The 50507-nt window shown below is 72.6% G+C and carries 53 protein-coding genes, 1 tRNA gene and 3 pseudogenes; 22 read left to right on the top strand and 35 right to left on the bottom strand.

The genetic code is table 11. From position 1 onward, the window contains the following. A partial coding sequence (locus tag AB0K15_RS45460; protein ID WP_364066869.1) for an alpha/beta hydrolase occupies positions 1 to 133 on the bottom strand: 133 nt, incomplete at its 3' end. Positions 134 to 337: 204 nt separating this feature from the next. Between AB0K15_RS45460 and AB0K15_RS45455 the strand changes: the two genes are divergently transcribed. After that, complete coding sequence (locus AB0K15_RS45455) at positions 338 to 1237, top strand: AraC family transcriptional regulator (RefSeq protein WP_364066859.1); 900 nt, start codon at positions 338 to 340, stop codon at positions 1235 to 1237. A gap of 88 nt (positions 1238 to 1325) precedes the next feature. Here the strand turns inward: AB0K15_RS45455 and AB0K15_RS45450 are convergent, their stop codons facing one another. After that, the gene (locus tag AB0K15_RS45450) at positions 1326 to 2081 is read right to left on the bottom strand and encodes a GntR family transcriptional regulator (RefSeq protein ID WP_364066857.1); all 756 of its coding nucleotides are present in this window, start codon (positions 2079 to 2081) and stop codon (positions 1326 to 1328) included. A 137-nt stretch (positions 2082 to 2218) separates the two neighbouring features. On the opposite strand from AB0K15_RS45450, the gene AB0K15_RS45445 reads away from it, so the two are divergent. Further along, a complete protein-coding gene (locus AB0K15_RS45445; RefSeq protein ID WP_364066855.1) occupies positions 2219 to 3283 on the top strand; it encodes a putative sulfate exporter family transporter in 1065 nt (354 codons plus the stop codon). Positions 3284 to 3324: 41 nt separating this feature from the next. On the opposite strand, the gene AB0K15_RS45440 is transcribed toward AB0K15_RS45445, so the two are convergent. From AB0K15_RS45440 to sigJ, 4 genes are all read right to left on the bottom strand, one after another. After that, positions 3325 to 3891, bottom strand: a complete 567-nt coding sequence (locus tag AB0K15_RS45440) for a hypothetical protein (RefSeq protein ID WP_364066853.1) — start codon at positions 3889 to 3891, stop codon at positions 3325 to 3327. A gap of 46 nt (positions 3892 to 3937) precedes the next feature. Continuing rightward, complete coding sequence (locus AB0K15_RS45435) at positions 3938 to 4552, bottom strand: NAD(P)H-dependent oxidoreductase (RefSeq protein WP_364066851.1); 615 nt, start codon at positions 4550 to 4552, stop codon at positions 3938 to 3940. 222 nt (positions 4553 to 4774) lie between these two features. Next, on the bottom strand, positions 4775 to 5233 hold the full coding sequence (locus AB0K15_RS45430) for a carboxymuconolactone decarboxylase family protein (protein WP_364066849.1): 459 nt from the start codon (positions 5231 to 5233) through the stop codon (positions 4775 to 4777). 97 nt (positions 5234 to 5330) lie between these two features. After that, positions 5331 to 6221 carry an RNA polymerase sigma factor SigJ gene (gene sigJ / locus AB0K15_RS45425; RefSeq protein ID WP_364066847.1) on the bottom strand — a complete coding sequence of 297 codons (891 nt, stop codon included), beginning with the start codon at positions 6219 to 6221 and terminating at the stop codon, positions 5331 to 5333. A gap of 161 nt (positions 6222 to 6382) precedes the next feature. Here sigJ and AB0K15_RS45420 point away from each other — a divergent pair, with 161 nt between their 5' ends. Continuing rightward, positions 6383 to 7006, top strand: coding sequence for a maleylpyruvate isomerase family mycothiol-dependent enzyme (locus AB0K15_RS45420; RefSeq protein WP_364066845.1), 624 nt, complete (start codon positions 6383 to 6385; stop codon positions 7004 to 7006). A 1-nt stretch (position 7007) separates the two neighbouring features. Here AB0K15_RS45420 and AB0K15_RS45415 read toward each other — a convergent pair whose 3' ends face one another. The 8 genes and pseudogenes from AB0K15_RS45415 to AB0K15_RS45380 all read right to left on the bottom strand — a co-directional run bounded on the left by AB0K15_RS45415 (position 7008) and on the right by AB0K15_RS45380 (position 11927). Continuing rightward, positions 7008 to 7442 carry a hypothetical protein gene (locus AB0K15_RS45415; protein WP_364066867.1) on the bottom strand — a complete coding sequence of 145 codons (435 nt, stop codon included), beginning with the start codon at positions 7440 to 7442 and terminating at the stop codon, positions 7008 to 7010. A gap of 197 nt (positions 7443 to 7639) precedes the next feature. Next, a pseudogene (locus tag AB0K15_RS45410) lies at positions 7640 to 7996 on the bottom strand (LD-carboxypeptidase); the annotation flags it as partial. 58 nt (positions 7997 to 8054) lie between these two features. Then, positions 8055 to 9836 (bottom strand): serine/threonine-protein kinase, encoded by a 1782-nt coding sequence (locus tag AB0K15_RS45405; protein WP_364066843.1) that lies wholly within the window; start codon positions 9834 to 9836, stop codon positions 8055 to 8057. 184 nt (positions 9837 to 10020) lie between these two features. After that, a pseudogene (locus AB0K15_RS45400) lies at positions 10021 to 10188 on the bottom strand (alpha/beta fold hydrolase); the annotation flags it as partial. Continuing rightward, positions 10185 to 10679 carry a hypothetical protein gene (locus AB0K15_RS45395; protein ID WP_364066841.1) on the bottom strand — a complete coding sequence of 165 codons (495 nt, stop codon included), beginning with the start codon at positions 10677 to 10679 and terminating at the stop codon, positions 10185 to 10187. The gene AB0K15_RS45395 and the pseudogene AB0K15_RS45400, both read right to left, overlap by 4 nt. After that, positions 10676 to 10966 carry an alcohol dehydrogenase catalytic domain-containing protein gene (locus AB0K15_RS45390; RefSeq protein ID WP_364066839.1) on the bottom strand — a complete coding sequence of 97 codons (291 nt, stop codon included), beginning with the start codon at positions 10964 to 10966 and terminating at the stop codon, positions 10676 to 10678. The genes AB0K15_RS45395 and AB0K15_RS45390 overlap by 4 nt, the downstream gene beginning before the upstream one ends. After that, positions 10966 to 11430, bottom strand: a complete 465-nt coding sequence (locus AB0K15_RS45385; RefSeq protein ID WP_364066837.1) for a pyridoxamine 5'-phosphate oxidase family protein — start codon at positions 11428 to 11430, stop codon at positions 10966 to 10968. Before AB0K15_RS45385 ends, AB0K15_RS45390 begins: the two co-directional genes overlap by 1 nt. A gap of 2 nt (positions 11431 to 11432) precedes the next feature. Beyond that, a complete protein-coding gene (locus AB0K15_RS45380; protein ID WP_364066835.1) occupies positions 11433 to 11927 on the bottom strand; it encodes a hypothetical protein in 495 nt (164 codons plus the stop codon). Between the two features lie 127 nt (positions 11928 to 12054). Between AB0K15_RS45380 and AB0K15_RS45375 the strand changes: the two genes are divergently transcribed. Continuing rightward, on the top strand, positions 12055 to 12480 hold the full coding sequence (locus AB0K15_RS45375) for a LysR family transcriptional regulator (protein WP_364066833.1): 426 nt from the start codon (positions 12055 to 12057) through the stop codon (positions 12478 to 12480). Between the two features lie 143 nt (positions 12481 to 12623). Here AB0K15_RS45375 and AB0K15_RS45370 read toward each other — a convergent pair whose 3' ends face one another. Genes AB0K15_RS45370 through AB0K15_RS45360 form a run of 3 tightly spaced genes read right to left on the bottom strand, consistent with a single transcriptional unit; the run spans position 12624 to position 15609 of the window. Then, entirely contained in the window at positions 12624 to 13391 is a 768-nt protein-coding gene (locus AB0K15_RS45370; protein ID WP_364066865.1) for a glucose 1-dehydrogenase, read from the bottom strand. Between the two features lie 2 nt (positions 13392 to 13393). Then, positions 13394 to 14422: a phosphotransferase family protein gene (locus AB0K15_RS45365; protein ID WP_364066831.1), complete on the bottom strand. Its 1029-nt coding sequence runs from the start codon at positions 14420 to 14422 to the stop codon at positions 13394 to 13396. Beyond that, a complete protein-coding gene (locus AB0K15_RS45360) occupies positions 14419 to 15609 on the bottom strand; it encodes an acyl-CoA dehydrogenase family protein (RefSeq protein ID WP_364066828.1) in 1191 nt (396 codons plus the stop codon). The genes AB0K15_RS45365 and AB0K15_RS45360 overlap by 4 nt, the downstream gene beginning before the upstream one ends. Before the next feature lie 133 nt (positions 15610 to 15742). Here AB0K15_RS45360 and AB0K15_RS45355 point away from each other — a divergent pair, with 133 nt between their 5' ends. Together AB0K15_RS45355 and AB0K15_RS45350 are read left to right on the top strand one after the other, a co-directional pair. Beyond that, positions 15743 to 16312: a TetR/AcrR family transcriptional regulator gene (locus AB0K15_RS45355; protein ID WP_364066826.1), complete on the top strand. Its 570-nt coding sequence runs from the start codon at positions 15743 to 15745 to the stop codon at positions 16310 to 16312. A gap of 100 nt (positions 16313 to 16412) precedes the next feature. Then, positions 16413 to 17249, top strand: a complete 837-nt coding sequence (locus AB0K15_RS45350; RefSeq protein WP_364066824.1) for an amidohydrolase family protein — start codon at positions 16413 to 16415, stop codon at positions 17247 to 17249. A 157-nt stretch (positions 17250 to 17406) separates the two neighbouring features. Here the strand turns inward: AB0K15_RS45350 and AB0K15_RS45345 are convergent, their stop codons facing one another. From AB0K15_RS45345 to AB0K15_RS45335, 3 genes are all read right to left on the bottom strand, one after another. Beyond that, the gene (locus AB0K15_RS45345) at positions 17407 to 17841 is read right to left on the bottom strand and encodes a hypothetical protein (RefSeq protein ID WP_364066822.1); all 435 of its coding nucleotides are present in this window, start codon (positions 17839 to 17841) and stop codon (positions 17407 to 17409) included. A gap of 380 nt (positions 17842 to 18221) precedes the next feature. After that, entirely contained in the window at positions 18222 to 19115 is an 894-nt protein-coding gene (locus tag AB0K15_RS45340) for an SMP-30/gluconolactonase/LRE family protein (protein WP_364066820.1), read from the bottom strand. A 29-nt stretch (positions 19116 to 19144) separates the two neighbouring features. Next, positions 19145 to 20134 (bottom strand): LLM class flavin-dependent oxidoreductase, encoded by a 990-nt coding sequence (locus AB0K15_RS45335; RefSeq protein ID WP_364066818.1) that lies wholly within the window; start codon positions 20132 to 20134, stop codon positions 19145 to 19147. Positions 20135 to 20293: 159 nt separating this feature from the next. On the opposite strand from AB0K15_RS45335, the gene AB0K15_RS45330 reads away from it, so the two are divergent. Both AB0K15_RS45330 and AB0K15_RS45325 read left to right on the top strand, forming a co-directional pair. Next, positions 20294 to 20941: a TetR/AcrR family transcriptional regulator gene (locus AB0K15_RS45330; protein ID WP_364066816.1), complete on the top strand. Its 648-nt coding sequence runs from the start codon at positions 20294 to 20296 to the stop codon at positions 20939 to 20941. Positions 20942 to 21355: 414 nt separating this feature from the next. Then, positions 21356 to 22540 (top strand): glycosyltransferase 87 family protein, encoded by a 1185-nt coding sequence (locus AB0K15_RS45325; protein WP_364066814.1) that lies wholly within the window; start codon positions 21356 to 21358, stop codon positions 22538 to 22540. A 3-nt stretch (positions 22541 to 22543) separates the two neighbouring features. Here AB0K15_RS45325 and AB0K15_RS45320 read toward each other — a convergent pair whose 3' ends face one another. Beyond that, a complete protein-coding gene (locus tag AB0K15_RS45320) occupies positions 22544 to 23398 on the bottom strand; it encodes an SDR family NAD(P)-dependent oxidoreductase (RefSeq protein ID WP_364066812.1) in 855 nt (284 codons plus the stop codon). Positions 23399 to 23498: 100 nt separating this feature from the next. Here AB0K15_RS45320 and AB0K15_RS45315 point away from each other — a divergent pair, with 100 nt between their 5' ends. Beyond that, positions 23499 to 24155 carry a TetR family transcriptional regulator gene (locus AB0K15_RS45315; RefSeq protein WP_364066810.1) on the top strand — a complete coding sequence of 219 codons (657 nt, stop codon included), beginning with the start codon at positions 23499 to 23501 and terminating at the stop codon, positions 24153 to 24155. A gap of 23 nt (positions 24156 to 24178) precedes the next feature. Further along, complete coding sequence (locus tag AB0K15_RS45310; RefSeq protein WP_364066808.1) at positions 24179 to 24661, top strand: flavin reductase family protein; 483 nt, start codon at positions 24179 to 24181, stop codon at positions 24659 to 24661. Here the strand turns inward: AB0K15_RS45310 and AB0K15_RS45305 are convergent. Beyond that, the gene (locus AB0K15_RS45305; protein WP_364066806.1) at positions 24622 to 26220 is read right to left on the bottom strand and encodes an FAD-dependent monooxygenase; all 1599 of its coding nucleotides are present in this window, start codon (positions 26218 to 26220) and stop codon (positions 24622 to 24624) included. The two genes, AB0K15_RS45310 and AB0K15_RS45305, sit on opposite strands and share 40 nt — an antisense overlap. A 211-nt stretch (positions 26221 to 26431) precedes the next feature. Between AB0K15_RS45305 and AB0K15_RS45300 the strand changes: the two genes are divergently transcribed. Further along, positions 26432 to 26857, top strand: coding sequence for a pyridoxamine 5'-phosphate oxidase family protein (locus AB0K15_RS45300; RefSeq protein WP_364066863.1), 426 nt, complete (start codon positions 26432 to 26434; stop codon positions 26855 to 26857). A gap of 605 nt (positions 26858 to 27462) precedes the next feature. On the opposite strand, the gene AB0K15_RS45295 is transcribed toward AB0K15_RS45300, so the two are convergent. Next, entirely contained in the window at positions 27463 to 27984 is a 522-nt protein-coding gene (locus tag AB0K15_RS45295; protein WP_364066804.1) for a hypothetical protein, read from the bottom strand. 25 nt (positions 27985 to 28009) lie between these two features. On the opposite strand from AB0K15_RS45295, the gene AB0K15_RS45290 reads away from it, so the two are divergent. Beyond that, a complete protein-coding gene (locus tag AB0K15_RS45290) occupies positions 28010 to 28285 on the top strand; it encodes a hypothetical protein (RefSeq protein ID WP_364066802.1) in 276 nt (91 codons plus the stop codon). Positions 28286 to 28356: 71 nt separating this feature from the next. Here the strand turns inward: AB0K15_RS45290 and AB0K15_RS45285 are convergent, their stop codons facing one another. Together AB0K15_RS45285 and AB0K15_RS45280 are read right to left on the bottom strand one after the other, a co-directional pair. Next, positions 28357 to 28770, bottom strand: a complete 414-nt coding sequence (locus AB0K15_RS45285; RefSeq protein ID WP_364066800.1) for a hypothetical protein — start codon at positions 28768 to 28770, stop codon at positions 28357 to 28359. Positions 28771 to 28872: 102 nt separating this feature from the next. Beyond that, the gene (locus AB0K15_RS45280; RefSeq protein ID WP_364066798.1) at positions 28873 to 29532 is read right to left on the bottom strand and encodes an NAD(P)H-binding protein; all 660 of its coding nucleotides are present in this window, start codon (positions 29530 to 29532) and stop codon (positions 28873 to 28875) included. Between the two features lie 207 nt (positions 29533 to 29739). Here AB0K15_RS45280 and AB0K15_RS45275 point away from each other — a divergent pair, with 207 nt between their 5' ends. Next, complete coding sequence (locus AB0K15_RS45275; RefSeq protein WP_364066796.1) at positions 29740 to 30591, top strand: NAD(P)-dependent oxidoreductase; 852 nt, start codon at positions 29740 to 29742, stop codon at positions 30589 to 30591. Positions 30592 to 30704: 113 nt separating this feature from the next. Here the strand turns inward: AB0K15_RS45275 and AB0K15_RS45270 are convergent, their stop codons facing one another. After that, complete coding sequence (locus AB0K15_RS45270; protein WP_364066794.1) at positions 30705 to 32090, bottom strand: PLP-dependent aminotransferase family protein; 1386 nt, start codon at positions 32088 to 32090, stop codon at positions 30705 to 30707. Further along, positions 32087 to 32980, bottom strand: a complete 894-nt coding sequence (locus tag AB0K15_RS45265; protein WP_364066792.1) for a sigma factor — start codon at positions 32978 to 32980, stop codon at positions 32087 to 32089. Before AB0K15_RS45265 ends, AB0K15_RS45270 begins: the two co-directional genes overlap by 4 nt. 114 nt (positions 32981 to 33094) lie before the next feature. Between AB0K15_RS45265 and AB0K15_RS45260 the strand changes: the two genes are divergently transcribed. Continuing rightward, a complete protein-coding gene (locus AB0K15_RS45260; protein WP_364066861.1) occupies positions 33095 to 33571 on the top strand; it encodes an Rrf2 family transcriptional regulator in 477 nt (158 codons plus the stop codon). 64 nt (positions 33572 to 33635) lie between these two features. Here AB0K15_RS45260 and AB0K15_RS45255 read toward each other — a convergent pair whose 3' ends face one another. The 3 genes from AB0K15_RS45255 to AB0K15_RS45245 all read right to left on the bottom strand — a co-directional run bounded on the left by AB0K15_RS45255 (position 33636) and on the right by AB0K15_RS45245 (position 36509). After that, positions 33636 to 34049 (bottom strand): cupin domain-containing protein, encoded by a 414-nt coding sequence (locus AB0K15_RS45255; RefSeq protein WP_364066790.1) that lies wholly within the window; start codon positions 34047 to 34049, stop codon positions 33636 to 33638. Positions 34050 to 34189: 140 nt separating this feature from the next. Beyond that, positions 34190 to 35758, bottom strand: a complete 1569-nt coding sequence (locus tag AB0K15_RS45250; protein WP_364066788.1) for a TROVE domain-containing protein — start codon at positions 35756 to 35758, stop codon at positions 34190 to 34192. 418 nt (positions 35759 to 36176) lie between these two features. Beyond that, a complete protein-coding gene (locus tag AB0K15_RS45245; protein ID WP_364066786.1) occupies positions 36177 to 36509 on the bottom strand; it encodes a nuclear transport factor 2 family protein in 333 nt (110 codons plus the stop codon). 113 nt (positions 36510 to 36622) lie between these two features. On the opposite strand from AB0K15_RS45245, the gene AB0K15_RS45240 reads away from it, so the two are divergent. The 5 genes and pseudogenes from AB0K15_RS45240 (at position 36623) to AB0K15_RS45220 (ending at position 42438) form a co-directional block, all read left to right on the top strand. After that, positions 36623 to 37435, top strand: coding sequence for a MerR family transcriptional regulator (locus AB0K15_RS45240; protein WP_364066784.1), 813 nt, complete (start codon positions 36623 to 36625; stop codon positions 37433 to 37435). A 78-nt stretch (positions 37436 to 37513) separates the two neighbouring features. Further along, positions 37514 to 39280 (top strand): annotated as a pseudogene (locus AB0K15_RS45235) (MFS transporter); the annotation flags it as partial. A gap of 88 nt (positions 39281 to 39368) precedes the next feature. Then, positions 39369 to 40157 (top strand): IclR family transcriptional regulator, encoded by a 789-nt coding sequence (locus AB0K15_RS45230; protein WP_364066782.1) that lies wholly within the window; start codon positions 39369 to 39371, stop codon positions 40155 to 40157. A 271-nt stretch (positions 40158 to 40428) separates the two neighbouring features. Then, complete coding sequence (locus AB0K15_RS45225; protein WP_364066780.1) at positions 40429 to 40911, top strand: ATP-binding protein; 483 nt, start codon at positions 40429 to 40431, stop codon at positions 40909 to 40911. Between the two features lie 309 nt (positions 40912 to 41220). Further along, positions 41221 to 42438 carry an AI-2E family transporter gene (locus AB0K15_RS45220; RefSeq protein ID WP_364066778.1) on the top strand — a complete coding sequence of 406 codons (1218 nt, stop codon included), beginning with the start codon at positions 41221 to 41223 and terminating at the stop codon, positions 42436 to 42438. A gap of 9 nt (positions 42439 to 42447) precedes the next feature. Here the strand turns inward: AB0K15_RS45220 and AB0K15_RS45215 are convergent, their stop codons facing one another. The 3 genes from AB0K15_RS45215 to AB0K15_RS45205 all read right to left on the bottom strand — a co-directional run bounded on the left by AB0K15_RS45215 (position 42448) and on the right by AB0K15_RS45205 (position 48093). Further along, complete coding sequence (locus AB0K15_RS45215; protein ID WP_364066776.1) at positions 42448 to 42909, bottom strand: hypothetical protein; 462 nt, start codon at positions 42907 to 42909, stop codon at positions 42448 to 42450. Positions 42910 to 43011: 102 nt separating this feature from the next. Then, positions 43012 to 45420 carry a LuxR C-terminal-related transcriptional regulator gene (locus AB0K15_RS45210; protein WP_364066772.1) on the bottom strand — a complete coding sequence of 803 codons (2409 nt, stop codon included), beginning with the start codon at positions 45418 to 45420 and terminating at the stop codon, positions 43012 to 43014. Between the two features lie 111 nt (positions 45421 to 45531). Beyond that, the gene (locus tag AB0K15_RS45205) at positions 45532 to 48093 is read right to left on the bottom strand and encodes a LuxR C-terminal-related transcriptional regulator (RefSeq protein WP_364066770.1); all 2562 of its coding nucleotides are present in this window, start codon (positions 48091 to 48093) and stop codon (positions 45532 to 45534) included. A 146-nt stretch (positions 48094 to 48239) separates the two neighbouring features. Between AB0K15_RS45205 and AB0K15_RS45200 the strand changes: the two genes are divergently transcribed. Then, positions 48240 to 48452 (top strand): hypothetical protein, encoded by a 213-nt coding sequence (locus tag AB0K15_RS45200; protein WP_220242519.1) that lies wholly within the window; start codon positions 48240 to 48242, stop codon positions 48450 to 48452. Positions 48453 to 48694: 242 nt separating this feature from the next. Here the strand turns inward: AB0K15_RS45200 and AB0K15_RS45195 are convergent, their stop codons facing one another. Together AB0K15_RS45195 and AB0K15_RS45190 are read right to left on the bottom strand one after the other, a co-directional pair. Further along, a complete protein-coding gene (locus AB0K15_RS45195; protein WP_364066768.1) occupies positions 48695 to 48829 on the bottom strand; it encodes a hypothetical protein in 135 nt (44 codons plus the stop codon). A 72-nt stretch (positions 48830 to 48901) separates the two neighbouring features. Beyond that, the gene (locus AB0K15_RS45190; RefSeq protein WP_364066766.1) at positions 48902 to 49174 is read right to left on the bottom strand and encodes a hypothetical protein; all 273 of its coding nucleotides are present in this window, start codon (positions 49172 to 49174) and stop codon (positions 48902 to 48904) included. 176 nt (positions 49175 to 49350) lie between these two features. Between AB0K15_RS45190 and AB0K15_RS45185 the strand changes: the two genes are divergently transcribed. Further along, positions 49351 to 49424: transfer RNA gene (locus tag AB0K15_RS45185), tRNA-Ile, on the top strand. Between the two features lie 454 nt (positions 49425 to 49878). Next, positions 49879 to 50235, top strand: coding sequence for a hypothetical protein (locus tag AB0K15_RS45180; RefSeq protein ID WP_364066764.1), 357 nt, complete (start codon positions 49879 to 49881; stop codon positions 50233 to 50235). Positions 50236 to 50507 lie beyond the last annotated feature (272 nt).

Here is a 50507-nt window from a genome sequence, read left to right as displayed (position 1 = left end):
GCAGGAAGAACAACATCTGGGTGTCCCAGTCGTCCGCCGACAGCGGCCAGCCATGGCTGAAGACGATCGGCTGGCCGGTACCCCAGTCCTTGAAGAAGATCTCGACACCGTCGTCGGTGGTGATCGTCGGCATGGCTGTGTCTCCGTTTCTCGCGACGTTCCCGGATACCTCGTGAATCTGTTGCGTGTGGACACTGATCGGAGCGCGTCTAACCTGCGCCTGTGCAGACTACGCACCGCTCCTCCGGTGGCGTCCGCACTCGAGGCCCTTGGATGATCGTCCGCACGGCAGGAGGGGACCACGCGTGAACGGCTCACGTTTCACCGGAATCGGCTCATGGACGCGCTGAGCCGGCTCATCCGGCTCGTGCACCCGCAGAGCAGCATCGACGTGCGGTGCCTGATGGCCGGCAGGTTTTCCGTGGCCCACGAAGCGGCGCCGCCCGGGCGGGTGCCGTTCTACGTCGCCCTCGAGGGCAGGTGCACCGTGACCACGGCTTCGGCCGTCGTCGACCTCGCCCCCGGGGATCTGCTCGTCCTGCCGCACGGCGACGCCCACCACGTCAGAGTGACCTCAGGCCGGAAGCTGCCGTTCGAAGACGAGCAGGGCGCCACGTTCACGACTCGCCGCACCGTCGGCGTCGAGCCCGACCACGACCTGTTCTGCGGTCACTTCCACTTCGACACGGCCGCGGGAACGCTGCTGTTCCGCCTGCTGCCGTCCCTCCTGCACGTCACGCTCACCTCCTCGGCGCTCGCCCTGGCCGAAGTCCTGCGCGAGGAAGCCGCCTTCGACGGCCCGGGAACGAGCGCCATCGTGTCCTCGGTCTGCGACGCGCTGCTCGCGATGGCGCTGCGCAGCCGGCCCGAGCACCGGCTCGGGACTCCGGCGCTGTGGACCGCGATGGGAGACGACGTGCTGGGTGAGGTGATCGCCGGCGTCATCGAACGGCCCGGGGAACCGTGGACGATCGAGCGCATGGCCGCGGCGGCGTCGATGTCGCGCTCCACGTTCGTGCGGCGCTTCACCGCGCGCACCGGGGGCACTGTGGCGACGCTGCTCACCACCGTCCGCATGATGGTCGCCGCCGACCTGCTGGCGAACTCCGACCGGTCCGTGGCGCGCATCGCGGGGGAGGTCGGCTACCGGTCCGAATCGGCGTTCGTGGAGGCGTCCCGCGCAGCCGTGGGCACTTCGCCCGCTCGGTTCCGGGAGAACTCAATGACCGGCGGGTGACACTCGGGCCGGACGAGAAGATCGTCGAAGTCGTTTCCTGGCGCCAGTTCCTGCGCCCGCCCGCGCACCTGGCGGCTTCGACCTGCCGTCAGGACTGGCTGACCAGCCGGTACCCGGCCGCGGAGAACTCTGCCGTCAGTGCGTAGCGGTCGCCCCGGACGAGGGTGTGGCGCCACTCCATCGGGCGGCCCTGGGAGTGGCTCAGGCGGTTGATGGCGAAGGCGGCGACGTCGTGGGCGCAGGCGAGCTGGGTGCGTTCGGCGGCGGTGGGGATCACGGCGTGCACCTCTTCGCGGCCGTGGTCGAGGCGGATGCCGGTGCGGCGGGCGAGCTCGCCGTAGAGGCTGGTGTGCGTGAAGTCGGCCTGCAGCAACGGTTTCGCGACGTCGGCGGGGAGCCACACGCGGTCCATCGCGAGCGGCTCGTCACCCGCCAGGCGGAGCCGCTCCAGGTAGACCAGCGGCGTCGAGGCTTCGAGGTCCAGGCGCTCGGCGACCAGGGCGTCGGCCCGGACGTCGAACGTGCGGACGATGCTGTGCTGCGCGAGGCCCGCCGCCTCGACGGACGTGAACAAGCTGTAGAGCGCGCCCAGTGGCTGGGCGATCTCGGCCGGCGGGGCGACCCGCGGCTGACGGCCGCGTTCGGCCACGACCACCCCGTCGGCACGCAGCTGGCGCAGGGCCTGCCGGACGGTGTGGCGGCTGACACCGTACTCCTCGGCCAGCGTGAGCTCGCCCGGGAACTGTTCGGTGAACTCACCGGCATCGAGCCTGGTCAGCAGCTCGCGCTGGAGCTGGCGCCAGAGCGGTTCGGAGCCGGAGCGGCTCAGCGTTCGTGGGGCCATGGCCTCCTCCGGGCTGTCTCCGCCGACACTACCGGTAGCCAAATGTGCGGACATAATCTACGTTGAATGTACGTACATTTGGTTGGGCGGATTCGGGAGGGAGTGTCGATGGCGACACGCGGACGGCCGGTCGCCCGATGACCGCCACCCAGGACCGGGCCGCCGACCGGCACCCGACGCGGGACCGCGTCGCCGAGGCCGCTCCGGGGCTGCTGGTGGCGCTGGTCGTCGCCGGGGTCGCGACCGCGCTGGGCTGGCTGGTCCCGATCGTCGGCGGGCCGGTGTTCGGCATCCTGCTCGGCGCGCTGGCCGCGGCCCTCGTGCCGGGGCTGCGTGCGCAGCGGTGGGCGCCGGGCTACGGCGTGGCCTCGAAACCGGTGCTCCAGCTGTCGATCGTCGTGCTCGGGACCGGGCTGTCGCTGCAGGAAGTGGTCCGCGTCGGCGTGCAGTCGCTGCCCGTCATGCTCGGCACGCTCACCGTCGCCCTCGGCGGGGCCTGGCTGCTGGGCCGCTGGCTCGGCATCGAGCGCGACACGCGCACGCTCATCGGCGTGGGCACGGGCATCTGCGGCGCGTCCGCGATCGCCGCCACCACGGCCGTCATCAAGCCGAAGCAGACGGACGTCGCCTACGCCATCGGCACGATCTTCACCTTCAACATCGCCGCCGTGCTGCTGTTCCCGCCGCTGGGCCACCTGCTCGGCATGAGCTCGCACAGCTTCGGCCTGTGGGCGGGCACGGCCATCAACGACACCTCCTCGGTCGTCGCCGCCTCCTTCGCCTACGGCGGTGACGCCGGCTCGTACGGCATCGTCGTCAAGCTGACCCGGACGCTCACGCTCATCCCCATCGTGATCGTGCTCGCGTTCCTCACCGCCCGCCGCGAAGCCCGCCGAACCCCCGGCGACGCCGGGTTCAGCATCCGCACCATGCCGTGGCGGCGCATCGTCCCGTTGTTCCTGCTGGGCTTCATCGCCGCCGCCGCGCTCGACAGCCTCGGCGTCGTGCCCGCGTCCTGGCACCCCGCACTGTCTACACTGGGCACGTTCCTCATCACCACCGCACTGGCCGGCATCGGGCTTTCCCTGCGCCTGGCGGACATGCGCCGCGCCGGTCCTCGTCCGCTCCTGCTCGGCGGTCTCCTGTGGATCGCCGTCGCGGCCACGAGCCTCGGTCTGCAAGCGGCGACCGGCTCGCTCTGACACCGGGGCAGGCGCCGAACGGCTGCGCGAGCCGGAATCCCCTACCCGAGGTGGCCGCCGCGGTCGGAGGCCGGCACGTAGCGAACGTCCGCGGGCGCGTCGTGCGTGTGGATGAGGCTCGTGTCCCACCGGTGCGGCACCGACGCCGCCACCCGTTCCACCAGGTGGCTGCAGAACACGGGGGCGCTCAGCCGCACCAGCCGCGCGTCGCCGGTGTCCAGGGCGAACGTGTCGGTCTCGCCGGTCACCTCCACACGCCGGTGCCGCACGTCGGCCGGGCGCGGCAGGCCGTAGCCGTGCAGCAGCGAGTTGCGGATGATCCACAGCACCACGGCGTCGTCGTGCTCCACGCCGTGCTCGATCAGCAGCCGCTTGAAGCGCTGTCCCGCCGGCGCGGAGGTCCCCGACAACGTGTCGAGCACGATCATGCCCAGGCAGACCCCGACCCACGACCGCGTGCCGGGCCCGTCACCCGTCTCGGGGTCCCGCCCGTGCGCCGCCCGCATGTCGCGCAGGGCGAGCTCGATGGGCAGGTACTCCCGCCCCGGGTGCGGCGCGCAGTGCAGCCGCCTGAGCGGCACACCGCCGCGGTCGTCGAGCGTGGTCACCGCCGCACGGTACCCGGCCGGCCGGTCCGGTGAACGGCGGCGCGGCTCAGGCGAAGCGGGCCGCCAGCTCCTTGGCCTTGGTGAGGGCGTCCTCGTGCGCCTGGGCTCGAGACGCCTCGTACCGGCCGACGGATTCCGGCCCCCACGCCCGCTTCAAGGCGGAGGTGAGCTCCGGGATGATGAACTCGACCTCGGTGATGCCGAAGTAGGTCGCGAAGAGCGCGGTCAGGTAGGGCACGACGAAATCCTTGCCGTCGCGGGGCGTACCGGGCCGGTAGGTGCTGCCGCGGCTGGAGACGACCACCACCGGGGTGCCCGCGGCGGACGGCTGCTCGCCGATGATGCGACCGGGGACCATGACCTGGTCGATCCAGGCCTTGAGGGTGCTGGGGACCGTGAGGTTGTACATCGGGGCGGCGATCAGGACGACGTCGGCCTGTTCGAGCTCGCGGGCCAGTGTGGCACGCAGCGGATCCTCGTTCCCGGCCGTGAACCCGTCGTCGGTGAGGTGCGGGAGCGGGTCGGCTGCCAGATCGCGGTGGATCACCGTTCCGTGGGGGTGCTGGGCCTCCCACTCCCCGCGAAAGGTGGCCGTCACGGCGCGCGAGGTGGACGCGTCGCCGGGCCGGATCGAGCTGTCGAGGTGCAGGAGCGTGGGCATGTTCTGGTGACTTTCGGTGCGATCGAGCGGATTTCGCGGCGCCCGGCGAGACCACGATCTTCAGGACGGTGGCCGCACGGCCGTGCTGTGTCCACTGTGGACTCGGCGGTGGGCACAGGCGTCCGGGCTCGGGGTCTTCACCAGGGCCGGGGCCGGAGCCTCGACGGCCTCTGGGCCGGGGCCACCAGCCCGCCGGCGCCCGGCGGCCTGGTGGGTGCGAGGTCAGCCGGCGACGTGGTAGCGGCTGGTGATGGCGACGCGGTTGAACGCGTTCATCACCGTGACCAGCCAGGAGACCGCCGAGATCTGGTCTTCGGTGAGTTCGGCCGCGGCGGCGGCGTAGTCCTGGTCGCCGACGTGTCCGTCCGAGACGCGGGTGATCGCTTCGGCCAGGCGGAGGGCGGCGCGGTCGGTCGCCGAGAAGTAGCCGGTCTCTTCCCACGCGGGCAGCACGGCGATCCGGTCGGGGTTTTCGCCCTTCTTGAGGGCGTCACGCGTGTGCATGCGCAGGCAGAACGCGCAGCCGTTGATCTGGGAGGTGCGGATCCTGACCAGCTCGACCAGGAGCGGGTCGAGCCCGGCCGCGGCGGCGCCGCTGTCCGCCTCCGCCGACAGGGCGATGAGGGCCTTGTAAGCGGCCGGGTGCTGCTTGTCGATGCTGATGCGCTGGGTGTTCGTCACAGTTGCTTCGATTCCTTCGTGTGGTCCGAGCCGCGCCGTCCGGGCGCGTCGTGCGTTCTCGCCAGGGAGACGAGGTAGCCCGCGCGGGTGTGACAGCTCAGACCCGGGAAAGTTTGTCCGGGTTCAGGACCCTGCGGTACGCGGTGATCAGGCCGTCGGTGATCTGCACCGTGTCGACGGAGTGGACGCGGCCGTCCCGGCGGAACACGAGCGCGAGCTCGCCGCCCACCTCGATGAACTCGATGTGATCCGGACGCCACTGGCGACCCACCCGCACCATCACCTCGGCGATGCGCTCGCCGCCGTGGATGAGCTTGCGTGCCGCCGAGACCTTGCCGCCGCCGTCGGTGACGTAGACCGCGTCCGGGTGCAGGAGCCGGACGAGGCCGGACAGGTCGCCGGATTCGTAGGCGGCACGGAAGGCCGTCAGCACCCGTTCGCGCTCCGCTTTCGTTGCCTGCGAAGGGGACTGATTCGCCTTGGCCACCCGCCGTCGCGCCCGCGAGGCGAGCTGCCGGGCCGCCGGTACGGACACGTCCAGCACTTCCGCGATCCGCCCGAACTCGAACCCGAACACGTCGTGCAGGACGAAGGACACCCGCTCCGGCGGGCTCAGCTCCTCCATGACCAGCAGCATCGCCGCGCCGACGGACTCGTCGACGAGCACGGGCTCCGAGGCGTCCGGCCCCGTCAGCAGCGGCTCCGGCAGCCACGGCCCGACATAGGACTCCCGGCGCGCCCGGGCGCTTTTGAGGATGTCGTACGACCGGCGCGCGGCCACCGTGACCAACCAGGCCCGCAGATCGTCGACCTCACTGAGATCGGATCCGGCCGCTCTCAACCACACGTCCTGGGCGACGTCCTCGGCATCGGCCACACTCCCCAGCAGCCGGTAGGCGACGCCGAAGACCGCAGGTCGATGCGTTTCCCACTCGGCGCCGAGCCGGTCCTCCTGCTCGGACCGGCCGGGCGCATGCCCATCACCCATGCAGACCGCAACCTCCTCCGGCACGTGGATTCAGCGTACCCATGGGAATCCGGACGCTAGCACCGATGATCGCCGGACACTCCCGAGCCGGCCGGACACGCACGCGCGACCGCGCGCCGCACGGTCGTCGCGGCGCGGGTGAGGCGGCTAGGGTCTCCGGCGTGGACGACCTGCCGGAGTTCCAGGCGCGTGAGCTCGCCGCGCTCGTCGAAGACCTGAGCGCGCTCGAGCCGCAGCAGTGGCGCTCCGCCACGTTGTGCGCCGACTGGGATGTCGAGGAGGTCGTGGCCCACCTCGGGGCGGCCGCGACGCTGTCGCGGTGGGCCTGGTTTCGCAGCATGATCGGAGCCCGGTTCGACGGGGATGTGCACAACCGGCGGCGGCTCGAAGAGTTCCGGGGCAGTACGCCGGAGGAGACGTTCGAGCGCTTTCGCCGGGTCGGACCCATCGCGACGCCGGTGAAACCGTCTCCGGCGGGGTTGGGCGAGGTGATCGTGCACGCGGAGGACATCCGTCTGCCGCTGGGGATCAAGCACGCACCGGACGCCGAGGGGCTGCTCGCGGTCGCCCGGTTCTTCGCCACCAAGAACTTCGCGGTGAACAGCAAGACCGTCGCCGCGGGCCTGGCCTTGCGGGCGACGGACGCCGGCTTCGCCGAAGGCACCGGGCCCGAGGTCGCCGGGCCGCTGCTTTCGCTGGTGATGGTGATGGCGGGCCGCCCGACGTTCCTGGCCCATCTCAGTGGTGACGGTGCGGCGGAGCTGCGCACCCGGCTGGGCGCCTGAGCTACGCGCGGACCGCCGGTTCGAGCAGCGACAGCGTCCGCTGCCGCGCGTCGAGGCCGGCGCGGAGGCCGACCGGCATCGGCAGGTTCGGGCCGGCGTGGCCGAACTCGACGTTGCCCAGGACCGGAATGGCGCGGTCGCCGAGGACGTCGAGGACGATTTCGCGCAGGGCCGGGGATTCCGGGGGCACCGCGAGTCCGTCGATCGCGTGCGGGACGCCGACGACCATGCCCGAGATCCGGTCGAGGACGCCGTGGTGGCGCAGGACGTGCAGATAGCTCCACACGTACGAGGCCAGGCTGCCCATTTCCTCCCAGTACAGCACCGCGCCGTCGAACCGGTCGAGCGGGAGCGCGAACGGTGTCGCCTGCGCAGCACGATGCGGTTGATCACCCCGCCGATCAGCCGGCCTTCGGCCCGCCCGGCGCGCCAGCACTCCCACGACGGGGTGGCGGGCAACGGGCCGATCGCTTCCGTACCGGTCAGCAGCTTCGCGTAGAGCCGCTCCAGCTCGGCTCTCCGCTGCGGGGGAGCGGCCTGCCAGTGCCCGCCGAGTCCGGGCGTGGCCAGGTCGGCATGGAACCCGACCAGGCCCGTGCGTGCGTGGAGCACCAGGTGCAGCAGCGAGATGTCGCTGTAGCCGAGGATCGGCTTGGGGTCGGCGGTGATCGCCTCGAAGTCGATCAGGTCGAGGTAACCGAGCACCGTCTGGCCGCCGTCGTGCGCGATGATCGCGCGCACCTCGGGATCACTCAGGAGAGTGTTGAACTCCGCGGCGATCTCCGCCGGCGCGGCCGCGCTCCACCACCGGTGCCGCCCCGATTCGAGCAACGGTGCCCGGCGCACGCGGAAGCCCATCCGTTCGAGCACGACCACCGCCTGGTCGAGGCCGCGCTCGTACGCGGCGTGGAGTGGTCCGGACAGTGACGCGATGACGACGAGATCACCGGGCCTCAGGGCGCGAGGTCGCAGCAGCGCGGGCCCGGTCACCGGTGCAGTATCCCGACGCCCGCGGCTCTTCGCGACGCATTTCCCCGAGCGTGGGACCTCAGGCTGACGGCAGTCGCGCGGCGACCACCGCGGCGATCGACTTCGCGGTGGCGCAGATGACGTCGAGCTTGCCCTTGTCGGCCTCGTCCGTGAGCTCCACCAGCACGACCTCGTCGCGTTGGGCCGGGGTGCCCTTCACCGTCGGGAGGGCCGGGGTGTAGGTGCGGTAGACGACGGTGACGTCGCAAACGTCGCCGTCGTCGTCGTCGTGCGGATCGACGTACGCCGGCCGCCCGCCGACGGTCGTGGGGGTCTGGCCGTCGCGCGGGTCGGTGGCCAGCGGCCATTGGCGGTCGTAGTAGAGGTCCACCGACTCCGCGTCCTCGCCCCAGGAGCAGGCCCAGTCCGCGAAGTACCGGTCGGCCGGGTGGTCCGGGCCGACGACGCGGCGGAGGGTGGCGTCGTCGACGAGGGTGCAGGCGTCGACGAGCGCCAGGGAAGCCGGCGCGAACGGCTGGGCGCGGCGGGCGAGGGGGCCGCGGACCACGCGTGTGTAGGCGTCGCCGACCACGGCGTCGGACATGGCGCACAGCTGTGGGGAGTCGCCGCCGTCGGCGCGGACGGTGCTGACGGTGACGAGCCGCAGGTCGGGCAGGACGAAGTAGCGTCGGCACCGGCCGGGGTCGGCGTTCGGGCGCTGGATGTCGCCGAGGCGGCCGCGGACCGGCGGCACCTGCGGGTATTCCTCCGGCGCGGCCAGCTCCAGGCTCGTGACGATCGTGCTGCCGTCGGCCAGGGTGGTGTCGAGGTCGCAGCGGGCGAACGTGCCGAGGTTGGGTTCGAGGAAGACTTTGCCGTACGGGGCCAGTGAGTTCACCGTCAGCAGCGAGCACGGGTCGGCGGTGCGGGGATCGCCGACGAGATCCGACGTCGCGTTCGCGGACGGCGGCTCGCTGCGCGTGAAGACGAGGAAACCGGCCACCAGAAGGACAACGGCGCCGAGCACTCCGGCGGCGACGAACTTCAGCCGGCGCGGGCGGCGTCGGCGGGGCAGCTGCGCAGTCGGGGCACCGCGGAGCAGGGCTTCGGCGTCGGCGGCGGTGGGCCGGTTCGCGGGCTGCCGGTCGAGCATCGCCGTCAGCGGGCGGGCGAGCGAGCCGGCGTTGCGCGCGGTCTCCACCTTGCCGTCGGCCGCCCGTCGCAACTGCGCGAACGGCCCGTTCTCGCCGCTGCCCCAAGGGGAAACGCCTTCGACGGCGGCGAACAGCGTCGCGCCGAGCGAGAAGACGTCCGCGGCGGGCCCGGCGGCGTAGCCGTTCGCCACCTCCGGCGCGAGGTAGCCCGCGGTGCCGCCGACGCTGGCGCTGCCGGTGAGCGTGACCTCGTCCCAGCGGGAGATGCCGAGGTCGGCGAGCTTGGCCGTGCCGTCTTCGGTGACCAGGACGTTGCCGGGCGTGATGTCGCGGTGCACCATGTCGCGCGCGTGCATCGCGACCAGCGCGGACGCGATCTGCGCCCCGATGGCCGCGGCCCGCTCCGGTTCCAGGACGCCGTCGGTGCGGACGACCTCCTCCAGGCTGCGGGCCGGCAGGTACTCCATGACCAGCCACCGGTCGTCGCCGTCGGCGACGGAGTCGAACACCGCCACGACGTGCTGGTGGTGCAGCGACGCGCCCAGCCGGGCCTCCCGCCGGATCTGCCCGCCGTCGCCGTCGAGCGACCGCTTGAGCGCGACCGTCCGCCGCAGCTCCAGATCCGTCGCGCGCCAGACGACACCCATCCCGCCGGCGCCGAGGCGCTCCTCCAGCCGATAACGCCCGGCGATCACCTGCGCAGACACGCGCACAGTGTAGGGGCTGGGCGGTCGCCGGTTGACGGTATTCCGGTGCTTGCCCCCGCGCTGAGCGGAGCGTGACAGTCGCGGGGGTGCCAGGGATGGGTCGGCTGAACACGACCTCCGCGTCGAGGAACCGGCGCAGGTGAGCCAGGAACGGCTTCGGGTACTGGAACTGCGACGCGTGGCCCGCGTCCGGGTAGATGATCAGCTGCGAGTTCGGGATGTGCTTCGCCAGGAGGTGCGAGTTGACCGTCGGCAGCATGATGTCGTGGTCGCCGTTGACGACCAGGGTGGGCTGGGTGATGGCCTGCAGGGCGGCGTCGCGGTTGGCTTCGGGCCACTGGGCCCAGCTCACCACGGCCTGCTGCTGGCGCTCGCCGACGGCGGGGGTGGCCTCTGGGTCGTAGTCGGTGGTGCGGGTGGGTCGGAGGTGATGGTGGCGAGGTGGCCGCCGTCGCGGACCGCGGTGAGGGCGAGGGCGGCTTGGCCGGGGACGGCGTTGACCGCGCAGTCGATGCCGAGCTCGCGGGCGGTTTCCGGCCACGAAGGGTCCGAAGAGGACAGCACCCGAGCGGCTCCCGCGGCGGTCAGGGCTTCGGCCCCGGACGGGCTGCCGGTGGCGATCACGCGGGCGCAGTAGTGCGCGCCCAGCGCGACGAGCACGCGGCCGGTCACGCCGCCCGCGCCGTGCACGAGCAGCGTCTGTCCGTTCGCCGATCCGACGGCGTAGCGCAGGGCCTGGTCGGCGGTGAGGGCCGGGACGGCGAACGCGGCGGCCGTGGCGAAGTCCACCTCGGCCGGGAGCACGGCGACCTCCGCGGCCCCGGCCAGGACCGTTCGGCTCACGCGCCCTGCGCCCGCAGCGGCGCGGAGTGGACGGCGACGCGGTCGCCGACGGCGAAGTCCCGCACCGCGCCGCCCACGTCGGCCACGATCCCGGCGGCTTCCACGCCCAGGGCCGGCGGAGGCTGTTTGCCCAGGTCCCAGGCGCCGGTCCGGGCGATGTCGTCCCAGTTCCCGACGTCGGCCGCGCGCACGGTGACCACGGCCGCGTCCGGCCCCGGGCTCGCCGGTGCGCCGAGATCGAGGGGCCGGACGGCGCCGCCGAAGCGGTCGATCCCGGCTGCGCGCATCAGTCGGGGTACTCGGCGTTGTAGCGGGCTTTCCACTCCGGGACGAGCGTTTCCTCGGTCGCGCCGCCGAAGGTGTAGGCGGGGGAGAGGATCGGGTGGACCTCGTCGACGTGGATGAGCACGGCGTGGTGGAACGGGTAGCCCGGGCCGTTGGCGGCCAGCAGCCAGTCGGCGAGCCACGTGTGCACGGGGTCGCCCGGCGGGAGGATCTCGCCGGTGCCCCGGAAGCGGTAGCCGCGGCGGCGGAAGAAATCGATCGAGTTCACCTCGACCCGCGGATCGTGCCGCAGGTTCTCGACGGTGCCCGGCGAGGCCATGTCCATGAAGGCCAGGTGCTCGTCGTCGTACACGCTCACGGAGCCCTTGGGGGACAGGTTCGGCGCGCCGTCGGGGCGGACGGTGGCCACAAAGGACAGCTTCGCGCCGGCCACCACGCGGCGCATGTCGTCGTCGATGACGGTCACGGTTACCTCTTTTCGGATGCGGTCGCGACAAGCCGGTCGAGGCTGAACGCGAACGTGCGGACGGGCGCGAGGGCCACGAGCAAGGCCGCGGCGCAGGCGCTGAAGACCGACGCGCTCAACGGCGCTTCCCCGCCGAGGAACAGCGCCATGGACAACGCGAACACGAGCTGCAGGGCCGTCGCCGCCCAGGCCGACCACCGCACGGCGACCCCGGCGAGCAGCGTGAGGCCCACAGTGAGCTCCGCGACGGTCGCCGCCCACGCGGCGACGCCGGCCAGGCCGTCGGGCAAGTAGGGCACGAGCTGGTGCGTGTACGCCGTGAAGGCCGCGAAGCCGCCCCACGCCACGTTGCCGGTGTGCAGCGGGCCCCAGAGACCGAAGCGGTCGGCCACCGCGGAGAGGAAACCGGCGGACAGCGCCAGCCGTGCGAACACGGTCGCGACCGGCCACGCGCGCAAGGGCACCGCGGTGGTTTCCACCTCGTCCGGCACCGACATCAGGTCTCCTCCTCCGGCGAGGGCCGACCGTCCGGGTCCGTCCTCCCCACGCGAACACCCTCGAGGCTAGGTCCCCGGACGCCGTGAAGGGAAAGACCGACCGCGGCGGATTGAGTACTTTCGAGTTGTGGATCTTGAAGCACGGCACGTGCGCTACGTGGTCGCGGTGGCGGACACGCTCAACTTCTCCCGCGCCGCCGAGCGGCTGCACGTGTCGCAGCCGGCGTTGTCCGCGCGGGTCAAGGCGATCGAGCGGCACCTCGGCGTCGCGCCGTTCCGCCGGACCACCCGCTCGGTCGTGTGCACGGACGCCGGGGCACGGTTCGTCGAGCGCGCCCGCGAGATCCTGGGGCTCCTGGGGAAAGCGGAACGCGAGGCCCGGCAGGCGGCGTACGGGCGGGTGCTGCCGGTCGGCTTCTACGGTGTCGCGGCCGGAGACCTGACCGCCGAGACCATCGACCGCTTCCGGGAGCGCAGCCCTGGCGACCCCGGCGCGGTCCGGCGCACGGCCGATCCGGTCTGGGCCGAGTTCTGGTCCGGCCGGCCGCGCTGAAACCGCGGCTGATCGAGGTCGGCGACGTGGACGAGGAGCTGCAAGCGGTCGCCGCCGGTCGCGCGATCACGTTGACCGCGGTCGTCGCCGCGACCCGTGACGTCCTCGCCGGGCGCCGTGCCGCGAACTGATCCGCCGCCGGCTCAGTGGCCGGACATGCCCCCGTCCACCGCGAGAGTCGTGCCGGTGACGTACGACGACGCGTCGCTCGCCAGGAACACCACGGCCGCGTCCAGCTCGTGCTGCTTGCCCAGCCGCCCGAGCGGGCTGTGCTGCTTGACGAACGGCAGGAGCACGTCGTCGGGGATGTCCTCGGTCATCTCGCTGGCGAAGTAGCCCGGCGCGATGGCGTTGACGCGGATGCCGCGCCGGCCCGACCACTGCTGGGCGAGGTCGCGGGTCAGCCCGAGGACGCCGGCCTTGCTTGCCGCGTAGGCCGCCTGCGGCGCGTAGGACTTGATGAGCGCGAGCACGCTGCTGATGTTCACGATGCTCGACCCGGCTTCCATCACGCGCCCGCACGCCTGCGCGGCCCAGTAGACGCCGTTGAGGTTCACGTCGACGACCCGGCGGAACTCCTCGGGCGTCTCGTGCAGGGCCGGCACAGCGGTGCCGACACCGGCGTTGTTCACGAGCACGTCGATGCGCCCGAACTCGGCGAGGGCGGCCTGCACGAGGCCATCACAGCCGACCGGATCAGAGACGTCGGCGGCCACCACGGCGGCGCGCCGGCCCCGGTCGCGGACGCTCGCGGCGACCTCGGCCAGGCGGTCGGTGCGGCGGGCGGCGAGGACGACGTCCGTGCCGGCTTCGGCCAGCGCGCGGGCGAACCCCGCGCCCAGCCCCGAGCTGGCGCCGGTGACGACGGCGACCTTGCCGTCGAGGCGGAACAGATCGAGCACCCCGGCCACGGTCACCCCCGGCCGATCCGCGCGGCGGCGCGCAGCCCGGCGGCGGCGAGCGGGCCGACGGCACGGCCCACGGACTCGAAACCGGAGCCGCGCGTCAGGCCCTGCCGGTAACGCGCGTGGATGCCCTCGGCGATCACGGCGATCTTGAAGTAGCCGAGTGCGAGGTAGAAGTCGAGCCGGCCGAGGTCACGGCCGCTGATCTCGGCGTAGCGCTGCGCGAGGTCACCCACCGCGGGCAGCCGGCCGCTCGTGGACGCGGCGGCGCCGGCGAGCACGGGTGCGAACGCGGGGTCCGAGTAGACCAGGTGCAGGCCGAGGTCGGCGAGCGGATCGCCCAGCGTCGCCATCTCCCAGTCCACGACCGCGCGGGCCGTCGCCGGGTCGTCCGGGGCGAGGATGATGTTGTCGATGCGGTAGTCGCCGTGCACGATCGACGCGCCGCTCTCGGCCGGGCAGGTTTCGGCCAGCCGCTCGTGCAGCGCCTCGATGTCGGGCAACGGGCGGGTCTGAACCCGTAACCACTGGTCGTGCCAGCGGCGGACCTGGCGGCCCAGGTAGCCCTCGGGCCGGCCGAAGTCGCCGAGCCCGACCGCGTTCGGGTCGACGGCGTGCAGGCGGGCCAGCACGTCGACGAGGCCTTCGGCGCAACGCCGGACGTCGTCGTCGGTCAGCGCGTTCAGCTGTTCCGTGGTCCGGATGACGACGCCGTCGACGTGCTCCACCACCGAGAACGGCACCCCGAGCACGTCTTCGCCGCCCAGCACCACGGCGCGGGCGACGGGCACGTCGCTGTCGCGCAACGCCGCCACGACGCGGTATTCGCGGCCCATGTCGTGGGCCGAGGGCGTGAGCCCGCCCAGCGGCGGGCGGCGCAGCACCCAGCGGCTGCGGCCGTCGGTGAGCACATAGGTGAGGTTGGACCGGCCGCCCTGCAGCATTTCCGCGCTCAGCCGCCCGCCGAAGCCGGGGACCTCGGCGGCGAAGAACGCCTCGAGCGCCTTCAGATCGAGGCCGTCCACCGCGGACGTCATCGCGCCGCCTTCGACTGGCGGCGCAGCACGCGGCGCGCGATGGCCCAGCGGTGGGTCTCCGACGGGCCGTCGTAGATGCGGAACGGGCGGACCTCCCGCAGGAACCGGCCGAGCAGCACGTCGCCGGAGATGCCGAGCGAGCCGCAGATCTGCACCGCGCGGTCGACCACGCGCCAGATGGCCTCGGCGCAGAACGTCTTCGCGATCGCCGTCTCCTGCGACGCGTGCCCGCCCCGGTCGAGCTCCCAGCAGGCCTGCAGGATGAGTCCGCGCGACGCGGCGATGTCGATCTCGTTGTCGGCGATCATCTGCTGCACCATGCCCAGGTCGCCGAGGCGGGAGCCGAACAGCTCACGTTCGGCCGCCCGGGCGACGGCGATGTCCTGGGCGCGGCGGGCGATGCCGAGCCAGCGCATGCAGTGCGTCATCCGCGCCGGGCCGAGGCGGACCTGCGCGTAGCGGAAGCCTTCGTCGGCCTCGCCGAGCACCGCGTCCTCGGGCACGACGCAGCCGTCGAAGTCGAGCTCGATGTGGCCGCCGAAGAGGCTCTCGTCGAGCGTGTCGATGTGCCGGACCACCTTCATGCCGGGGTTGTCCGCGTCGACGAGGAACATCGTCGCGCCGCCGGTGTGGCCGGGCTCGCCGGACGTGCGGGCCATGCAGATCGTGAACCCGGCGCCCTCGGCCCCGGTGATGAACCACTTGCGGCCGGTGATGCGCCAGCCGTCCTCGACGCGTTCGGCCCGCGTGGCCAGTGCGCCCGGATCGGACCCGGCGCCCGGGGCGGGCTCCGTCATCGCGAAGCAGGAGCGGATCTCGCCGGTCGCGAGCGGCCGCAGGTAGCGCTCCTTCTGCTCTTCGTTCGCGATCGCCTCGAGCATGTGCATGTTGCCCTCGTCGGGCGCGGCGATGTTCAGCGCGAGCGGGCCGAGCAGCGAGTAGCCGGCCTCCTCGAACACGGCGGCGCGGCCGCGCATGTCGAGACCGTGGCCGCCGTACTCGGCGCTCACGTGCGGGGCGAAGACGCCCGCGTCCTTCGCGGCCTGCTGCAGCTGCCGGCGGACGTCGTCGGAATGGATTACGCCCCTGTGCTCTTCTTCGACGGGGATCACCACGTCGCGGACGAACTTCGCGGTGCGCTCGGCGAGGTCGGCGACCTCCGGCCCGGGCGAGAGGTCGACGGCCACGGCGCTCTCCCATCGGCTAATGACTATTAGCCGATGACTATAGGCGGGTTCTCCTGCTGTGTCACAGTGCGGTGGCGTCAGTCACCCTGGTGGCGGCGCGTCGGCTATCCTGCGTTAGCCGAAAGGAGGTCGCGTGGACCGGTCCGGCCACATCCGTGAGGCCGCGCTCGAGCTGTTCACCCGCAAGGGGTTCGAGAGCACCACCATGGGTGACATCGGCGCCGCCGTGGGAATCCGCGGCCCCAGCCTGTACAAGCACGTGGCCGCCAAGCAGGACCTGCTGGTGGCGATCATGGTCACGACCATGGAGGACCTGCTCACCGCCCACCGCGCCGCCGTCACCGGCGTCGCCGACCCCGTCGAACGCCTCCGCCGCGCCACCGAGGCCCACGTCCGCTACCACGCCCGGCACCGGCTGGAGGCCTTCGTCGGCACCCGCGAGATCCGCAGCCTCGCCGAGCCGCACCTGACCCGCGTCCTCGCCCTGCGCACCGAGTACGAGGCCTGTTTCCGCGCGGTCGTCCAGTCCGGCGTCGACGCGGGCGTGTTCCAGGTGGACTCCGTCCGCCTGGCCTCGTACGCGGTCCTCGACCTGGGCATGGGCGTCGCGGTCTGGTACCGCGCCGACGGCGAGCAATCCGAGGACGCGCTGGTGTGGCAGTACAGCCGGTTCGCGCTCCGGCTGGTGGGGGTCACGGCGTAGTTCTGTCCCGTGACGTCGCCGACGCCGTTCGTGGCGCCTCCGCTTCCCGTGGTAGAACCGGCTGGTCGTTCACCGGAACCCGACTGGCAGGATCGCGCGGATGATCGTCGACGCTCACGTGCACCTGGCGCGGCTCCCGACGTTGAAGCTCGGCTGGGACACCTGGCTCAGCCCCGCGTCGGACCGGGCGGAGGTGGAGTACGTGTACGGGCCGGACGGCGCGATCGTCCCGGAGCGGATCGACGCGCTGTTCGCCGCCGGCGGGGTGGACCGCGCGCTGCTGTTCACCGAGCACAGCCCGCGGGTCACGGGCATCCAGCCGCCCGAGGACCTGCTCCCGGTGCTCGAGTACAACCCGACGCGGTTCCGCCTGGTGGCCAACGTCAACCCGCACCTGCACTATCCGGTCGTGACCGAGCTGCGGCGGCAGCTCGACCTGGGCGCGGTCGCCCTGAAGATCCACCCGGTCCACGGGAACTTCGCGCCGAACGACCGGGAGCTCTACCCGGCGTACGCCGAATGCGAGCAACGCGGGATCCCGGTGATCACGCACACCGGCCCCAGCTCGTTCCCCGGCGCGAGCGGCCGCCGCGGCGACCCGGTGCTGATGGACGACGTGCTGCGCGACTTCCCGGACCTCACCGTCGTCCTCGCGCACGGCGGGCGCGGCTGGAGCTACGAGGTCGCCGGCTTCATGGCGCTGGCCCGGCCGAACGTCTGGCTCGATATCGCCGGCCTGCCGCCGCGCAAGCTGCCGCAGTACTACGACCGGTTCGACCTCGACCGCATCGCGGCGAAGTGGATCTTCGGCACGGACTGGCCCGCGTCCCCCGGCACCGGCGTCAACCTCAAGGCCGTCGCCGGCCTCGGGCTCGAGCCGAGCGTGCTCGAGGCGGTGCTCGGCGGCAACGCCGAACGCGTCTACCGGCTGACGTGACCGGCCGGCCGCAGGCGCTGACGTTCGTCAGCGCCGAGCCCCGGCGCGACGTCCGGTACGCCCAGCCCGTGGATCCAGGTCCGGCAGGTCACGCACATCGCCGCTTCGCTGCCGCGCGCACGGTCGACCACCCGCCCCTGGTGAACCGGGGTGACGATCAGGCGCGGACGAGGCTGTCGCGCAGGTAGGCGGCCAGCCGGATCCGCAGCCCGCGCAGGTCGGCCAGCGCGATGGTGAAGCTGTACACGGGCCGGTAGCCGACGACCTCGGACGCCTCGCCGCACGGCCCGCTCAAGTACACGAACCCGTCCTCGTCGTCGCGGTGCGGCTCGGCCCACAGCTGCTCCGGGCCGCGAGCGGTGCCGCGGTAGGCCCGCCAGAACAGCGGCGTCTTCATGATCTCGCCCAGCGCCGCCGCGAACCCCGCGACGTCGTGCTCGGGCAGGCCGAGGCCGCGCCCGTCCCAGGTCCGCGGCAGCGCGCGCGCCGCGGTGTGGTCCTCGACCAGCGGCGTGCACGCGAACACCGCGATGTCCTGGCACAGCCGGACCGTCCACCGCCGCATGTCCGCGGTCACCGGAATCTGGAACATCCCTCGCCCACCCTCCTCCCCCAGGAGAATCGTCCATCGTAGACCGCCGCGACCCGCGGGGAAAAGTCTTCCATCAGGCGATGATCGGGATGATCCGTGATCAAGAGCACGTGGGGTGCGACGAGGTACACCCGCGGTGCGGTGGGGCTGGTCAAAGGCACCTGGTCGCGCCCGGATGACCGACGCCCCGGAGCGGGCTCTCTGGAGTTCACCGTCCCGGGGTCGATCCAGCGCACCCAGGTCCACTGCTCTGCCGGGGGAGCCAGTTGCGCCGCACCAAGCTCACGCGGCTGCAGGCACCTTACCGAGCCGGGGAAACGCCGGAACCGTTGCCCACCAGCGTGTTCTCCGGCCAGGCGTGGCGGGAAATCCCTGACCGGTCAGGGGAGCCCCGCGTGGGGCACCTCCACCCGGGCCGCGGCCAAGCGGCCTTCGCGGGCGTTCTTCCGCGCGTGCTCGTCGAAGTCGGGCGCGGTGCACAGGTAGAGGGTGCGGCCGTCGGCGCCGCCCAGCATGCAGGCGAACACGCCGGTGCCCGTGGGGATCTCGTCGGTGATCTCGCCGCCCTCGCGCACGCGGATCACGCGGGCCCCCACGGCGTCGGCGATCCAGAGGGCACCCTCGGCGTCGAGGCAGCAGCCGTCGGCGCCGACGACCACCTGGGCGATCGCGGCCGGGAGGTCCTCGCCCGCCGGCACGTCACCGAACTGCGCCCAGATCCGGCGGTTGGTCAGCGACCCGTCACCGGCGACGTCGAACGCCGTGACGCGGTTGCCGAAGGTCTCGTTGACCAGGAGCACGCCGTCGCCGGTGAGCACGCTTCCGTTGGGGAACCACAGGTCCCGCGCGACGGTGGTGACGGTGCCGTCCGGGTCGGCGCGCAGCAGCGACGCGGATTCGAGCGGGGCTCCACCCATGAGGTCGAAGCCGAACTCGCCGACGAACGCGCGGCCGCGGGCGTCGACGACCATGTCGTTGGGGTGGCCCTTGACGTGGCCCGACAGGTCGGCGTGGGGCACGAGCGTGCCGTCCGGCTCGCGGCGCAGCAGCAGGCGGTCGCGCATCGACACGACCAGCAGCCGCCCGTCGGGCAGCCAGCCCAGGCCCGACGGCTGGTGCGGGACCTCGGCTTCCGTGCGCAGGTCGGTGCCGTCCTCGGCGGCCGAGCACACACGGTAGGTGTAGAAATCGGCGAACCAGATGCGGTTCTCGTGCCAGCGCGGGCACTCCAGGTAGGACAGTCCTTCTAGGATGGTGGTCGTCTCGCGGTTCATGATTCCCCTGTGGACGGTGTGGGTTCGGGTCAGCCGGCAGCGGCGTCGAGGAAACGCTCGAGCTCGCGTTCGAGGTCGGGACCGCACGGCTGGAAAACGATCTCGGTGACCCCGCGCGAGGCGTAGTCGTCGATCTTGCGGCGGACCTCGTCGCGGGTCCCGCTCAGTGTCACCTCGCGCAGTGTGGCGTCGCCGCCCGCCTGCCAGGCGGCGCCGTCGGCTTCGTTGAGGTCGACGCAGTGTCCTGAGTGGATGGTGAGGTGGCGGTGTTCCTCGGGTGTCTTTTCCACCACCTCGAGCCATTCCGCTCCGCCGGGCAGGGCGCGCACCGCGTCGGGGCCGCCGAATTCGTAGGCGCCGTGGAAGGACAACGCCCAGCCCGGGCCGGCGGCCGAGCGCGCGTGGGCGGAGTCGGTGGGCTCGCCCTCGTCGAGCACCGTCCCCCACTCGAGGAACGCGACCCAGGGGTGGTCTTTCATGAACTCGGGCGTCTGCAGCGTGGCGAACAGGCCGTCGCCGAGCTCGCTCGCGACCTTGTTGCCCTTGGGGCCGAGCGCGCCGACGAGGATCGGCACGTCGACGGGCCGGGCGGGCGCGTGGCCGTCGGGGTGCAGCATCCGCATCCGCGCCCCTTCCCACTCCACGGTTTCGCCGCGTAGCAGCCCGCGGTACGCGCGGAGGTAGGACTCCATGAACGCCCAGCGCACGGCGCCGTATCCCATCGCGCGGCGGCCGGAGAAGCCGGTGCCGAACGCGACCGCCACGCGGCCGGGGGCGAGCGCGGCGAGGGTCGCGGTGGCGGCGGCGTTGACCATCGGGTGGCGCAGACTCGGCACGAGCACGCCCGGGCCGAGGCCGATGCGCTCGGTGCGATCGGCGGCCAGCGCGAGGGTCATCCACACGTCGGGGCTTTGCTGGGGCGTGTCGTACACCCACGCCCGGTGGTAGCCGAGTCGCTCGGCGAGTGCGATTTTTTCCGGAGAGTCCAGGGCGGTGGGGAACGCGCAGGACACGTCCACGGTGTCCTCCTCCCGATCGACGGCGGATCGCGGCAGAACGTCTACCTGGGACAATGACTAAGCGCATAGTCATAATCGCTGGTGGTGTGGGACGATACACACACCCGTGGGGCGGAGCAAGGGCCTGCCCGGCAGCGCTTCCGACGGAAAGGACCCCCGATGAGCGCCCAGCGATCCGCGCTCCCCGACCTGGCGGACGACTCGCCCGACCTCTGGGACGCCGGCTTCGGCAAAGCCGCGCGCGGCCTGCTCACCGGCGGCGTGCGCTGCTTCGCCGCCCAGGGCTTCCACGCCACCACGACCCGGGACATCACGGCCGCGGCCGGCCTTTCGCCCGCCGCGCTGTACGTGCACTTCAGCTCCAAGGAGGAGGTGCTGTTCGAGATCACCCGCGCCGGGCACAAAAGTTCGCTCGACGCGCTGAACCGCGTCCCGCCCGGCGCCGACCCCTCCGAGCACCTGCGCGCCCTCGTCGCCGCCTTCGTCTCGTGGCACGCCCGCCACCACGTCGCCGCGCGCGTCAGCCAGTACGAACTGGGCGCCCTGACACCCGAGCACTACGAAGTGATCGTCGGCCTGCGCCGCCGGTCCACCTCCGTCTTCCACGACGCCCTCACTCACGGCACCACCACCGGCGCCTTCCCCGACGTCGACGCGCACCGGGTCGTGCGCGCGATCCTCTCGCTGGGCGTCGACCTGGTCCGCTGGTACCGGCTGGACGGCGCGGATTCGCCTGAGGAGCTGGGGGAGTACTACGCCGATCTGGCGCTGGGGATGGTGTCGGCGGCGGCACGTCGGAGCAGCTGATCCGGAGTGGTCCGGACCGGGGTGCGTCGCGTGGTCCGGTGTGAACGACTCGAGTGGCCGGCTCGGGGCTCGCGGGCAGGTTTCGGCCGGGCGGCGAGTCCCGCAACGGTGAGGGGCGGCCGCTTCCCGAGCCGGGCTGGTAGCCGCCGGTGTGCGTCGGGCGCGGGGGCGACCATCGGCTCGTGGGTGACCCGGCTCGACGCGGCCGATTCGCTGGGGCGGCCCGTGGTTGCGGCGCCGGTCGAGCCCCGGGGCATGGTGTGCACCACCGCCCGGGCGAAGGTGTGGCGGGTTCGGCCCAGCGGCTTCCGGGGGTGACGAACCGCCCCCGACTCGGTGAAACGATCACGCGCCGTGGATGATCACGGGGTGATCACGTTCCGAGGCCCTGGGGGGCACGCGACACCGGCCGGAGTGCTGAGACACCTGTTCGACGAGGCGGCCGTTCGCCGGGGGGCCGTGGCGGCGTTGGTGGCCGCGGCGGTCGTCTTCGTGGCGGGCGTGCTCGCGCTCGTGTGCACGCTGTGGCCGGTGGATCTGGAGGTCTACCGCTTCGGCGCGCAGGCGCTGGCGCACGGCCGCGACCTCTACGGCCCGCTGCCGCCGACCCGGTCGGGCATGACCCTGCCGTTCATCTACCCGCCGTTCGCCGCGATCCTGTTCCTCGTGCCGGCCGCGGTGCCCACGCCGGTGGCGGCGATGCTGATGCTGGCGATTTCGCTGACCGCCCTGGGTGTCACGGTTTACGTCGTCGTGCGGCCGCGCGCCGGGAGGCGGACGGCGGTGCTGGCTGCGGTCGTGGTCGGGGCGGCGTCGCTGGCGTTCGAGCCGGTGCGCGAGACGCTGTGGTTCGGGCAGGTCAACCTCGTGCTCATGGCGCTGGTCGTGATCGACTGCCTGGGGCCGAAAACCCGCTTGCCGCGCGGGGTGCTGGTGGGCCTGGCCGCGGCGGTGAAGATCACGCCGGCCGGGTTTCTGCTGTTCTTCTTGCTGAGGAGGGACTTCCGCGCGCTCGGCACCGCGCTCGTCACGTTCGTCGCCGCCGGCGCGGTTGGTTTTGTGGTGGCCCCGAAGGCTTCCGCGGCCTATTGGTTCGGCGGCGGGCTGACCGGCGCGTCGGGCATGAGCGGCTCGATCTTCGCCACCAACCAGACCATCCAGGGCGCCGTCCACCGCTTCGGCCTCCCCGCGACGCCCACGCTCGTCCTGGTCGCCGTGGGGACCCTGGGCGCCGTGCTCCTCGCGGTGGCGGCCATGCGCCGGGCCGACGAACCGGTCGCCTTCCTCCTCAACGCCGCCGCGGTCCTCGTGTGCTCACCCATCTCGTGGTCGCACCACTGGGTCTGGATCGTCCCCGCCACGATCGTGCTGGCCGCCCGCGCCACGACCGGCCGCGCGGTGGCCGGCCTGGCGGCCGTGATCGCGATCTTCATCGTCGCGCCGCATTCGCTGTTGCCCCGCAACGACTTCCGCGAGCTGTCGTGGGGGCCGCTGGACCACGTGATCGGCAACAGCTACCTGTTGGTGGCACTGGGTTTCCTCGTGTGGCAGTTCGTCACGCGCCACCGTCGGGTGCTCCCCGCGCCGTTGCTGCCGTAGGCGCTACCCGGCGAGGCCGATGTACGCCTCCGAAGCCGCGTAGACCTTCTTGCCGTCGAGGTCCGCGGACAGCTTCGGCGCGACGAAGTCCCGGGCCCACTGCGCGGTCTGGAACCGCAGCGGCGGGTTGTCCCGGCCGAGCAGGTCGAGGATCTGCGGGCCGACCTCCTCGACCGCCTGCACGCCGCCCGTGTTGCCGATGACCCGGGACAGGAAGTCCCACGGCTCGGGGTAGGGGCTGTTCTCCACCGCGTCGTGGGGCAGCAGCTTCTCGAAGCGCCGCGGGGCCATCACGTCGGTGGCCACCGGCCCGGGTTCCACGATCGTGGTCCGCACGCCGTGGCGCGCGACGACCGGAGCGAGCGACTCGACGGCTCCTTCGAGTGCGAACTTCGAAGCCGCGTACGCGTCGTTGTAGGGCGCGCCGACCAGCCCGTTGGCGCTGGTCGTGACGATCAGCCGGCCCCGGCTCGCGCGCAGGTGCGGCAGCGCGGCCTTGATGACGGCGAGGTTGCCGAAGAAGTTCGTTTCGAGGACGAAGCGGAAGCCTTCCATGGTGATCTGCTCCGCCGTGCCGAGGGCGAAGATGCCGCCGGCCTGGGAGACCACGGCGTCGAGGTGGCCGTGGGTGCGGGCCACGTCGTCGATCAGGGCGGCGACGGCGGGGTGGTCGGTGATCTCGAGGAACCGGATGTCGAGCGCGACGCCGCGCGCCTTCGCGTCCTCGGCGAGTCCGGCCATGCGCTGCTCGTCGCGCCCGGTGGCCACGACGGTGTATCCGGCCGCCGCGGCGTCGAGCGCGATCGTGCGGCCCATCCCGGACGTGGTGCCGGTGACGAGGAGAACCTTGCTGGTCATGGGAGCCTCCCGCTGTTTGCGCACACCTTGTGCGTTACATGGAAGCTAGCCTCGCCGTGCTCGTCCTGTCAACGCGCACGTCGTGCGTTATGCTGCGCGGGTGACTTCCTTCCAGCGCGCGCGTTCGCCCGAGAGCAAGCGCCGGCGTGCGGAAGCCCTGGTGGAGGCGGCGCGCACGCTCGCGCGGGAGCGGGGCGTCGCGTCCGTCACGCTGACGGCCATCGCCGATCAGGTCGGCGTGCACCATTCGGCGATGCGCCGCTACTTCCCCTCGCACAAGCACGTGCTGCTGCGCCTCGCGGCGGAGGGCTGGGCGAGCTGGGCGGCCGCGGTCGCCGAGGAGCTTCGCGGCCGCACGGTCTCGCCGGAGGACCTGGCGGAAGTGCTCGTCGAGTGCCTCGCCGCCGATCCGCTGCTGTGCGACCTGTTCGCCAACGTCCCGCTGCACCTGGAGCACGACGTCGACGTCGACCACGTCGTGGAGTTCAAGCGGACCAGCCGAGAGGCGATCGACGTCCTGACGGCGGCGATCGGCGCCGCGACGCCTTCCCTCGCCGCCGCGGCGATCGACGTCGTCACCGCGGCCAACGCCCTCGCCGCCACGCTGTGGCAGGTCACCCATCCCGGGGCCGAGCTCGCGGCGGCGTACCGGGCGGACGCGTCGTTGTCGCTCGTCGGCCCCGGTGACTTCGCCCCGACGCTGACCCGGCTGCTGGCCGCGACGTGCGCCGGCCTCGCCGCCGCGCCCCTGCGCTGACTGTCCGCCCGAGGAGGAGAGCCGTGGCCGAGGAACAGTTCGACCGGTGGGCGGGACAGCTCGACTACCCGATGTACGTCGTGACGTGTCACGACGGTGAGCGGCCGGCCGGCTGCCTGGTGGGGTTCGCGGCGCAGTGCAGCATCTCGCCGCCGCGGTTCATGGTGTGGCTGTCGAAGGAGAACCACACCGCGGAGGTCGCGGCGGGCGTGGGGGAGCTCGCCGTGCACCGGCTGACGCGGGACGCGGAGGAGCCCGCCCGGCTGTTCGGTTCGCGCAGCGGCTTCGACGTCGACAAGTTCTCCTTGTGTGCCTGGCATTCCGGGCCGCGTGGTCTTCCGCTGCTCGACGGTTGCCCCGACTGGTTCGCCGGCGAAGTCCTGTCGCGCCACGACACCGGCGACCACATCGGGTACCTGCTGAGCCCGTTCGCCGCCGCGACGAGTGGTGGCCGGCAGCTCGGGTTTCAGGATGTGCGGGACCTGCCACCGGGCAACGAAGCCTGAGCGCCGTGCATCAGGAGCTGTGCGTATCCGGACAGCTTTCCGGGAGTTCCCTCACGGGTGATGAGGCCGAGGTAACCATCGGGGCGGACGAGGGCGAGGCCGTGGTCGCCGGTGCCGTAGCGGTCGGTGAACGAGCCGTCCGGGTCCTGGAGGCCGCCGGGCCCGAGGGGGGAGACGGTGCCGAGCCCGGCCAGGGCCGCGCGGAACTCGTCGAGGACCGCCGGGTCCCGGACGCTCGTGAGGAGCAGGTGGCCGGGCCGGCGGAGCAGCTCGTCGAGTGAGGTCGGCGTGCCGTCGGCGGTGCGCAGGCCGGGCAGGTCGGGCGCGTGGTCGCCGGGATGCGGGTGCCGTCGTGAGGTCGCGCGGCCGGTGACGATGGGGCTGCCGCGGTAGTGGACGTCGACCTCGGCGATGCCGGAGAGCAGCTCCTCCCGCACGGGCGGGAGGTGCCCGACCAGGAACAACGCGAGGTTGCGCAGCGCGCGTTCGGGGCCGTTGACCGTCATCACGTCGGTCATGCGCGTCGTCTGCTTGACCACGGACGCGCCGACCCGGTGGCGTTCGGCGTGGTAGGAATCGAGCAGCCCGGGATCGGCGCGGCCGGTGGTGACCAGGGCGAGCTTCCACGCGAGGTTGACCGCGTCCTGGATGCCGGTGTTCATGCCCTGACCGCCCGCGGGGCTGTGGATGTGCGCGGCGTCGCCGGCCAGCAGCACGCGGCCGTGCCGGTAGCGGGGCACTTGGCCGTGGTGGATCTCGAAGTACGTGAGCCAGTGGGCGTCCGTCACGTGCCAGGCGCCGCCCGCGCGCTGGTCGACGAGCTGTTGCGTCTCGGCGATCGTCGGCACCGCGCCGGGCGCCGGGCGGTCGACTTCGAACAACAGCCGCGTGCGGCCCCCGGGCATCGGGAACACGCCGCCGATGCCGTCGGGGTGCGCGAACATTCGCACGGTGTCGGGTGAGCGTTCGGACTCGGCGGCGACGTCGGCGAACAGAAAATGTTGCCCTTCGAACACGCCCTCGATCCGGGTGCCGACGGCCGTGCGCGTGGTGCTGTGCCCGCCGTCGGCGCCGACCACCCAGGCGTAGCGGGACCGGTCGCGCCCGGCCGCGGAGGTGAAGGTGGCCGTGACGCCCGTCGAGTCCTGCTGGAGGGTCTCCAGGGTCACGCCGCGTTCGACCCGCACGCCCAGGTTGGCCGTGAGTTCGGCGAGCAGTGCCTCGGTCCGTGGCTGGGCGAGGTCGAGGATGCGGTGGTAGCGAGTGGCGAGGTGCTCGGTGTCCAGCCGCACGGTGGGCTGCTTCGGGTCGTGGCCGGCGTAGATCTCCAGCGCGGTCACGGCGGACGCCTCGCGTTCCATCCGCGGGAGGACGCCCATGGCGGCCAGGTGTTCCTGCGTGCGCGGGTGCACGACGACCGCGCGGGACTGCGTGGTGGGCTCGGCGAGCCGGTCGACCACCCGCACGCGCGCGCCCTGGCGCACCAGCTCGGCGGCGGCGGTCAGGCCCACCGGTCCGGCTCCCACGACCAGCACGGTGTCCTGCCCGGACGCGGTCACGGTGCGAGCGTCAGGTCGCGGTCGTCTGTTTCGGCGAGTGTCATTTTCCCCGTTCCTCTCGGCGTTACGAAAGGGTTACCCCAGTTCAGTCGCCGGGGCTTTCATGAGCGTTACACGGGTTGTCTCGATCGGCCGGAATTATCAGTCCACAGTGGACTTCAGGATACGGTTCGGCGGTTTTCGTCGGACCACCGGCGTAGCCTCCGTAGTCATGGTGTTGACAGCGGAAATACGCGAACAGTTCCTGGCCGAGCCGCACGTCGGCGCGTTGTCGGTGGTCGAACGCCCCGACCGCGCCCCGCTCGTCGTGCCCATCTGGTACCAGTACACGCCGGGCGGCGATCTGTGGATCCGCACACCCCCGGGCGCGCGCAAAGCCCGCGCGATCGACGCGACGGGGCGCTTCACCCTGATGGTGCAACGGATCTCGCCCACCGTCCGCTACGTCTCGGTGGAAGGCCCGGTCACCGGAACCGGGCCCAGCACCGACGACCGCACGCGGGAAATGGTGTCGCGGTACCTGCCGCCGGAGAAAGTCGCGCCCTTCCTGGACTTCGAGCGAACCCACCTCGGGGAGCACATCGTCATTTCGATGCGGCCGGAACACTGGCTGTCCTCCGATCTGGGATCGATCTGATTTCGCCGCGCCCCTCGATTGCGGAACCGTTTCCCCCAGGGGGGAACGAGCTCGGCGAACGACAGTGGGCGGCGGATGACGACGTCGGACAAGGACGGACCTACGAATTCCGGCGCTCCCGGCGAGGATTTGCCGCACCCGGCCGCTCCTGACGCACGGACTCCACCGTCGGGCTTTCCGCCGGGCCCGTCTGTCGGCGGGCTGCACTTCGACGTCGAACGCCCGGGCGGTTCGACGTCGGGGTCCGGCGGCGGCCAACAGGGTGCCCGGCCACGGGGACCGGCGTTTTCGCCCGGCGGCGCGGTGGATCCACGTGAGGAACCGAGGCCGCGGCCGCGGAATCAGGGCCGGCCGGGCAGTCCTCCGCCGGGGCCCGCGTTCGTCGAGAACGCTCCGACGCGATACGGCGGGCAGCCGCCGGGACCGGCGTTCGCGCAGCACGCGTCGTGGGATCAGCCGCCCACGTGGGAGGTGCCGCGGCGCGTGGGGTGGTCCTCCGCCGGGGCCGCCGCTCGAGCCGGACGTGTACGACGCGGCGGGCAGGGGCGGGCGGTCGAACGTCCCCGGCCCCTCGACGACGTGCGCGAGCCGGGGTGGCGGCGGTGCTAGGCGAAGTAGCCCCCGAGGACGCGGTAGAGCGGCGTCTGCAGAGCCGCCGGCACCAGCCCGCGCACCGCGTGGCCAGCAGCCCCACGACGGCCGCCCACCCCGCGTCCACGCCTCAACGCCCCGATCCGCCCCGGCGCGGGCGCCACGGCGAACCCGAACCCACGACGTTGATCAGGCTCGGCAGGATCCACCCGACCAGCAACGCCCGGGCATGGCCGGGCTGGCTGTTCCGCCGGCGGCGCCGGAGGCAGGTCGCGCGGATGCACCTGTTGCGCAATCGCGTGGACGCGGTGGCGTTGGCCCGCCGGAAAAGTCAGCTGCCCGCGGAGGACCGGGCGACGCTGGCGAAGTTCCGGGCGCACCAGGTCCTCGGGCCCCACCTCGAGCGCGACCTGCGCAAGGGCCCGGTCTGGCACGCGCTGCTCGCCGAGCGCCTGCACCGCTACTCGCTCGACGAGCGGCAGGTCGTCGTCACGCGGTTCGGCAACGCGATCCGGCGGTTCGAGGAGTACGGCCACCACCGCTACCGGCTGCGTTTCGCAGGTGCTGTGGCACGAGCTGAACGCCGTGGTGCCCGACCCCGTCCGGAAGCAGGTGGAGGACGGGCGCACGAACGCCGACTTCGTCGTGAGCCTGCTCTGCGGCCACGTGCTCGTCGCGGTGGCCGCCGCCGTCGACCTCGTCGCGGGGCGGGCGGGCCTGCCGTGGGTGACGGGCGGGGCGCTGGCGGGCCTGCTGATGCCGGCGGTCGTCTGGTACCGGGTCGCCGTGGTCGCCACGGACGAGTGGGCCGGCGCCGTCCGCGCGGCTGGCGGATAAACGCGAAATGTGGCGGGCGGCCGCCGACTACGTCGGCAGGGGGCCGGCCGACGCGCTCGACCCGTACCGGGCTAAGCCGCAGTAGCCGCGCGCCGGTCGCGCAGCACGGCCAGGAGGATCGCGGCCAGGCCGAGGAGTGCCACCAGGGCGTTGGCGGTGGTGAGCACGACGGCCTGCCACATCACCGGCGGGTGCGTGTCGACCAGGTGGAAGAAGAAGTGCGGCACGGCGAAGAGGGAGAAGGCCCCGGCGGCGGGCACGACGTAGTGCGTCCTCGGCTTGACCAGCGCGATGCCGAGCACCAGTGCGACGGCCAGCGTCGCGCCGCCGAAGTCGCGCGCGAAGTGTTCGCTGAACGGCGGGTTCAGGTCCACCGTCGGGAACGTGGTGTAGAAGCTTTCGGGGAACAGCTGGTTCCAGCCGCCGACGACGAGCTCGTCGAGGAACGGGACCACCAGGGCCGCCCGGATGGCGAGGGTGTTCATGGGAGTCCTTTCAGGACAGTCGGTTCGCGACGCGGCGCAGGTACTCGGCGAACGTGCGCTGGCCCCGGGCGTAGTCTTCGCGCGGCAGCAGCGCGCCGCCCGTCATGGCCTTGCCGACCGCGCCCGGCAGGCGCACCGGCAGCACGATCTTGCGGGACCCGCGGGCCTTGACCAGCCGGCGGGCCATGTCGGCCATCTGGAGCCGCTCGGGCCCGGCGAGCGGCCGCACGTAGCCGTCGGGCTCCTGCCCGACCCGCGCGCCAGCGCGCTCGCGACCTCGTCGGCCGAGACGGGCTGGGTCAGTTCCTGCGGCACCACCACGAACGGCCCGCGGGCACCGTCCACAAGGGGCTCCGGGAACTCGTGGAACTGGGTGGCCCGCAGGATCGTCCACGGCAGCGGGCCGGTGCGCACGAGCTCTTCCTGCTTGCGCTTGCCGAAGTAGTAGCCGAGGTCGACGTCGTCCACGCCGACTATCGAGAGCGTGATCACGTGCCGCGCCCCGGCCGTCGCGGCGGCGTCCAGGAGGTTGCGCGTGGCGGCGGCGAAGAACCCGACCGCGGGCTTCCTGCGCACCGACAGGACGTTGGTGACGTCGACGACTTCTTCGCAGCCGTCGAGCTTCCCGCCGAGCCCGGCGCCGGTCGTCAGGTCGACGCCACGCGAACGCGCCAGCACCACCGGCTCGTGCCCGGCCGCGGTCAGCTTCCGCACCACCAGCGCGCCGATCAGCCCGGTCCCGCCGGCGACAGCCACTCGCATCGGTCTTGCCCCATTTCTCTTCGGGTGTGGATCACTGGCCAGACCGCGCAGGTCCGGCGAACGTGACAGGCCGGCGTGTGATCCACACCTCCGGGTGCCGTGAACCGGTCCAGCGGGGCGAGGGCGAAGTGGGCTACCGGTCCGGCGCGGGCGCGGGTTGACTGGATCTCGCCCGAGTTGTCCCCACGAGATCGTTGAGAGGGAAAGATGCGGATCTTCCTCGCCGGTGCGTCCGGCGTCGTCGGGCGCCGGGTGGTGCCGGCGCTGCTCGGGGAGGGCCACGAGGTGGTCGGGCTGGCGCGCGGCGCGGCCTCGGCCGACCGGATCACCGCGCTCGGCGCGACGGCCGTGCTCGGCGACGTGTACGACGCGCCCGCCCTGGCCGAGATCGTCCGCGCCGCCGCGCCGGACGTCGTGATGCACCAGCTGACCGACCTCGGGTCGGGCGACCGCGCCGCGAACGCCCGTGTGCGCACGGTCGGCACGCGCAACCTCGTCGACGCGGCGAAGGCCGCCGGGGTGCGGCGGATCGTCGCGCAGAGCATCTCGTGGGCCTACGAGCCCGGCGCCGCGCCCGCGACGGAGGACACCCCGCTCGACCTGGGCGGCGCCCCCGGCCGGCTCGGGTCGGTGTCGGGCGTCGCCCGCCTGGAGACGGCGGTGTCGGAGCTGCCCGAATGGGTGGTCCTGCGCTACGGCACCCTCTACGGCCCAGGCACCTGGTACACCGCCGGCGCTCTCATGGCCCAGCTCGCCGAGGCCGGCAACCTCCCGGCCACCGCGGACGTCACCAGCTTCCTCCACATCGACGACGCCGCCTCGGCCGCCGTCGCCGCCCTCACCTGGCCCACCGGCCCGGTCAACATCTGCGACGACGAGCCCGCCGCGGGCCACGAGTGGGTCCCGGCCTTCTGCGCCGCCGTCGGCGCGCCGCCCCCAGCCCGGACCGACGGCGAACGCACGCCGTGGGCCAGGGGCGCCGACAACACGCACGCTCGGAAAGACCTGGGCTGGCTCCCGAGCCGGCCTTCGTGGCGCGAGGGTTTCACGCTGGGCTGACCGCCGGGGCGGCGAACGGCGGGGGCGGGAGGGCTTCGACTCGGACTGGGGGTGGCCAGCGCGGCGCAGGTGCGGCTCGGCGTGAGCCGTCGGGCCGGCGGGCCCCAGCCGAGTCACCACGGGGCGATCTCGGCGCCCTCCAGGAGCCCCGCCAGTGTGTCGAGCGCCGGGTGCCACGAGTGTTGCGGTGGGGTGGCGTAGCCGAGGACCAGGCCGGCGCGGTCGTCGGTGCCGTGCCAGTAACCCGACGTGTGCAGGCCCAGCAGGCGCACGCCCCCGCGGAGGCCGGCGTCGACGAGGCGCTTCTCCTCGTGGCGCGACGCCAGGGGGAGCAGGGCGTGGAGGCCGGCGGGGACGCCGTCGAGGGGAACGTCGGTGAGGGTCGCGAGGCGGGTGGCCAGCTCCGCGCGCCGCTTCTGGTAGATGTGCCGGGCGCGGCGGACGTGGCGGTCGTAGTCGCCGCGCTGAAGCCGATCGGCGAGGGCGAGCTGGTCGGGGGCGCCGACGGACGCGCCGGTGACGGCCAGCGCGTCGAGCACCGGGATGCGCAGCCGCGGTGGCAGCACGAGCCAGCCGAGACGCAGACCCGGCGCCAGGGACTTGCTGGTGCTGCCCGCGAAGACCACGCGCGACGGGTCCAGCGCCTGCAGCGCGCCCACGGGCTGTTTGTCGTAGCGGAACTCGCCGTCGTAGTCGTCCTCGATGACGAAGCCGTCGCGGGCGCGGGCCCAGTCGAGGAAGGCCGTGCGCAGCTCGGGGCTCAGCACGACGCCGCGCGGGTGCTGGTGGGCGGGCGTGAGCAGGACGGCGCGGACGTCCGGGGCCAGATCGGCGGGGTCCGCTCCACACGGGCCCACGGGAAGGGGTGCGGTCGCGAGGCCGGCACCGTGGACGAGGCGCCGGTGGTGCACCAGGCCGGGGTCCTCCGTGCCGATCACGGACATCCCCGACTCCCGCAACGCCCGCGCCAGCAAGGCGAGCCCGTGGGTGAAGCCGCTCGTGATCACGACCGCCTCGGCCTCGGCGCGAACGCCCCGCGTTCGTGACACGTAGGTGGCCACCGCTTCGCGCAGAAGCCGCGAGCCGGCCGGGTCACCGTAGTCCAAACTGGACGGTCCCGCCGCCGCCAGCGCGCGCTTCACCGCAGCCGACCACAGCGCGTGCGGGAACAGGCTCAGATCCGGCCGCCCCGGCCGCAGGTCGAGCAGGCGCGGCTCGACCTCCGGCACCGATTTCGCCGTGGGGAGCCGGGTTTCGGCGACGCGGGTGCCCGACCCGGTCGTGCTCACCAGCCAGCCCTCGGCCACAAGCTGGGCGTAGGCCTCCACGACGGTGCCGCGCGCGATCCCCAGGTCGTCGGCCAGGCTGCGGGTGCCGGGCAGGCGCGTGCCGGCCGGCAGCCGCCCGGACGTCACCGCCTCGCGCAGCGCGGCCTCGATCGACCGCGCCCGCGGTTCGCCGCCGGCCTCGAGGTGCAGGTCGATCCCGAGCGAGCTCACCTCGCGACCGCCGCGGCCAGCCGGGCGAGCTTCGCCGGGTTCACGACGAAGAACACCTGGTCGATGCCCAGCGGCGACGCGTCCACCCAGCACGCCGCGAGCGGTTCGCCGCCGCGGGAGACGAGCACCACGTGCTGCCCGTTCGCCGCCACGACGGAAGTGTCGGCCCGCTGCCCGTGGATCCCGACCGTGCGCACCAGGTACTGCGCCACCCGATCGCGGCCGCGGACCGGTTTGCGCGCGGCCGTCACCGCGCCGCCACCGTCCGAGTAGGCCACGGCGTGCTCGGCCAGCAGGCTCTGCAGGCCCTCGAGGTTACCTCGCTGCGCGGCCGCGAGAAACGCCTGCAGCAACCGGTCGCGCTCGGCCGGGCTCACGCGCGCGCCGCGTTCGCGGGTGACGTGGCCCCGCGCCCGGTGGCCCAGCTGGCGGGCGTGCTGCTCGGTGATGTCGAGGAACCCGGCGATGTCGCGATAGGGGTAGTCGAAGGCCTCCTTCAGCACGTACACCGCGCGATCCTGCGGCGTCAGCCGTTCGAGCAGGACCAGCACGGCGAGCTCCAGCGCCTCGCCGCGCTCCACCGTGACGTCGGTGCCGTCGGCGGTCGGGATCGGCTCGGGCAGCCACGGGCCGACGTAGAGCTCGCGGCGCGCCCGGGCCGAGGTCGCGGCGGTCAGCGCCAGGCGGCTCGCGGTGGTGACGAGGAAGGCCTCGGCGTTGCGCACCGCACCGCGATCCGTGCCCTGCCAGCGGATCCACGTGTCCTGCACCACGTCCTCCGCGTCGGCCGCCGTGCCCAGCAGCCGGTAGGCGATGCCGAACAGGCGCGGGCGCACTGCTTCGAACGCCGCCACCGCGTCGGTCAGTCCGCCACCGGCCACTTCGGTCACTTCGCCGCTCCTCGTGCGCTGCAGGGGATTCCGATGGTGTCAGGTGCGCTCCCGTGCCCGCAACCGGAACCTTGACTTCCAGGGTCCAGATTGTCTAGGGTGGCGGCCGTGCGGATGAACCAGGGTGTCGAGTGGTCCGTCCACGTCCTGCTGTCGCTCACGTGGCTCGACGACGACGAACCGGTGTCCACCGCGTCCCTCGCGGCCAGTTACGAGCTTCCCGTGGCGTACCTGAACAAACAGCTGCAGGCCCTCGTGCGTGCGGGGCTGCTGCGTTCGCTTCCGGGCGCGCGCGGCGGGTTCGTGCTCGCGCGCCGGCCCGAGGACATCACGCTGATGGACGTGGTCGCCGCCATCGAGGGCCGGGAGCTCGCGTTCCAGTGCACCGAGATCCGGCAGCACGGGATGGGCCAGGAGGCGCCGCAGAGCGCGTTCCGCCGCAAGTGCGCGGTCGACTCGGCCATGCAGCACGCCGAGCTCCAGTGGCGCAAAGCCCTGGCGGCCAAGACGATCGCCGACATCCGGGCCGAAGCCGACAGCCACGCTCCTTCGGCCGCGCGGCTGGCCCGCAAGGCCTACGGGCGCGGCTGACGAGAACGGCCTGCCGTCTCCGGACCGGAGACCGCAGGCCGGAGACCGCAGGCCGGACAGGAGTTCAGGCCGAGCGACGGGCCTTCGGATGACGCAGGTGGTCGCGCTCGCGGATCTCGTCCTCGTCGAGGAACGTGAGCATCGGCACGTCGGGCGCGCAGACCATGCAGACCACGAACTTGCTCGCGATGTCCTCGCGCAGGTTGCCGGCCTGGTAGTGCACGACGTCGCCGCCGGGCTCCCAGAACGCCTCTCCCGCCTTGATCGGGTAGGGCTCCTCGCCTTCGAGCTCGAAGAGGATCTCGCCCTCGAGTACATAGCCGAACACAGGACCGGAGTGCCGGTGCGGGCCGCTGCCGGGGTCGCCCGGCGGGATCGAGACGGTGCCGACCATGAAGTGCGCGCCTTCGGGGACGAACGGCGGCGTCTGCGTGAGCAGGTTGTCGTAGGTGCTGCCTGAGCCGGGTGAAAGGATCATACGGCCAGGTTAGGTCCGCGTCCGCGCCTGTCACCGGACCAATCGGAGCCCGATTTCCTGTACCGGTCGGCAAAGGCGCCGGCGGGCACACTGTCGCGATCGGACGGTGGTCACCCGGGACCACCGTCCGATCGCGACGGTCAGAACGGCCAGTCGGCGTCGCGCCCGGCCTCCAGCAGCGGGATCATCCGGAAGGCCTGGTCGGTCAGCCCGCCGAACGTGTGCCGATTGCGGCCACCGCTGGGCGCGTGGCCACGCTCGTACCCGGCGAGGTTCCACGTGTACAGCGGCGTGGCCGCGGGCACCGCCTTCCCGACGTCGCCGTGGGCGGCCTGCTCGTCGGTGAGGATCACGACGCGGTCGTGGCCGCGCTCGTGCTTCCCGACGGCCAGCGTCGTGTCGGTGCCGCTGCCGAGGAAGTACCCGTCGGCGCTCCAGCGGTCCACCGACTTCAGCAGCGACTCCCGCTGCCGCAGCGGGAACTCGCGGGTGTTGTCGGAGAAGGACACGACGTCGGCCTGCTCGCACCGCTGCCCGAGCGCGAGCCCGAACACCGCGGCCGCGTCCCAGCGCTTCAGCGTGCCGTCCTTCGAGAACCGCGAGGTCATCGACCACGAGGTGTCCACCAGGATCAGCGTGCGGCCCGGCAGCACCGGGACGTTGGCGAGGGAGTGCGTGATCGCCTGCTCCAGCGCCCACGCCCACCGCAGCGACGGTGCCGCCCGGTAGGCCGAGAGGAACCGCATCGGCAGCTGCCGCGACCGCGCGACCTGCTCCGGGTCGGCGAGGCGCGTGGCGACACCCTGCGCCACCTCGTCGGAAACCCCGGCCTGGTCGAAGTTGCGCAGGTTGCGCAGCAGCGCCATGTAGCCCATCGACGGGATCATCGACTCCCATGCGGCCGCGGTCAGCGGCCCCTGGAGCCACCCGGCGAGCGACTCCCACGTCATCCCGGCGCGCCGCAGCGTCTCGGGCGCCGTGGCGGACTCGACCAGCTCACGCCGCCGCTCGGCCGGCCACGCCGTCAGCTCCCGGTGCGCGCCGAGCGTTCCGAGCACGGCGGGGATCTCGCGGCCGGCGTGGAACCGGACGTCGAGGACGTGCTCGAACAGCGCGTCCTGCCAGCCGGCGCGCGGGCCGGCGTGCGTCAGCCCGAGGACGTCGGCGAACCGGAACCCGCGCGCGTCGGAGTCCCACTTGAGGTAGGAGCTCTCGGTGTAGAGGCGCTGGGCGGCGTCGGCGATACCGCGCTTCACCGGCTTGGGCACGGTGCGGCCGTGGACACTGGTCCAGTAGGCCAGCAGCTCACCCGGCTCGTCGGCGCGCTGCAGGACGCTGTTCACGACCTGGCGCGAGAGACCTTCGAGACCGGCCTCCCGCCGTGCCGCCGCGAACTCGGCCGCGCCGACGAGCGCGGCGGTCCGCAGGTTCGCGTCCCGGCGCAGCCACGCGAGGAAGCGCACCGTCCACTCGGGATCGGCCAGCGTCGCGGCGCGCACGAGCTCGGCGTACCGGGTGTCGCGCTGCTCGGCGCTCTCGTAGAAGGTGTGCTCGCCGACCAGGTTGGTCACGGCGAGCAGGAACAGTTCGCTCCGGGCATCGCGCGCGAAGCCGGCCCCGCCTTCGTAGGTGCGCCCGCTCGCGACGGCCTCGCTGGAGATCGGCGAGCGGGCCGCCCGCAGCGCGCCGAGGATGTTGAACTTGGCCATGGGCCGACCCCCTCTGTGTTGTGTGTCGGTCGTGGGAGGGGAGCAACGGTTTCAGGTGTGCCCGAGAAAAAGTCGGCCACGGTACATTTTTTGCCGCTCTACCGAATTGAGCTACACCCCGATCGGCCGGGGTGACGGGATTCGAACCCGCAACCTGCCCGTTGACAGCGGAAGTAACCGTCACCTGCGCACCGGGCACACCTGAAACCGTTGCTCCCGAAGAAGTTTCCGGTCCGGTTCAGGTGTGCCCGAGAAAGATCGGCGACGGTGTACAGGAATCGAACCTGCGAGCACCAGTGAAGTAACCGTTGCCTGCGCACCGGGCACATCTGAACCTTCGGCTCCCCGGCGGACCCGGGAGCGTGCGACCACTGTAGCCCGGCCGATCCGGTGGTGTCGCGGGGTTTTCCCGGCCGGGTCAGGGTTCGATGACCAGCCGGGAGATCAGCCCGTCGTCGAGGGTGAAGCGGAAGTGCAGGTCGACCCGGCCACCGGGGAAGTCGCCTTCCAGGTGGTGCGTGGCGACGTAGTGTTCGCCGTCGATCCGCTCGGTGGCGATCAACGTGCTGGTGTAGGTGTATTCGCTCGCGGCGCCCTCGAGCCAGGCGCGGATTTCGGCGGGGCCGTGGTAGGTGTGGCCGTCGTCGGCGACGGTGGCGTCGGGTGTGAAGTGCGGCAGTGCGCGGTCGGCGTCGCGGGTTTCGTGCGCGGCGAGGTACTCGGTGACCGGCTGGGGCAGTGCGGTGGTCATGGGGGGCTCTCCTGGGATCGGTGGCGAGTGACCGCACCACCGTCGGCCCTCTCCCGGGGAGAGGGTCAAGCCCGAGTTGACCCTCTCCCCGGGAGAGGGTGCACAGTGGTCTCATGCGGTCAGGTCTGACGATCGGCGAGTTCGCCCAGCTCACGCGTTTGAGCGTGCGTACGCTCCGCCGGTACCACGAGGCGGGGCTGCTGGCGCCCGCGTCGGTCGACGACGCCACGGGCTACCGCTACTACGCGCGCGAGCAGATCCCGAACGCCCAGGTGATCCACCGGCTGCGCGAGCTCGACGTGCCGCTCGCCGAGGTGAAGCACATCCTCGCCACGGGTGATCCGCGAACGCGCGCCGACCTCGTCGCCGGGCACCTGCGGCGGCTGGAGGACCGGCTGGACCGCACCCGCGCCGCGGTCACGTCGTTGCGGCAGCTGCTGAAGCCGGACGTCGAGGAGCTGGCGGTCGAGCTGCGCTCGGTGCCCGCGCGCACCGTCGCGGCGATCGAGGCCACTGTGGACCTCGGCGACGTGCTGGAGTGGTACGACGCGGCGATGTCCGAACTGGACGCCGCCGTCGCCGGGCGCGAGGGCTTCGCGCCGCCGGGTGGCCAGTACGACAACGAGCTGTTCACCGCCGGCCGCGGCACCGCACTGGTCTACCGGCCGGTGCTCGACGCGCCGGCGGTCGGTCGCGTTGCGCCGCACACCCTGCCGGCCACCGAGCTCGCCGTGACGGTGCACATCGGCGAGCACGACGACATCGACGTCACCTACGGCCGGCTGGGCGACTGGGTGGTGGCACACGCGCTCGCGGTGGCCGGTCCCGTGCACGAGACCTACCTGTGCGGCCCGCGGGACGACCCGGATCCGCGGTCGTGGCGCACGGAGATCGGCTGGCCCGTGTTCCGGGTGTCCCCGGCCTGAGACCACGAGGGTGGAGGCTGACGGGGGTCGGCCGCCGCCTCGGCAGCGGCGCGGATCCGCTCGGCCCCGCCGCCGGGTTTGTCGCCGGGGTGCTGGGAACGTGGGCCGAGCGGCTCGCCGTCTCCGAGCCTGATCCACCGCGTCGGCGATGATCAGACGCTGGACGGGGAAGCGGCCGCTCCGGGCGACGTACGACACGGCGGCTCGCACGCGGACTCCTCCGCGCGCCCGGCCCGAGGAGTCGCCGTTGTCGGCCGCACCGTCCGCCCCCCGCATCCTCCACCTGGGCGCCGCTGCGCCGGCACGTGTTTCCGTGCCCTGTGGTTCGCGCAGCTGGGCTCGAACGTCGGCAGCTGGATGCAGTCCGTCGGTGCGCAGTTGACGGTTGTGCACCAGCCCGGCGCGGCCACGCTGACCCCGATCGTGCAGGCCGCGAGCCTGATTCCCGTGCTGTTCGTGTCGTTGCCCGCGGGGGTGCTGGCCGACGTGCTCGACCGGCGGCGGATCATCGCGGTGCTCACGGCCGTGATGGTCGTGATCACGGGGATCCTGGCGGTGCTGAGCAGCCAGGACCTCGTGACACCGGCGACGCTGATCACGATCACGCTGCTGCTCGGCGTGTGCCAGGCGCTGATGAGCCCGGCGTGGCAGGCGATCCAGCCCGAGCTGGTCTCACGCGAGGAGCTGCCGGCCGCGGCGGCGCTGGGCAGTCTCAACGTCAACATCGCGCGGGCGGTCGGGCCGGCGCTGGCCGGGTTCGTGCTGGCGCTGACCGGGCCGGCGGTGGTGTTCGGCATCAACGCCGTGTCGGACCTGCTGATCCTGGCGGCGGTCTTGACGTGGCGCCGCACCACCACGGAGCCGGCCGGTCCGGCGGAACCCCTGCTGCCCGCCTTGCGCGCGGGCATCCGGTATGTGCGGTACGCGCCCGGTGTCCGCCGGATCCTGGTGCGCGCCTTGGTGTTCGTGCTGCCCGCGTCGGCGTTGTGGGGGCTGCTGCCGGTCGTCGCCGCTGTCCGGCTCGGTCTCGGTTCCGGCGGCTACGGCGTGCTGCTCGGCGCCCTCGGCCTCGGTGCGGTGGGCGGCGCGGTGCTGATGCGGCCGATGCGCGCGCGGTTCGGCCGCAACACGCTGCTGGGGGCCGCCACCATCGCGTACGCGGTCGGGGTGTTCGCCGCCGCGCTGCTGCCGAGCGCCGTGGTGGTCGCCCTCCTGCTCGTGCTGGGCGGCGCCGGCTGGCTGGCGGGACTGTCCACTTTGAACACCACAGTGCAGCTCGCGCTGCCGGCCTGGGTCCGCGCGCGGGCGTTGGCGGTGTACCTGATGATCTTCCTGGGCGGCCAGGGCGTCGGCGCCCTCATCTGGGGGCTGGTCGCCGCCGCGGCGGGCGCGGCGGCGACGCTGGCCGTCTCCGGTGTGCTGCTCGTGCTGGGCGCGGCGTCGCTGTTCGTGCTCCCGATCCACGCGCGCACGGGCGAGCTGGACCGCACGATCGTCACGCCGTGGCCGGAACCGGAGATCGCCGTCCTCGCCGGCGCCGAGGAGGCCCTCGACCCCGCGGCGGGGCCGGTGCTGGTCGAGGTCTCCTACCACGTCCCGGCCGAACGCTCGGCCGAGTTCCTGGCCGCCCTCGCGCGCGTCGGCGTCTCGCGCCGGCGCACGGGTGCGCGCCGGTGGAGCGCCTACCGCGACCTCGGGGTGCCCGACCGCTACGTCGAGGTGTTCGAGGTGGCGACCTGGGCCGAACACCTGCGCCAGCACCACGAGCGCATCACCGGCCAGGACGCCGGCCTCTACCGCGAGGCCGCGGCGTTCTCGCCGGAACCGCCGTCGACGCGGCACCTGCTGGCGAACCGACCTCCGGAGAGCTCTTCGGTACCCGGACAACCGGGAGATTCGCGGCACCCTCGCCGAGCGGAATACAGTCCTCCGCGTGAGCAGAAGCGAGGGCGTGGCGGGCGTCAACCCGCCGCAGTACCCGATCGAATCCGTCGACAACGCGCTCAAGCTGCTGCTGCTGTTCGGGGAGCGGTCGGAGGTGCGGCTGGCGGAGGTGAGCGAGTACCTCGGCGTCGCCTCGTCCACGGCCCACCGGCTCATGGCGATGCTGCTCTACCGCGGGTTCGTGCGGCAGAACGCGGCCACGAAGGCCTACGAGCCGGGTACGGCGCTGACCGGCGTGGCGTTCTCGATCCTCGAGCGGTTCGACTTCCGCCAGGTGCTGCGGCCCTACCTCGAACGCCTCAACGCCGAGCTGCGCGAGACCGTCCACCTCGGTCTGCTCGACGGCACGAGCGTGCGGTTCGTCGACGCGATCGAGAGCCCGCAGGCGGTCCGCGTCGCTTCGCGGCTGGGCAGCTCGCTGCCCGCGACCTCGACGTCGTCGGGCAAGGCGATGCTGGCCGGTCTCACCACCGATCAGCTGCGGGTGCTCTACCCGGACGAGCGGATCGCCGGGCTCACCGACCGCAGCGTCCGCACCCGCGGTGACCTCGAAGCCGAGCTCGCGCGGGTGCGCGAGCGGGGCTACGCCACCAGCGCCGAGGAGAGCGAGGCCGGGGTGTCGTCGGTGGCCGTCGCCTTCCCGGTGACCGTGGGGGCCGGCCGGATCTCGTTCAACGTCGCCGTGCCCGCGAGCCGCATGCCCGAGTCACAGCAACTCGTCGTCGCGACGGTGCTCCAGGCGATCGTGCGAGAGGCGACGCCGCTGCTGCACAGCTGAGTCCCTGCTTTCCGGGCGGCGGTGACCTGGGCGGGCCTTCCCCGGCGCCGGCGGACAGAACCTTTTCACCTTCGTTCCTCGCCCCGGAACGGGTACCGCGGAGGTGGTCGGCAAGCTCCTGGCCAGGGAAAACGTGTCGCCGAGCCGGCCTTCATGTCCACTGTGTACCCGGGCTGCACGGTGACCGCGGCCATCTCCGGTGATTCATTCGTGACCCGATCGGGTAAGTCGACAGGAAGTGCGCTTACCGCGGATCGGGGAGGTGGTGGCGTTGACCGGGGCCCGAAGCGCCGGCCGGCCGGGCACATGGGTGCTGCCGCTGCACGGCACCACGGCGGCGACGGTGCGGACCATGCGCAGGTGGGTGTCACAGCACCTGGACACCTTGGGTGACGAGCACCGCGACGACGTGCTCCTCGTCGCCACCGAACTGCTGGCCAACGCCCACGACCACGGCGACGGACCACGCCACCTGCAGCTGTGGCACAGCCTGCGCCCGTGCACCGTGCGGGTCGAGGTGGCCGACCGCAACCTGGTGCAGCCGACCATGGGGCTGTCCCGCCTGCCCGGCCCGCGCGGCCGCGGGCTCCTGCTGGTCGACCGCCTGTCGGTGACCTGGGGCGTGCTGCCCGAGACCGAGTTCGAGCGCAAGACGGTGTGGGCGCAGATCCCGTGCCTCGGCCGGTGCCCCCGGTCCGGGCGGACGGGTGATCAGACCACCTACGGCGGCGGATCCGGCGAGCTGGCCGGCTGAGGCCGCGACTGTCCCCTGTGGACGCCGTGACCCGCCGCGGGTGACGGCGTCTCCACGGCCCGCCCCGCGCCTCGCGTCCTCGCGAACCCGGCTGCGGGAGCCCCGCCGCCGAAGCTCCCGCCTTGCCGGGCCAGGTCTCATCCGGCGCGGGTGAGGCGGGAGCCGTGTGCGGACGGTGACCGTATCCCCGGGACCCACCGGCCGGAGCCGCCGCGCAGGTCCGGCCACACCGGAGTGACATCGGGGAGTCGCCCGTCGACGCGGGGCACCGCCGCAGTACCCCAACCCGGACGAGGGTGAGGTGGTCTCGTGAAGCTGCGCGGACGAAGCGGTGCCACGAAGCGCAAGCGCTCCGGCCCTGCGCCCGTCGCGCCGACTTTCCCGCCCGGGAGCGCGCTGCCGCGGGTGCTCGTGATCATGGTCGGCGCCGCGTCGGTCGTCATCACACTGGCCGGCCTGCGGGCGATCGCGTTCATCGTCGGGCCCGTGTTCCTGGCGATGGTCATCGTGGTCACCGCGAGCCCCGTGCAGGCCTGGCTGCGGCGCAAGGGCTGGCCGCGGTGGCTCACGACGGTCGTGCTCGTCACGGTGGTCTACTTGGTGATCGTGAGCCTGGTGTTCGTGGTGATCGTGTCACTGGCACAGCTCGCGACGTTGCTGCCGACCTATGCGTCGAAGGCCAGCGACCTGCTGCGGTCCGCCACCGACAAGCTCGCCCAGTTCGGCGTGGGACCGCAGCAGCTGCGGGACATGGCGTCTTCACTGGATCTCGGCAAGCTCGCGAACTTCGTCGGTTCTCTGCTCTCCGGCATCGGCGGTGTGCTCACCAACCTCGTGTTCCTGCTGGCGCTGCTGCTGTTCCTCAGCACCGAGGCCACCTGGGCCGACAAGCGGCTGGACGCCATCGACACCGACCGGCCGTGGCTCACCGCCGCGTTCCACCGCTTCGCCGCGGGCACCCGCAGCTACATCCTCGTGACCACCGTGTTCGGCTTCATCGTGGCGGTGCTCGACGGGGCCGCACTGGCGATCATCGGTATCCCCGTGCCGATCCTGTGGGCCCTGCTGGCCTTCGTCACCAACTACATCCCCAACGTCGGGTTCGTGTTGGGGGTGATCCCGCCGGCGCTGCTGGGCCTGCTCGACGGCGGCTGGGAGAAGATGATCGTCGTCGTCGCGGTCTACTGCGCGCTGAACTTCGTGGTGCAGTCGCTGATCCAGCCACGCTTCGTGGCCGGTTCGGTCGGGCTCTCGACGCTGGTGACCGTGCTCTCCCTGGTGTTCTGGACGTGGCTGCTCGGCCCGCTGGGCGCGATCCTCGCCGTGCCGGCCACCCTGCTGATCAAGGCGCTGTTCGTGGACATCGACCCGACGGCGGGCTCGGCCGACGCGCTCATCCGCATGGTCGCCAGAGGCCCCGACGGTCCGGTGCCTGGCGAAGAGCCGGCCGAGGAGCCCGAAACACCGGCGAAAACCCGTGCGGACACCGGTGCGGACCCCGGGGAACCGGGGCCCGCACCGGCCTGACCGCCCCGGTCAGAGCTTCTTCATCTCCTTGCCGTGCACCGCGAGTGCGTAGATCACGAGCACGTCGACGGCGATGACGATGATCGACCACAGCGGGTACGCCGGCAGGAACGCGAGGTTCACGATCGCGCTCAGGCCCGCGAGGACGATGCCGGTGATCTGCGCCGCCCGGTTGCCCATGAAGACGCCGATGCCGACGACGATGAGCAGCGCGCCGAGCGCGAGGTGCACCCAGCCCCACGTGGTGTAGTTGACCGAGACGACGAGGCCCGTCTCGTCGACCACGAAATACCGGGTGTTGAGCAGTGCGACCAGCCCTTCGATCACCTGGAACGCGCCCAGCAGCATCATCATGGTCGCGGCGAAGGCGACCCACCCGGTCCAGCCGCTCGGTATCGACTGGGAGTCCGGGGGACGGCCGGTGGTTCCGCCGGCCTCGGTGTGCGGCGCTCGTGCTCCCGTGTCGGTCATGGTGAGAGTCCTCTCGTGTCCGCGGGATCCGTGCCCGTGCCGGGCTTGCGGAAAGCGTCGGACTCCGGCGCGGGTCCGGCCTCATCTGTCGCGGATGAAGCCTCACGCGAGACCGTGTTCGCGGGCGACGAGCACGGCGTCGCGGCGGTTGGTCACACCGAGCTTCACGTAGATCGCGCGCACGTGGGTCTTGACGGTGTTGACGGACACGGTCAGGTCCGCCGCGATCTCGTCGAGTGAGCGTTGCGACGGCAGCCGCTGCAGCACGACCTGCTCGCGCTCGGTGAGGCGGTCGTCCGCGGGCGCGGGGTCGAAGCGCCGCAGGCGGTCGCGGACCGAGGCCGCGAAGCCGTCGAGCCGGCCGAAGCCGCCGGAGTGGTCCACGAGCAGGTGCCGCACGGCCGGGTCGGCCAGCGCGAACGGCCGCACGAAGTCACCGCCGATCGCCAGGCCCAGCGCGTGTTCCAGCGTCCGCAGCGCCTCGGTGCGGCGGCCGGCGCGCAGGGCGAGCGCGGCTTCGGTGAGCTCGACGTCGACGGGGGTGGTCGGCAGCAGCGCCGCGCGGCGGGTGCGCACCGCGGCCGCCGCCTCGTCGGGCCGGCCGGCGGCGAGGTGCGTCCACGCCTGCATCAGGTCCAGCTCGCGCGTGTGGGGGAGGTGGTCGCGGGCCCACAGCAGCACTTCGTTGGCGTGCAGGGGCTCTCCGAGGAACACGGCCGCGTGGTGCTCCAGCACGGCGACGAGCGCGGCCGGGCCGGCGGCGAGCTCGCCGAGGTCGTGGCGGGCGCGGCGCATGGTCTCGAGCCCGTCGCGGCGGTCCTCGCCGTCGAACTGCGCCGCGCCGTCGAGGAACGCGCCCAGCGGTGTCGCCGCGTCGCGCGCTTCGCGGGCGGCGGACGCCGGATCGAGCCGCAGCAGGTGGTCGCACGCGAGGACGAGCCGGCACACCGCCAGCCACGGCGAACGCGGCCAGCCGTGCCGGGCGGCGAGCTCGACGGCTTCCTGGCAGGCCGCGCGAGCCACGTCCTGGTTGCCGCCGAAGGCGCCGGCCACGGCGAGCGCGGCCAGGCCGTGGAGCACGAGGTAGTCCTGGCCGTCGCCGCGCGCGGTGTCGAGGGCGGCGCGGACGCGCGTGGAGGCGTCGCGCCACGCGCCGCGGTAGAGCGAGGACCACGCGCGGTCGAGCTCCGCCCAGGTGCCCGGCCCGGTCGGTCCGGGCCCGGGGGGACGGCGGCCCTCGGCCAGTGCGTGGTGGCGGGCGAGCACGGGGTCGTCCGGCGGTTCGGTCGGATCGCCGCTCTGGACGGCGGCGAGCGCGCGGGCCGCGCGCAGGCCGGGATCGACGTCGTCACCCAGGTGCGCCAGGGTTTCCCGCACGGCGTGGTCGTCGCCGGCCAGCAGGCACGGGATGGCGTGGGCGTGGAGGAGCTCGACGATGCCGTCGCGGTCGAGGCCGGCGACGGCGTGTTCGAGGGCCTCGCCGATGCGGTCCTCGTTCGCGAACCAGCGCGCAGCCGTCGCGTGCAGCTCGCTCGCGAGGCCGGGGTAGCGCAGGTCGAGGTCGGCGCGCAGGTAGGAGCGCAGCAGCGGCTGCACGCGGTAGGAGGCGCTGGGGTCGTCGATGCGCGCGACGAGGAACGTGTGCCGCTCCAGCTCGGCGAGCACGGCGCCGGCGTCTTCGCGCGCGGCCAGCTCGCGGGCCAGCGCGGCCGGCACGGCGTCGCACACGCTGATGCGGCGCAGCAGCTCGGGCGCGCCTTCCGGCAGGCGGGCGAGCACCTCGTCGGCCAGGAACCCGGCCACGGAGCGGTCGTCGCCGTCGAGCTGGGTGAGGAAGGCGTCGACGTCGGCCCCGGTCCGCAGCGACACCGCGGCCCAGTGCACGGCCGCGGTCCAGCCCGCGGTGCGCTCGACCAGCCGGCGGATGTCGTCCTCGCCGCAGCGCACGCCCGTGACCCGCAGCAGCTGGGCGGTCTCCGCGGTGGTGAAGCGCAGGTCGTCCGCGCTGACCCGGGCGAGGTCGCCCTGCACCCGCAGGCGCGCGAGCTGCAGCCGGGGGTCGGCTCGCGCCGCGAGCGTGAGGCGCAGCCCGGCGGGCGGCGTGCGGATGAGCGCGGTCATGTCGTGCAGCGGGCCGGCGTCCACGATCTCCTGGAAGTCGTCGAGCACCAGGCACACCGGGGCGGGCAATGCGTCGAGGGCGTCGACCAGCTCGGCGAGGAAATCGGCGCGGCTGTCGCCTTCCGGTGCCGCGACGGCGTGCACCCGGCTGTCGTCGGGCACGGTTTTGTCGAGCGCGCAGAGGATCGCGGACCAGAAGCGGCGCGGGTCGTTGTCCTCCGGGTCGAGCGAGACCCACGCGACGGGGCGGGTCGTGGCCCACTCGGCCAGCAGCGCGGTCTTGCCGAAGCCGGCGGGCGCGCAGACGGCCGTGACGGGGCTGCCGGCGGCCGCGTCGAGGGCGTCGAGCAATCGTGGACGCGTCACGAAATCCGGTGGCAGCAAGGGCATTGTCACCTTCGCGCCCGGCACCCGCCACCGGTTGGTCCCCGACCGGCCGGCTCCACCCACGCCTTCGACCGTAGGACGTCGCCGTGACGAAGTAAGGGCCGAACGTCCCAACTAACTGTCCACGAGACCGCGCCGGACGGCCGAACGCACGGCCTCCCGTCGCGAGCCGACGCCGAGCTTCCGGTACAGAGCGCGGACGTGTGTTTTCACGGTGTTGGGCGACACCATGAGGTCTCCGGCGATCTCGTCGAGCGAGCGGACCGTCGGCAGCAGGCGCAGCACCGTCCGCTCACGCTCGGTGAGCGCGACGGCGTCGGGCTGCCTGCCGCGGACGGCGCGGGCCCGGCGCAGGTCGGTGGTGAAGCGGTGGCCGCCCGGCACGTCGAGCAGCGCCAGGTCGAGCACCTCCGGAGCCGCGGTGACGAGGGGGCGCAGCACGCCCTGCCGTTCGGCCGGGCCGAGCGCCTTCGCGACGGCGCGGCGCGCGCGGACGTCCTCGCCGCAGCGCAGGGCGATCTCCGCTTCGAGCAGCCAGGCCGTGACCGGCGTCCACGCCAGCACGGGGTCGACCGCGCCGTCGAGCAGGGGACGCAGCAGGTTGCGCGCGTGGCCGTCGCGGCCGAGCACGACCTGCGTGCTGGCGCGGACCAGGAGGATCTCGGCGGCCGACGGGATCCGTTCGCGCGCCCAGGCCAGCACGTCGCGGGCGGTTTCGCCGCGGCCGAGGCGCGTGGCGGCGTCGTGCTCGCAGACGGCGGCGAGGGCGACGATGCCGTCGGGCAGGGGAGCGGGGCCCTCGGCGACGCGGGCGTCGGTCATGCGGCGCAGCCCGGCCGAGCGCTGCCCGCCGTCGAAGCGCGCGGCTCCTTCGAGCGTCGCGGTCAGCAGAGAGAGGCCGCCGTGGCCGAGGCCGTCGGTGGTGGCGAGCACGCCCGCGGCGCGGCCGACCTGGGCCAGGCAGGCGGAGGCGTCGGCTCGAAGCAGCGCTCCGCAGGCCAGGATCAGCGAGGTTTTCGCACCGGTGACGGTGTTGCGCCAGCCGTGGGTTTCGGCGAGCGTGTCCGCGTCGTGGGCGAGGGCGGTCATGGCGCGGAAGTCGCCCGCGGCCGCGGCGACGCCGGCCAGCACGGTGAGGCACTGCTGTTCCAGGTGCCCGTGCCCGTGCGCGCGGGCGAAGGCCAGCGCCGACTCCACGGGCCGGTGGGCCTCGACGGCGCGGGCCGAGGCGAGCAGCGCCTGGCCGGTCTCCAGCAGCGTCATGGCGTTGAGCGCGGAACCCTGCTCGGCGACGGCGTCGATGTCGCCTTCGAGGGAGCCCGCGGCGTGGGCGAAACGGGAGTCGACGAGCCCGCGCAGCGCGTGCAGCTCGGGCGACGGCTCGCGCGGCCATGCGCGTTCGGCGAGCGTGACCTGGGCGCGCGCGGCGCCGGGCCGGGCGGCGTCGAGGTGCTCGAGGGCGCCGGTGAGGGCGAGCCACGGGTCGTCGCCGACCACGTCGTCGCTGAGCGCGGCGCGGGCCCGGCGCAGCACGTCGTGCTCGCCGGCGAGCAGCAGGTCGAGCGCGTGGCGGCGCAGGAGGTCCGCGACGAGCGCGGCGTCACCGGCTTCGAGTGCGTGCGACACGGCGTCGCCGGCCTGGTGGCGCGCCCGCAGCCACTCGGCGGCGCGGCGGTGCAGCGCGGGCACCCGGCGGGGCGTGCGCAACATGAGGTCGGTGAGCAGGTGGGCGCGCAGCAGCGTGTGCAGGCGGTAGATCCGGCGGCCGGCGCCGGTGCGGAACAGCATCGCCGTGCGGTGCTCCAGGTGCGCCAGCAGCTCGCCGGCGTCGGCGCGACCCGACAGCGCGGTGGCGAGCGACGCGGAAACGCTTTCGCAGACGCTGATCTCGCGCAGGAACTGACGTTCCTCTTCGGACAGTGGCGCGAGGACCTCGTCGACGAGGTAGGCACTCACCGTCGGGTCGGTGCCGGTGAACTCCGCGCCGCTCTTGAGGGTTTCGGCCGCCAGGCGCAGCCCGCTCGCCCAGCCTTCCGTGCGCGTGACGAGCCGGTCGACCTGCTCGGGGCCGATGGTGACGCCTTCGGAGGCGAGCAGTGCCGCGGCTTCGTCCGGGCGGAAGCGCAGGTGGTCGGAGCGCAGGTCGGCGAGCCGGCCGGACAGCCGCAGCCGGGCGAGGGGCAGCGGGGGGTCCCACCGCGTCGACAGCACGAGCCGCAATCCGCGTGGGCGCAGGCGAAGCAGCTGTTCCACGTCGCGCAACGGTTCCGTCGCCACGAGCTCGTGCGCGTCGTCGAGGACGAGGCGCAGCGGTTCGGGCAAGGTGTCGAGGGCGTCGACGAGATCGGCCAGGAAACTCGGGCTGACCGCGTCGAAATCGTGCAGGCCGGGCGCCGCCGGGCTGAGCGCGTCGAGGAGCCCGGAGCGGAACCGGTACTGGTCGTTGTCGGCGGCGTCGAGCGAAAGCCAAGCCGCGGAACCGAGTCCGCCGCTGCGCAGCCATTCCGCGAGCACCAACGTCTTGCCGGACCCCGCGGGCGCGCACACCATCGTCGCGGCCTCCGGCGCGGCGCGATCGAGCGCGGTCAGCAGCCGCGGCCGGGACACGAACCCGTCCGGCAGCCCGGGCACAGTCCTCTTGCGCCGCGGCACGCGCGGCTTTTCCTTGTGGGACACCCTCTTCTCCCTCCGGTCCCGCAGTCACCCACTCTCGCACGCCCGCCGCCCGAACACGAGCTCATCCGGCACGGGCGAGGACGCCCACCCGTGCACGCGCGACCGTTGCGGCGAGGGGCGCTCGAAGGGCCAGACGGGAGGCTCAGGTGTCGCAGTCCAGCTACGTGTTCCGCGTCTCCGGCCGCCTGTCCGACCGCGCCGCCCACGCCGTCGTCGACTTCGGTGAGCTGGAAGTCGCCGCCGCCCCACCCGAAACGATCATCTACTGCCACGTCACCGACGAGGAACGCCTGCACCGCTTGCTGAGCCTGTTCCGCGTCCTGGGCCTCGACGTGGTTTCCATGCACCAAGTCCCGTGATTTTCCCGAGGGCACGGCTTTTTCACCCGCCTCGGCGTTCGGGTGAGCTTCGCGCGCCCGGCCAACACCCCGTGGTGGAGCGGCGACGTACCGGTTCCGCTCTTCACAAAGGAGCCCAAGCCCGTGCGTCACGGACGGTAACGGCCTTTGCGTGGTCTCGGTGTGGTTCCCGCGGCGATCGTCGTGTCGCCGAGCACGCCGGGGGCTTTCAACGCGTTCGTGCTGAACACGGTGCAAAGTTCTTACCCCGCGACGACGTTCCACGCGATGTTCGACCAGACGAGACCGAAGGCGTTCGGCTCGATCTGGTTCACGTATGCGGCCTGCGCGGGCAGGGTGGTCACACCGACTTCGACGGTGACCGGCAGCCGGGACATGCCGTGCTCCTCATCGACGAAACCGCCGCCGTCGAACAACCCGTGATCCGACTTCGGGCCTCGGCTGCGCACTCAGCGCGGCCGAGGCGACGGCCGCTGCGGCAGCTCGTCCACGAGAATCGCGTCCAGCCGCTCCGAAGCCCTCCGCAAGCTCCGCACCAGCAGCCGCACCAGGATCCCCGCGGCGACGACGGCGAGCACCCCCAGGCTGATCACGCCAGTGTGCTCCCCCAGCACGTCCCGGTAGTGCCGCGCCAGGAACCCGAGGGCGATCCCGCCGGCCAACGCGTCCGCCACCGCCAGCCGAACCAGCCACGGCCTCGGCGGACGTTGCGCGGCACCCATTGCTCAACCCTCCAGGCCCGGGTCGTGGTGGCGACGTCCTTGCAACCTAGACGACCCGCCCTGCTCCACGGCACAACCACAACCTGATCGGCCTACTCCGCAGGTCTGCCCGGGGCGCTGTGATATTTTGGATCGAACTGGGGCTCATGTGCTATTGCAAACGGGGCGTCAGTGAGGGGCCGGTAGCTCAGTTGGTTAGAGCAGGGGACTCATAATCCCTTGGCCGTCGGTTCGAGCCCGACCCGGCCCACTCCTCAAGCCTATATTGTGCCTCTCACCTGCGCAAACGCGGTCATTGGTTGATCTTCGGCAAGGCTCTTGGCAAGGTGTCAGCAGCTGGCGCAGTGCTGGGATCCAAGGGATTGTCCGAGACCCCGCCAGGCCAAACCGCCGGCATGAAGGCGGCCGCCGCCGCGGGCGAAGCGCAAGGCGAGGCCCGCCCGCGCGCAGCGGCGGATCTCGTAAGACCAGACTCCGCTCATGCCCGGTGCGTAGCGAACGGGTGCCGAACGGTTCGCCGCGGTACCACTTCGTAACGCGGCCTGCGCATCCCTGGTGCCGCGAGTGGCAACAGCGCCCGAGATGATCGCGGAATGGCTCGGCCAGGCCATGTTCGCATCAGCCGTCGGAGTGGTGTGCGCGGTGTGGCGGTCCACTGCCCTGGGCTCGCGGTGGTGACCACACTGGTGTGGTCTCTCGGCGCCATGGACACGTTGTCCGGTAGTGGACCCGTGCACCGGCGCGGGTCGCTGATCGCACCGCTGTGGTCGACGGGGCCGCTCCCGCCGCTGACGCCGTGGTGTTCGGCGCCCCAGGGCGCTGGCGGCGGCCGACGCCCCGACGCCAGTATCGCGTCCGCTGCCAGGATCGCCGCGAGCCGGTTGGCGAACACGGCGGCGGCCGCCGGCATCGTCGCGAACAGCTCGAGCCTCGGATTGGTTCGCGCCCAACAAGTGGTCAGCGCCCCGAGCTGGATCACCATGGTCACGCTGAGCCTGAACAACGCCGGTGCGACGCCGCTGCCCGCGGTCGACACCGCCAGTAGTACGGGCAAGCCTTGAAGTGTCTTCAGTCGAGGCTCGGGGGGTCTTGCGAGATATAGGAATTGACATACCCTCCAGGATTTCATTGCGGATCAGATACAGCGGTTCATCGAAGGAGTGTTGAAGCTTTGACCACTAAGACCATGTCTCAGTAGGTGAGTTTCTTGTAGCAGGTGAGGGTGGCGGCGTGGGGTGTACCAAGGATCTTGGACAGGGCCTCCTGTCTGAGAGGATGGGTGTATGCCCGAGCAGCGTCGGAGATTCAGCGCTCAGTTCAAGGCCGAGGCTGT

It is taken from the genome of Amycolatopsis sp. NPDC049253 (assembly GCF_040678995.1).
Classification (GTDB): Bacteria; Actinomycetota; Actinomycetes; order Mycobacteriales; family Pseudonocardiaceae; genus Amycolatopsis.
This window is presented reverse-complemented; position numbering and strand designations above follow the sequence as displayed.

Coding starts and splice junctions, on each gene's coding strand:
- sigJ (WP_364066847.1), bottom strand. CDS start 6,221: ATGGGTGATGGGCATGCGCCCGGCCGGTCCGAGCAGGAGGACCGGCTC.
- AB0K15_RS45250 (WP_364066788.1), bottom strand. CDS start 35,758: ATGGCCAAGTTCAACATCCTCGGCGCGCTGCGGGCGGCCCGCTCGCCG.
- AB0K15_RS45275 (WP_364066796.1), top strand. CDS start 29,740: ATGCGGATCTTCCTCGCCGGTGCGTCCGGCGTCGTCGGGCGCCGGGTG.
- AB0K15_RS45195 (WP_364066768.1), bottom strand. CDS start 48,829: ATGTCCCGGCTGCCGGTCACCGTCGAAGTCGGTGTGACCACCCTGCCC.
- AB0K15_RS45345 (WP_364066822.1), bottom strand. CDS start 17,841: ATGTTCCAGATTCCGGTGACCGCGGACATGCGGCGGTGGACGGTCCGG.
- AB0K15_RS45300 (WP_364066863.1), top strand. CDS start 26,432: ATGGTGTTGACAGCGGAAATACGCGAACAGTTCCTGGCCGAGCCGCAC.
- AB0K15_RS45180 (WP_364066764.1), top strand. CDS start 49,879: ATGGACACGTTGTCCGGTAGTGGACCCGTGCACCGGCGCGGGTCGCTG.
- AB0K15_RS45255 (WP_364066790.1), bottom strand. CDS start 34,049: ATGATCCTTTCACCCGGCTCAGGCAGCACCTACGACAACCTGCTCACG.
- AB0K15_RS45390 (WP_364066839.1), bottom strand. CDS start 10,966: ATGCGCGCAGCCGGGATCGACCGCTTCGGCGGCGCCGTCCGGCCCCTC.
- AB0K15_RS45435 (WP_364066851.1), bottom strand. CDS start 4,552: ATGCCCACGCTCCTGCACCTCGACAGCTCGATCCGGCCCGGCGACGCG.
- AB0K15_RS45330 (WP_364066816.1), top strand. CDS start 20,294: ATGAGCGCCCAGCGATCCGCGCTCCCCGACCTGGCGGACGACTCGCCC.
- AB0K15_RS45445 (WP_364066855.1), top strand. CDS start 2,219: ATGACCGCCACCCAGGACCGGGCCGCCGACCGGCACCCGACGCGGGAC.
- AB0K15_RS45240 (WP_364066784.1), top strand. CDS start 36,623: ATGCGGTCAGGTCTGACGATCGGCGAGTTCGCCCAGCTCACGCGTTTG.
- AB0K15_RS45350 (WP_364066824.1), top strand. CDS start 16,413: ATGATCGTCGACGCTCACGTGCACCTGGCGCGGCTCCCGACGTTGAAG.
- AB0K15_RS45210 (WP_364066772.1), bottom strand. CDS start 45,420: ATGCCCTTGCTGCCACCGGATTTCGTGACGCGTCCACGATTGCTCGAC.
- AB0K15_RS45190 (WP_364066766.1), bottom strand. CDS start 49,174: ATGGGTGCCGCGCAACGTCCGCCGAGGCCGTGGCTGGTTCGGCTGGCG.
- AB0K15_RS45215 (WP_364066776.1), bottom strand. CDS start 42,909: ATGACCGACACGGGAGCACGAGCGCCGCACACCGAGGCCGGCGGAACC.
- AB0K15_RS45450 (WP_364066857.1), bottom strand. CDS start 2,081: ATGGCCCCACGAACGCTGAGCCGCTCCGGCTCCGAACCGCTCTGGCGC.
- AB0K15_RS45455 (WP_364066859.1), top strand. CDS start 338: ATGGACGCGCTGAGCCGGCTCATCCGGCTCGTGCACCCGCAGAGCAGC.
- AB0K15_RS45320 (WP_364066812.1), bottom strand. CDS start 23,398: ATGACCAGCAAGGTTCTCCTCGTCACCGGCACCACGTCCGGGATGGGC.
- AB0K15_RS45340 (WP_364066820.1), bottom strand. CDS start 19,115: ATGAACCGCGAGACGACCACCATCCTAGAAGGACTGTCCTACCTGGAG.
- AB0K15_RS45280 (WP_364066798.1), bottom strand. CDS start 29,532: ATGCGAGTGGCTGTCGCCGGCGGGACCGGGCTGATCGGCGCGCTGGTG.
- AB0K15_RS45365 (WP_364066831.1), bottom strand. CDS start 14,422: ATGACGTCCGCGGTGGACGGCCTCGATCTGAAGGCGCTCGAGGCGTTC.
- AB0K15_RS45380 (WP_364066835.1), bottom strand. CDS start 11,927: ATGTCGGTGCCGGACGAGGTGGAAACCACCGCGGTGCCCTTGCGCGCG.
- AB0K15_RS45260 (WP_364066861.1), top strand. CDS start 33,095: ATGAACCAGGGTGTCGAGTGGTCCGTCCACGTCCTGCTGTCGCTCACG.
- AB0K15_RS45245 (WP_364066786.1), bottom strand. CDS start 36,509: ATGACCACCGCACTGCCCCAGCCGGTCACCGAGTACCTCGCCGCGCAC.
- AB0K15_RS45285 (WP_364066800.1), bottom strand. CDS start 28,770: ATGAACACCCTCGCCATCCGGGCGGCCCTGGTGGTCCCGTTCCTCGAC.